Here is a 57,671-nt window from a genome sequence, read left to right on the forward strand (position 1 = left end):
TGTGATCCAAATGGGCAAGTCCCTCTTCCAAATCCAAAGCCGTCGCCACGCCGCCCATATCAAGACCGAGCTGAACCATCGAAAAAGCAATCTCGGGCCGGATACCCACAATGACGGTCTCCGCACCCCGAAACCGAATCATATTGGCAATATTTTTCAAAGTTCGAACAGCAAACGAATCGATCACATCCAGCGCAGTGACGTCAATAATAGCACCACGCGAGCGGAACTTTCCCACCCGAGCCACCAGATCGCCCTGGAATTGTTTCAGATCTTCGTCGCTCAGTGCGGATTGAACCGTTGCGATCAAATAATCATGTTGTTTAAGAATCGGTACATTCATCTTTCGCTTTCTCTATATTTCTGGTCCCGTCCGCTAAGCTCTTCCAAAATCACTTTATATCCTAATAACTTTTCTGCTTCTTCAATCCCCCCCTGTAAATCTCCCACCGTTTTCATTTTCCCGAATTCCACGCCGATGTTGACTAGCGTTTGGGCAATCTCAGACGACAAACCGGTGACGATCACCGTGGCTCCCATCAAACGAGACGCATCCATGGTTTGTACCAGATGATTTGCCACCGTCGCGTCAACCGAGGGAACACCTGTAATGTCCATCACCACTACTTTGGCACGGTTTGAACGAATGCCTCTGAGCAACTGTTCGGTTAACTGACGTGCCCTTTGCGGATCGATGACCCCGATAATAGGAAGGATCAATAGACGTTCTCGGACTTGCAATACTGGAGTAGAGAGCTCGCGAATCGCTTCCTGCTGTTGCCGAATGATACGTTCACGTTCCTGAACAAATCCGACGCCTACTGTATTGGCAATCCGGTTTGCTGCCGGCTCATAGGCATCCAGGACACGATTCAAAAGTCCAAAATCAGTCTGATACTTCTTGAAGAGAGAACGCGCCAACACATCGCGAAGTAATAAAACAATTCCAAGGACCTCGTGGGTTTCCACACCCCTTGGGATAATCCTTTCCGAAAGGTCTCGGGCGTAAGCCTGAAGCGCTTCGACTGAACCGGTTTCCAGCACCGCGACATAGTTATCATAAACGGTCGTCGCCTCTTTAAAAATCTCCTCTTTGGTCATAGATGTTAAAAGTCCGGCCTCTGTGATGCGTCGCGCCCATTCTTCTCGAAGCTCGGTGCGGTTTTCCCTAAGATGCGCCACCAGTTCGCGAAGCAAGGCCCGAGTTTCCGGTACGGCTTGAAGAAGAGTCGATTCTTCTCTTTTTGGCATGGTTTTTCTCCTCATTGAAAGATTGTGATAAACAGTTCTTATGGATTCTATCGGATTTTACAAAAAAGGGTATCAGCCGGAGACTGATTCTGATGTAGGAATTAGTGAGATTGCCTTGTCGGTGCTTTCCCGACAAGGAATAAAAAGGATCATTTAATCAACCAGCTTGTTTCGAATTCCATACTGAATCAGATCCGCGTTTGTCTTCATCTTCATTTTCTCAAGAATCCGGGACCGGTAAGTACTCACTGTCTTTATGGAAAGGACCATCTGTTCAGCAATCTGTTTGATGCTCTTACCCTCTGCAATCAAACACATTACCTGATATTCCCGGTCAGAAAGGAGCTCATGAAAAGGTTTTTCAGAGTCCAATCGCAAGTCCTGCACCAATTGTTCCGCAAGGCAAGAGCTGATATATTTTCCTCCACCAGCAACTTTTCGTATTGCATTGATTAGATCATCCGGTGCGCTTTCCTTAGTCATGTAACCGGAAGCTCCTGCTCTAAGCAGACGGACCGCATACTGGTCCTCAGAATGCATGCTCAATACCAGAACGGGAAGATCCGGCTGTTCTCCCTTAATTTCTTTAAGCAGATCGAGTCCTGTCTTGCCAGGCATCGCCATATCCAGGACAACCACATTCCAGCTTTGGCTGCGAACCTGTTTCATGACCTCTTGTCCGTTGCCAGCTTCTCCGGCCACTTTAAGATCTGAAGTCGTTTGGAGAATATTCTTGATACCCTGACGCACCACCGCATGATCATCGGCAATTAAAATATTTATCATGACAACTCTCCCACAAAAGGAATCTGAACAGTCACTTTTGTCCCTTTTCCGGGTCGCCCCGCTATACGTATTTCGCCGCCCAAAAAGGATGCCCGTTCCCTCATTCCTAGAAGTCCAAGGGACCTGACAGCCGAAATTTCAGCCGTCGTAATTCCTATTCCGTTATCATGGACATCAAGGATTATTTTGGCACCTTTTTTCCGTAGGGAAATCCTTAAAGCAGTTGCCTGAGCGTGCCGGGCCGTATTGGTCAAAATCTCCTGAAAAATACGGAAAAGTGAACTGGATCTCTTTTGATCGATTGCGAGATCCCGTGAAGGCAAATTCAAATTAAACTGTATACCTGTTCTAGCTTGAAAATCCCTCAACTGCCATTCAATTGCGGCTTCCAGACCAAGATCGTCCAGAATCGGTGGTCTTAACGCTGACGCAATTTGTCGTACCATCTGAATGGTTTCATCAATCAGCTTTACCATCCTATCCGTTTTATCCAGCACCGAGATTGGTTCAACGGTTGGATCCCCAGATGAATTTTGATCCTGTGGACAATTGCTATGTTTTTCTGTACGAAAACGTTTTTGAAGTCCTGAAAGGTCGTATTTCAAACAGGTTAACGATCGTCCCAGATCATCATGGATATCACGGGCAATTCTCGCCCGTTCCTCTTCCCTAATAGATTGGAGACGTTCAGATAGGAGACGAAGTCTTGTATTTTTTTCTCGATATCCACGATAGATGACCTCAAATGGCGAAAGCGACTCGACAAGAAATTCCACTGCCCGAATAACGCGCGCCTGATCAGAGGGTTTTAGGCGGATAATTAAACTCTTCTCCAGAGCCTGACGGTAGATGTCAATCGCCTCCAATACTCCGACTCCGTTTAATGCGGCTTCGCGGCCAAGTTCATATCCCCGGTCCAACGCTGACTCACCCACTCCCGTCAAATATTCTCTCAGAGCCAGGAGGTAACATTCATTTAATTGTTGTAATGATTGTCGAGCCATCATTTTATCCGAAAATCCTTAATAAACACTTTTTGGACAAAGGACTGTTTTTTTTAATACATCTAAAATAGTAAATTAAAAAAATGATTTTTGCCAATTAAAATGGATAAATCCTAATCCATATTTTTGTTTGGTGCCCGCTAATAAGAGATCAAATCTTTCAAAGTAAAAAACCATAATCGCTTCCCATTCATAGATCTGATGAATGTTATATCAGTGATCTTCCTGGCCACAATTCAGGACTTTGCCTAATGGTTACTGACAGTATGAGTCTGTAAGATGTGAGTCGCCGCTTTGTCCAAAAATGCCTCATAATCCGCTGATGACAAGTGAAGGGGAGAATAAATTCTATTTAGATTGTCTGATTTGAAATTTGTGTTTGAAGAAACAGATGGAAATAAAACCTTATGAGGAGCTAACGATGAAACTTCATGAAATTGAAATTCTTAAAGGAAAAATTGTCCGACTTCGTCCGGTATCCCGCGAAATCGTTCAGTCCAGGCATATGATCGTTGATGATATCTGGATGGTGAAGAAAATTACTGATATGGAAATATTATTATACAATTTCAGGAATGGCCTTGAAACGAATATCCATTTGGACTTCTTAGAAGGTTATAAAGAAAATGGGACCACAAGAAATCTCACTCAGACTCATTTCATTTTAAATTTAAAAGTACAGGTCACCATTCTTAATAATAAGACAATCGATCTCAGGCCTCCGCTTGCAGGAACCCGGAAGGAACAACCCGGTCCACCGGATCATCCCATGAGAAGAATGAATCGCCGCTGATCCTGGAATCGTTCTAACTTCAATATAAAAGAACTCGGTAATCCTCCAGGTCACAATTCAGGGTTTTACCGGATTGTGGTTCTTTTAGTTATGCCCTAAGCTTGAACGTACTGGCCGAAGAAAACACTTAAGTTGTTTCGGGCACTTCATCGCCCACTTTTCGGTATTTTATTTGATTTCTGGTTTTTTGCCAGATGTCAAATATTAAAACCTTAAAATGTTTATTTTAGATGAATGACTTAGGTGGGCATTCATTTTGCTTTAAGTCATCAAGCGTCTACAACAAAAAAAAGGAGAACCTGATATGAAGACATCGTGGCCACGATTTCTACTTTTTTCGCTGTTATTTAGTTTCAAATTAATTTTTGGAATCTCTTTGGTAGAGGCGGCTGAATCTCAATTTGTCAATTCTGAAACTGTTTCTCGTGAATTTGGCCAAGAGGAATTTATGAAGGCTGTAGAAAAAGACGACTTGGGAAAGGTCAAAGAAATGATACTGGATTACCATCTTTATGTCGATGCCAAAGACAATGAGGGAGCCACTGCGCTACATATTGCCGCAAGAACTGGAGATAAACCACTCGTCCTTTTCCTTCTGGCCCAAAAAGCCGATGTCAATGCCAGGGATCGTGATGGCGCGACACCTCTTCATCGGGCTGTCGGATGGAACCAAGGGGAAATTGCAAGACTTTTGGTAGAACATCATGCCGACGTTAACGCCAGAGATAAGGACGAAGAAACACCCCTGCATTGGGCTACGACAGGAGGTTACAAAGACTTAGCCGAGTTTTTGCTGAACCATCAGGCCGAAATCAATGCCAAAGGAACTAGCGGAGAGACACCTTTACACCTTGCGGCCAGAAACTCTCATAAAGAGATCGTCGAACTTCTGATTGCCCGTCATGCCAATGTCAATACCAAAGATATAACGGGAGAAACACCACTCCATTGGGCCGTTGAAGGAGGTCATGGGGAGGTGGCAGCACTTCTACTGAGTCATGATGCCGATGCCAACGCGATGCGTAGCGATGGCGACACCCCTCTTCATCGAGCTGCTGGATGGGGTTCAAAAGGGATTATCAAGCTTCTTTTAGACCGTGGAGCAAACCGGAATGTTAAAAACAATTACGGAGAAACACCGCTACAACGGGCTACCCAATACGCTAATAAAGATGCTGTTAAACTCTTGGGTAAAGCTGTATCAATGGGAGGCTAATAAAACGGAAAATTGGCGTATGAGCGAGAGCCAATGTCCGGTTAATCAGACCCAGAAAATTAAATGACGTTATATTTTAGCGTAAGCATGGGTCGTTTTCGGTCAGCATGGAGTAGCGGCAGCCTAGTCAAGGGGCAGAGGGATTATATGCATATCACATTTCGGCTCATTGTTTCTTTAATCATAGTCATGGCGGTGGCGGCAGCTTCTTTTGCCTATATCCAGGTCCATGAGGAAAAAACCAGACTGCAGGAGGAACTGGAAAAGCGGTCCAGGCTTCTAGCAGATAGCCTCGAGGACACAGTGGACACCCTTCTTGAGAAAGGGTCTTTCCAAAATCTCCAAAAACTACTTGAAAAACTCGGAAACCGCGAAAGGCTTTCGGGTGTTGCGGTATATAACGAAAAGGGAACTCTTCTGGCCATAACCACGAGCCTCACCCCTCTTCTTCAAACCACTCCAAAGGAGGTTCTAAATGTCCTGGAAAAAGATACAGATTCAAGCAGTTTTGATTCCTTGCCAAATAAAGAAAATTATCTCTATGCCGTACCCTTGCATCAAGAGGACAAAGTTGTCGGTGCTTTAGCAATTTTTCACAATACGGCATATATTCAGGCCAGATTTTTTCACATCTGGCGAGATGCCTTCCAGAGGTTGTTGGTTCAGATGGTTTTGATTTCCATGGTCACCCTCCTTTTCATTCGCTGGAGCATCGAGAGCCCAATCGCCAGAATGGCCGAACGGATCAAAAAACTTCGCATGGGTGAAACAAACGAACCCTTTATCGTTTTTAAAAGAGACCCCCTCGCCCCACTGGCAAGAGAAATAACCCAAATGGCCAAAAGTCTCAAGGTTGCTCGGACTACAGCAGAGATGGAAGCCCGACTTCGGCAATCAGCAGATTCTAAATGGACCCCGGAGCGGCTAAAAGAACATGTTCGCATTCAACTTCGGGGCAAGCCCCTTTTCGTTATCTCCAACCGCGAGCCTTATATGCATGTCCGAAAAGGCAATCAAATTGAATACGTCGTCCCCGCCAGTGGTTTGGTCACCGCACTGGAACCGGTTCTTCGAGCCTGTGAGGGAACCTGGATCGCACATGGAAGTGGAGAAGCGGATACGGAGACTGTGGACGAAACGGGAAAAATGCGTGTTCCTCCAGAAGAGCCCCAATATATCCTCAAGCGAGTCTGGCTTACGAAAGAGGAAGAGAACGGTTACTATTATGGATTTGCCAATGAAGGTCTCTGGCCCCTCTGTCATATTGCACACACCCGGCCTACTTTTCGATCTGAAGATTGGAATTATTACCAACAGGTGAATGAGAAGTTTGCTCTGGCCGCGTTAGAAGAAATGAAAGGGACCGTCGAACCCTGCGTTCTAATCCAGGATTATCATTTCGCTCTGCTGGCACGACTAATCAAAGAAAAGCGCCCAGACGCCAGAGTTGCTCTTTTCTGGCATATTCCATGGCCCAATCCGGAATCCTTTGGTATCTGTCCGTGGGAGAAAGAGATCTTAAGCGGAATGCTGGGAGCCGACCTGGTTGGATTTCACATCCAGTTTCACTGTAATAATTTCCTGGATACCGTGGATCGAGCATTAGAGTCCAGGATTGACTGGCAACATTTTGCTGTGAATCGAAAAGGCCATACCACTCAGGTAAAACCCTTTCCCATCAGTATCGCAATTCAGGATACTTCCAATTCAATAACCGTTAAAAAACCGGTTGGTTTTACAAAAGAAATTTTCTTAAAGAACATTGGGATTAAAGCAAAATTTCTAGGCGTGGGAGTCGACCGCATTGATTATACTAAAGGAATATTAGAGCGATTTAAGGGAATAGAACGTTTTTTTGAAAAGTACCCCCGTTATCAAGGACTATTTACATTTGTAGAGCTGGGAGCGCCAAGCCGCACACTGATTAAGCGCTACCATGATTTAATATATGAAGTCGAGAACGAAGCCAATCGTATCAACAACCGGTTTCAGAAAAAAGAATGGAAGCCGATTGTCTTTCTCAAAAAACACCACAGCCATGACGAAATCGAACCTTTTTATACGTTCGCGAATCTTTGTCTTGTAACCTCCCTTCATGATGGCATGAACCTTGTCGCCAAAGAGTTTGTGTCTGTAAGGAATGATGAGACGGGTGTACTGATTCTAAGTCAGTTTACAGGAGCCTCCACGGAGCTTCAAGACGCCCTGCTAATCAATCCATACGACACAGACCAGATGGCCGAGGCAATCCGACAGGCTTTAGAAATGCCCACTGAAGAGCAAAGAGTCCGTATGCAGGCAATGCGCGATAACCTTCACAATCACAACATCTACCGGTGGACAGCGGAGTTAATGGATAAACTTGTCCAGCTTCGCCTGGAACAAGAATCAATGGCGAAGCCGGTCTAGGATTTTTGATGCGATCGATTTTATTTGTCTGCACCCATAACGCATGCAGAAGTCAGATTGCGGAAGCCATTTGTAAAAAAGTGGCTACTCATTCCTGGATTATTGAAAGCGCCGGTTTTAATCCGTCGCGTCAAGTGGATCCCAAAGCCGTAGAAATTCTAAGAAAACACCAACTAAGCATGAACTATTCCAAACCTAAAGGGTTTTCTGCGTTGCCGCGCCTAGAATGGGACTTTGTAGTCAATATGGATTTCGGAGGCATGAAACCAGAGGTATCGGCTATTCAATTAATCCGGTGGAATATTCCGGATCCTATGGATGGTCCTATAAGTGCTTATCAAGCTCTTTATAAAGATTTAACTCATCATATCCGAATACTAATACAAAACATCGAAAGGTTATCTTTGTGACTCCTCGCACTGACCAACCCTTTTGTTTCTATACCCGGCTGAGCCTGACTTTTCTGACAGGCATTAAAGCGAAAAACATCCAGGAGCTTCTCGATTATCTCAAGATTGCTCCACCATCCGTCATCTATCAGCACACACACCATTTCATGGAAGAACATAACAATCTTGTTCCGGAACCTCCCAATGATTTTTCCTGGTGGATAACTCATATGCTTCAGGATGAAATACTAGGAGAGAGGCTGGCCGCCATCGACACAACCCAATTCAAATCGCTAAGTAACCTTCAGCAGGCTCTGGTTTCTTGTATCGAGGATCATCTCAAGATAAACAGAGTTCTCCGTCAATCACCCGACGGCAAAGAATTCCACTTTATGAGAACCCTTAGATTTTCAGTTCCTACACCCTATCGTGCCCGTGATTATTCGGAATTTCTCGAATGTCTCAAAAAGGTGAGCAGCTCGAGTCTCTACCTCCATATCTTTGAAGCCAAATTGAGATCTTCTCTAGGAATCAATGATTTTTCACATTGGTTTGAAACCGAGCTGGGTGAGAAATCAATGGCCGCATTGATTGCGACTCCTAATCTCCGCAGTCAAACCTTAAACGGATTACGTTTGAATATCATCGGTTTAGTCGAAAAAAGAATAAAGGAGCTTACCCATGTCTAACCTTGAAGAGTACCGCGCAATTGTCGGTAGCAACACGCTGGAGGAGTTGTATCACTTGTCCCAATATCTTGAGGATAAATCGGTTCTGCATATTAACTCTACAGCCGTTGGCGGCGGAGTAGCCGAAATCTTAAATCGTATTGTTCCTTTTCTCTGCGAACTGGGCATGGAAGCAAACTGGGAGGTTGTCAAAGGAGGAGAAGATTTTTACGCCACTACAAAGAGATTTCACAATGCTCTTCATGGTAACAAATCGGATGTCGTAACGAAAGATTACATGATCTATGAAGATACCTTGGATCAAAATCTCAGTCAGATGAGATTAGATAAAGACTTCGTATTTATCCATGATCCTCAACCAGCCGCATTGGTTAAAAATCGAAGAAATCTTGAAAATCATTGGATCTGGCGATGCCATATTGACCTTTCTCAACCTGATCCTTTAGTCTGGGATTACTTCAAATCCTACGTGGAGCAGTACGATGCCTGTGTTTTTTCTGCTCCGAGCTTCGCTCAACGGCTTTCAATACCTCAGGTTTTAATCTCCCCTTCGATTGATCCTTTGAGTGATAAAAACAGAGATCTTCACCCCGAAGAGATAGAATCTATAATGGAACGCCTGAATATTCCAGATGACAAACCTCTGGTGACCCAGGTTTCCCGGTTTGATCGGTTGAAAGACCCATTGGGCGTCATCGAAACATTTCGGAAGATAACCCCCTATGTGGATGCCAGACTTCTTCTTGTCGGTGGAACGGCAGGTGATGACCCGGAAGGCATCCAGGTTCTCAACGAAGTACGTGAGAGAGTTCTTACCGATTCGGATATCATAATCCTCTGCCTCCCCCCTACGGCTCACCTGGAAATAAATGCAATCCAGAGAGCCTCGACTATTATCCTCCAAAAATCACTACGAGAAGGCTTTGGGTTAACCGTCACCGAAGCGCTCTGGAAAGGGAAACCGGTTATTGCGTCTGCTGTGGGAGGCATTCCACTTCAGATTTTACACAAGCAATCAGGAATTTTGACCCACACTAATGATGGTGCAGCCTACTGGCTAAAACAGCTACTTAGCATGCCGGAGTATGCCAAAAAATTGGGCGCAAATGGTAAAGAACATGTTCGCCAGAATTTCCTATTGACCCGGCATCTGAAAGATTACATGTTACTTTTCCTTTCTCTGGAACATCCGGCAACAGACTTTATTCGTTTGTAAATGCAAATACGCTGATTCTTTGCTTTCGAAATAGAAAATAGAATTGTCATTTTGACCATCCTAGCGTAACCTTCGATTTCTTAAAAGGCGGAAGGACTAATGCTTCGTGGAAGCAAGAAATAGCCATCACTAAAGGAAGTAATAACTATCATGACATGAGTAGATACCCATGGAAGTTGATCCGGGAATGTTCTTTCACAATCATATAGGATCTAAACAAAGTTTGTTGCTATAGGAAGGATTGAGATTGAATAAGTTGGGTACGATCACAAATTGATCACAAAAAAACGGGGTGAAGGTCAAACTGATCTTCTAAATTAGGTTCCTTTTAGATAAAAGGACCGCCCGGAGATTTTATTTTCAAGTGGTTTTAATTTCAGGGGGAGGTCAGACAAACCAGTTAACTCCTCGTTTATTTGACCACGAAAGAGGAGTTTAACCGCAATATTCCAATATGGACACAACTATTTCTCGAATGTTCTGGCAATAAATAGTTAGGGTATAGCCTGAAAATTAAAGAAAGACCAAATAAAATCTTTGAGGAGAAATTTTGGGAGAAGATAATCTACCCTTTTTTGGCGAAAAGCCCATCCCTCTGAGCGTCATTAAAAAATTGGTTGGCAATAGCAGTAAAAGCCTCGGCTTCGCTATATGTTCCTAAATTCACCCAGGAAAATGCGAGGAGCGGAGCCCAGAGAGCCACTTTTCTTGTAACCTGGTACTCGTATGTTTTAATCTGATTCTGATCGGCATATAAAGTAAATTTAACCAAGAAACCTTCATTCCCGCTATAGGCGGGTATTAATGTAAACGTAGCAACCGAGAGATAGCCAAATATCAACGAAGGTAAAGAAAGTGGTTCCCATTTTACCTCGACAGAGGTGTAAAGTCCTTTTTCTGGCGGTTCTTCAACGTTAATTGTTTCCGAAAACATCCTGTTTGTTCTAAAAGCGGACTTAAGTGCATTGAAACCTCCCGCTTCCAAAATTGGAAACCTTTGCACGGTATAATACAGTTTCTCATCTTCCTTCTTGAATTCGTGTTGATGCAACGCCTCTTCGGGAAAGTTACGGTACGTAATGACACATCCTCCTAAGGATTCTCCCAAGGTAGCAAAAATTAAAAACATGGCTAAGTATTTTCTCAGTTTTGACATAAATTACTCCCGGAACATAAAAAATGCTCTGAAAGGTATCGGGAAGCGTTTAAAATTACCGATCTGATTCTGGTTCATGGCAATTTCAACCCGCCGATGCCCTCTCCGTGACCGCTGTGATTCTCACTAACATCAACCTTGAAAATCAAATTAGGGTTGAAACATATTAGAATTAATTTAAAATGTCAATTATTTAGCCTGTATAGATTGGCTATCAAAGAGTAGTAACTTGTTCTGAAAAAGATGCCCTGTCAAAATCCAATCTCTAATTTCTCGAAGATTTCAATTGGAACTACATTATTTCCTTCGTAATAACCAAAAGACCAAACTGAAAAAACACCATTTGAAGAAATTCCCCCCATCTATAGCCGCTTTCACTATTTAGAAACCCTTTAATTCTAAAAATAACAAAACCCTCTCCACCTGAAGTCGAAATAATGTGCCCATTCGACTTCTTAATAAAATCCATCATACTCATCCCATTTTTAATACTCTTTAGCTCATTTTCCATTTCGATGGAAAGCATTTTTAGAAAGATTTTTCTCATTGTAATTACCATAGTCAGTTATTTCCGTTCCGGTTTGAACTGGAGTTGGGCGCGATCACAAAATGATCACAAAAAAATGTTGATTAGGCCGTCGGCTCAACCTGAATTTTGTCGGAGGTCATATTCTTTCATTTTGAGTTGAATTCCGCGCCGCGACATTCCAAGCTTTTCAGCTGTACGGGTTACATTCCATTCCGTCTCATCGAGTGCTTGAATAGGCACAGCCTTCTCAGCTCGAACTGCAGCTTCCTTAGACAAAGTTTTAAAATCTGAACTATTTCCAAATCCGGGATTTTTCGGTAAAGAAGATTATTTATCACTAAAAGATGCACTACCGGTCCACCTAAGAGTTCCGTTTGTCATTGCCTATTGGACCGGCATGCGTTCAGGTGAGATATTCCAATTGAAATGGAATCAGATTAACTTAGATGAAGGATGGATCCGGCTTGACTCGGGAACCACTAAGAATGATAAAGGTCGGCTGATCCCGTTAGTGAAGGAAGTGTGTGAAATGTTGAGTCACTGGAAAAAAGTATCCGTGATTCAATGTCCTACATGTCCCTGGGTCTGTCATAATCAGGGGGAGAGACTGCTGCGGATCCAAAAGCAAATCTGGGACAAATATTGTGAAAGTGTGGGATTGAAAGGCAAGCTTTTTCACGATCTCCGCAGAACGGCTGTTAGGAATATGGTTCGTGCACACATTCCTGAAAAAGTCGCCATGGAAATCTCCGGGCATAAGACCCGCTCAGTATTTGATCGATATCATATTGTTTGCGAGGAAGATTTGATGGAAGCTGTTTCACTTTTGGAAAAGGGATAACCAGCAGAATAGGAACAGAGCTTGTCCTCGTATATGTAGATTCCACCTACGAACCCTCAAAAAGCCCGACCATAAGAATTAATGATTATTGAGAGTAATAGTGCCTAACGTCCGCATTCAGCCGCGCGCTTTGAGCGTCGGCTGCAATGCCCGGTTAGGCCTCGTTCCCTATGGGAGATCAAGCGAATCTCCCAAGCCCGCATACATATACTTGTCGCCGAACGTTTCGGTCAATGCAACAAAGCCCGGTTCACCAGTGCAATGACCGGGCGCTATGGTTTCCACACGCCATTCATCGCGCAGGGCCTGGGCGATGCGGCGGATTTCCGGCTCTTTTGTGAGAACGAGATGAAGGCCGCCAAAGATGCAGTGCACGCGATCTTCAATCGAGCGCGAGGCGGCGAGAATCTTTTCAATGCCGGGATGTGAACAGCCGGCTATCAAAACCAAGCCGCGCGGCGTGCGCAGGGCCAGCGAGAGTTCTCGCATTTCGCGCGTGCCCGGAACATCCGACACCACGGCAACGAGCCAAACATTGGCGGCAATCTCAGTAGTCTCCTTGACCCAAGTGAATTGCGCGTCTGGCCACGGCGTCCCATGGCGAATGGTTTCGGGCGGCCTGCCGTCATAGTACTGCATATAGGCAGGCAGCGCATGGCAACGTGGATAGAACACACCTGGAAGACTCGAACCAAAAACCCCATACAGCTCGTCGGGCGTGTAGATGCGTACGGCCGGATTGAGCTTAAGCAGATGGTTCAGTCCGCTGGTGTGGTCACCGTGCCGATGAGAGATCGCGACGAGATCGAGCTTGCCCAGGTCAATGCCAAGTGCCTCAGTGTTTTCCGCGAATGTACGTGCATTGTTACCGGTGTCGAACAGAATGCGCTTTCCCTCGAACTCGACGAGCGCCGCGAATCCCCAATCCTTCCTCAAGTCGGTTCGCTTGCCGAATGAGTCGTGGAGGATAGTTATGCGATTGCCCGCCATGTGTGAGGCCTAATCAGTTATTAGACAGTTACGGGACTGTAGCATTAAATTTTGAGGCGGGTCAATACCTCTTTCCAGCTACCAAACGGAATAGCTCTATACTACCCCATTATGTTGATTACCAACACAAACCCGCACTTTCAGGTGAATTTTCTTAATCCTTAGTTACTGGAAGGATTTCTTTCATTTTTTAGAATTGGAATTAAAATTTCGTATTAGATAATAATGACCCTGCCTATCACCTTTCAACACTTGCTTTCAAAAATCGCGCGATTACCCGCACTGCTCGTTTTTTTATGGTATTTTGTATTAGAATGACGGAATTAGTCCTAAAGTAAAGACAACGATTACAAACGAGGCTTCGTATCAAGCGAAGCCCATTATTAAAATTACTTTCACTTCCTAATGTCCACTATAGTAAAAAGCACATTAAGCCAAATTCCCAGAAGCGTCTGGATACTCGGCTTCGTCAGCCTGTTCATGGACATCTCCTCTGAAATGATCCATAGCCTGCTACCCCTCTTCATGGTTACAACACTTGGAACCGGGGTATTCATGGTCGGCCTGATTGAAGGATTGGCCGAATCCACGGCCCTCATCATAAAAGTCTTTTCCGGCACCCTAAGCGACTACATGGGAAATCGTAAAAGCCTTACACTTTTTGGCTATGCTCTTGGTGCTCTGACCAAACCGCTCTTTGCGCTGGCTTCCTCTTCCGGTATCGTGCTGGTCGCTCGTTTAATGGATCGCGTTGGCAAGGGTGTGCGCGGTGCGCCGCGTGACGCGCTCATCGCCGATATCGCACCAACAAATGTCCGGGGAGCCGCTTTTGGTCTGCGCCAGTCATTGGACACGGTCGGGGCGTTTATGGGCCCTCTTTTGGCCGTAGGTTTGATGCTCCTTTGGTCCAACAATTTTAGACGAGTATTTTGGGTTGCAGTCGTTCCCGGACTTATGGCAGTTGTATTGTTAGCAGCCGGCGTGCACGAGCCGAGCAACCCTCTGGCAAAAACCCGCAAGAATCCAATTCGCCGGGAGAGCTTGAAGCGTCTAGGTGCATCGTATTGGTGGATTGTTGCTATAGGTGCAGTGTTCACGCTGGCTCGGTTCAGCGAGGCATTCTTGGTTTTGCGTGCTCAGCAGGGCGGAATTCCAATAGCACTGGTGCCTCTTGTCATGGTGGCGATGAACGTGGTCTACGCGGCATCGGCCTATCCATTCGGTAAGCTCTCCGACCGAATCCGTCATTCTCACTTGTTGGCAATGGGCCTCGCCGTTTTGATATCTGCCGATCTGATCCTAACCACGAACGATCACTGGAACGTCATATTGGCAGGGGTTGCACTTTGGGGTGTCCATATGGGCATGACGCAGGGATTACTGGCAACGATGGTAGCTGAGAGGACACCGCCCGACCTGCGCGGGACGGCCTACGGATTTTTCAACTTGATGAGCGGCTTGGCAATGCTTCTGGCAAGCACGGCTGCCGGACTGATATGGGATCGGTTTGGAGCGTCCTACACCTTCTATGCAGGCGCTATTTTTTCTGCGATTGCGCTCGTCGGGTTGGCTTGGTCGATCTATCGCTCTGATCATTAACTAATGACAAATAATTGCCTATTTCATTCACTGATTTTGACGTTTTTCCTGGTGTCCCCTAATTCGGACTGTTAAATTTAAAATCGGGTCTTTTCATTCCCAAAAATGACGGTCAAAGAAGACTAGAAGCAAGACTTTGGAAAAACAAATCGAATCTCTCCCTTAACCTCTGATTCTTTCCCCAAAATCGATTAATTCCGTTTTTAACCTCGAATGAAGTTTAGGGCACCAATCCTGAGGATAACTGGAAGGAGTGTCGTAAGAACCGCTAACTGAAGAATAGGGTTTTTACTTAGAAAATTCAAAGTTTGCCACTACTTTTCCGGTGGACCCTACTTCGATCTCCTTCTCCTGAATTCCTAAAATCGGATGCCAGGCTATAATTTTATACTTTCCGGGAGGAATTCGATCAATGGCATAACTACCAGAAGGCCCTATGATCGCATAGTAGGGATTCTCAATAGGGTAAAAATAGGCATTCATATAATTATGCTGATCCATCTGTAAATGAAGCACACTACCCTTCTTCCGGATTATAGTGGGCTTATTTATAATTTGGCCCTTATTGGGCATAGGAAGTGACCCCACCCCTTTTTTAAGCCACTGACAGTTGGAGTTCCTGGGTGTTTTGGATTAATGTTTCTTTGTTCATCTTTGCAAATGCCTCGGGTGTGAAATCATTCAACGAACTGTGTGGCCGATAGGTGTTGTATTCGATCCGCCACTTCTCAATAATCTCTTTTGCATTCCTTAGATCCAGAAAATAATTCTCATTTAAACATTCATCTCTGAACCTGCCGTTGAATGATTCTATATAAACATTCTCAGTCGGATTTCCTGGCCGAATGACGTCCAGCTTGACCCCGTTACGGTATGCCCATTCGTCCAGCACCTTACTGATAAATTCCGGGCCATTGTCCACCTACAAAATCCATCGCCCAGATCTGATTTGCCCGAACCGCTTCAGGAAGAGGTGTCCGTATTACTGAAGCAAACTTCTTTCTTCTTCGAATACGCAAAGAGAGCTTCTCTGACCGATAAATCCGTTCCGTCCGCTTATGGTTGATTAGAAATCCTTTCCGGCGCAGGACTATGTATAGTCTCCAATGCCCATATCTGCTGAATCGTCCCGCAAGCTCCTTCATCCTCTTGCGAATCGAATCATTGAGCCCATTCTCCCGGGGCATATCGCTAAACACCCTTCTTGAGACCGAAACCAATGAACTGGCCCTTCTCTGTGACAGCCCAAAGCGCTCCATTATCCAACCTGCCGTTTCATGTCTGGCCTTGGGCTTTAGAACTTTTTTGAGAGCACCCCCTTTAACGCCTGAATATCCAGCGTCTGATCGGCAACTATCTGCTTGAGTCTGCAATTTTCATCCTCAAGGCTCTTTAATCTCATGATGTCTGAGACTTCCAAACCGCCATATTTGGCTTTCCAGTTATACAACGTAGCTTCTGAAATACCATTTTGCCGACAGAGATCGCTCGATTTGACTCCCACTTCGGATTATTTGAGAATCGCTATAATCTGATCCGGTGTATGTCTTTTCTTTCCCATGTTAAGCCTACTTGGGGTTGTTTTATCACCCGGAGACTCCACTTTCAAGTAGCCTTGATTTCAGGGGGGACGTCATACCTACTCTTGATACAATTCCACGGAGAGTTCTGTTCTCTTTTCGGGGAGGATCATGATTTCTTTAATTTGGACGGGAAATCTTTCATGCCAGATTTTAATCTTATATTTCCCGGGTGGAATATCAGATATCTTATAATTTCCTTCCTCATTGGTAACAACTGAATAGGGATTATCTGAAACGAACATCCAACTTTGCATGAATTTATGAGCATCACACTTTATACTGACGATCCCCGACTTCGAAAACAACCGGCTAATTTTTCTTCCCCTTGCCGGCATCGCCACGTTTATTAAGGTCTCGTCTTCAATTCGAAAATGCGTGTTATGAAGTACTGGATCTCCATTTGAGATTTCAAACGGGCTTCCGACTATTCCTGTTTGGACATGGGGAACAAAATGGCAATGACGATTTGCAATTACAATAGTAGAAAATACGGGCTTTTTCCCATGAGATATATTTTCAACGCTGACTACAACGTTCTTGATTCCTTTATTCACCGGGTGAACCAAAAATGTCTCCGACTCAACGACTTTCCCGCAAAACTCGGGAGTATTAATTACTCGAAAAACTTCATTCGGGGGGGCATCCCCTTTTATTCTTACAGTGCCAAAAAGCTCTCCACCATGATCGACGGGAATTACCTCATATGCAAAAACAGCTTGGATAAAGACTATTTTCAAAAATAGTATCAGTGCAAAGTTCGTCACAATTATCATTATCTTGAATCGAATACTGTACATCGTCACTTAGATTCCCTTAAAATAAAAGATATATAAATATTAATTTTTACACCTATTCTTCATCTTAATAATTGCTCTAATTACTGCATTAGATGCTTCTGAGTAAGGGCTTGCACCTCCAAGTGCAATTGCTTCGGTCACATTTTGACCGGCGTCGGCTCTTACCACCACCTCAGCAGCCGCTCTATGAAATTTCTTATGTTCAATCTTTAGTACTTCGTATTCGGGAAAACATTCGTGCTTTTTCCCATCTCCGTAAATCCATTTTCCTAAAACGCAAAGATTATCCATCTCTATTTCATCTGATTTTATTGATTTATCTGGATTCTTTAAATAAACCATAAGTTTAAGTTTCCAAATACTATGCGCATTTATGGCGTCATCAAAATTCAATTCGCTCCTTCTGTTTCAAATTATACCTGTATTTTTCAACCTGCACTTATATATAAGTATGCCCTATGTACAATTACCCGTTTCGACCCTGATAGATCACCCATCATATTTACGCCATAGTAAGCTAAATCTTATACCTTTCAATTTCCGATTTTAGAACGTTCACTTGTTGAACCAAAAGTGGCACCAATCGATCAAGGTCTTGCGCTAATTGAACGGTTTCATGTGAGGCACGATCTATTTCTTCCATCGAATCTGAATTGTAATCTGTGTCTTGCTTCCGTTCTTCAATGGGCCTTGAAATCTGCTTGGCTCCATCATCAGCATTCTCGACAACTTCTTTCATTTGTATACTTCCTTTACAATACCCTCGTAACAATTTTTGAACCATTCTAGCTGATTCCTTTATCTCTAACGCGAAATGAAATATTAGTTCACTCTCTTTCTCTTGCTGGCCAGTGGAAGACGAAATGATATGAAACATATTATTTATTTGTTCCAAAGCTAAATTCATTTGTCTGATTTGTACTACCTGTTCAGATCTTGCAATTTCGAATTTTTGAGAATTGACTTGCATCTTGTCTGTATTTTCTACGATTCTTTTCGACCCATTCTCAGATTCGGACGATAATTGAATACCATTTTCAATACTGGCAAAATGAATCTGAGAAGCATAGAATGATTTCGGCACTTTTAGCTGAACCTTACTCGTCAACTCAGAAATTTCATTCGTCGATTCAGCAGTTCGGTCTCCGAGTTTTTTAATTTCATTTATAATATCCCCTGATTCGATTTTCTGATCGCCACCCCTAGATACCGTAATAGCCAAATTCAGTGCCAAAAGTTTGGACTGTTTCGATACTTGCTCAAGAACGATCACAATCTTCCCAATTTGAGCTGAACGTTGCCTCAATTCGTGTAGGACATGGCCCAATAGGTGCACACTATCCTTAATACGTTTTACCCCCTCGAACGTCTTTTCTGCATTAGCACTTCCAATCAATTCGAAGTCACGACTGACAGGTTCTGAAAAAGAATTCAATTTCTTAGCATGTGCTTCAATCCCATTAACGGATGTATTTAATTCGAGTAGAAATCCAGTAGTTTTTCTGGACGATAGGGTAAATTGATCTATTCTATTAACGAGCGCGACTATGGAGTTGGCGGTTTCAGTAATAGTTTGAGAGGTATTATCCGCTTGTTTTAATAGGCGTGCCGAGGCACTGGCAATTTCTTCAGATAAAGATTCCGTCTCCTGAATAGACGAATAGTACTTATAAATGGACTTTATTGAACCTTCAATACACATGGCAATTTCTGAAATCGTTGAATTCATTTGTGCGACGGAAGACCCGCTGAAGTCAATATATGAGGGTTGTCTCCTAGCTCCCTTAGCTGCAAATTGTGATATAGTTTTGATCTGGTCCGATACTGAATTAAGATTTTGGGTTACTCCTTCAATATTCTTAACCATGGACATTAAGTTTTGCGACATTTTAGCAAGCGCCTTGGCAAGAACTCCTATCTCATCCTTTGAATCAATTTTTAAAGTTTTCGTAAAATCACCTTCAGAAAATGTTTTTGCCATCTGCAACAAAATACCGATCGATTTTGTAATGGTTCTAGACATAAAAGTAGAAATATAAATTGACGTCAGGAGACAAATTAGAGAAACTAGGGCAACTAATCCCATGGATTCTACGGGTTTCTTGCCTTTGCCACGAGTTTGACTTTCAATGTCCACCAATAGACGCCTATGCTTTTCTCCTAATTTATTAACCTCTATCTCTAAGTTTCGAATGCTGATTTGGTAATTATTTGTAATTGCCTTAATTTTGGTTTGAAATAGTTTATATTTTCCTTCATCAATAAACTGAAAGTCTCCCTTAAATCCATCGAGATAAATAGAAAAATCGCTTTTTGCTGACAAGAGGATTGTCCTGTCTTCGTCCTCAATAATCAACATTTCAAGTTCTGAAAGTCGTAAGTTAATGTTATCTCGCTCTTTGATCCAACCCCGCTTAAAATCTGCCACCTTTTGTTTATTCTCAATGTTCGAAAATATTTTATTTTCAAAGATTGTTAAACTATGAATTTCAGCAAGAGCCAGTTGTGTGTTTTCCACTATTTTTGCTTCTCGGTAAACCACTTGAAGCAACTGCTGATTCTTTTCCAACATGCTATTGATTCCGTAGTATCCAGAAAACGCTACAAGACTAAGCATTAGGATTATCACTCCAAATGCGAGTGCCAATTTTTTTCTTATAGAGAAAGTTTCAATATTAAACACTATTAACTTAAGTTGAGCGCCGGATATGTTTACGAGTAATCACATTACTGCGCTAGTTCTATCTATCAACTTGTCGGTCCCCTTTCCCTTAAGAAAATTCCTAACTTTCTATCTGCTCTATTGACATGTTTTATAATCCAGTCACTGACGATTTCGGACATCAACATAGCGAATCGGAGAGTAGTTTCTTCCTTTCGAAATACATTTTTTAGATCGGAATAATCTTCCCTAAATTTCGTGTGATGTGCGACATGAGAAAAACGATGCGGATATTGATATTTTTCCATAAGGTCTTTTTCAGCTTCAAAATGGACCGATATGTATTTCTCCAGATGACTCATCACTCCAATGATTTCTTGAGTTTGCCTCCCACGTTGACAAATGTTCAGAAATTGATTCACTTTTTGGAATAGTGCCTCATGTTGATCATCAATTTCTTTTATACCCCATTTCAATTCACTACTGCTTAGGATCTCCACAAATATCCCCCGTTATCAGATGCCCGGTTCACTTCTCTGTGGTGCTAAGAAATAGAGTGATCTCGTTACAAAAGCTCCTTAACAGAAATAAGCATAGTTTATATATTGTTAAGCATATAGTAAAAAACAAATAAGTCTATACCCTAAATAGGTTAGCTCTCATTCGGATATCTTACATTTGTAATTAAATTAGTGTATAATTTTAAATTTAAAGGGAAAGAAAACCTAGCTTAAGAGCGTACACTACAACTTCAAGCTTGCTATGCACTTTGAACTTCTTGAGGATTTTCTGTATATGTTTCCGCGTTGTCTCAGTACTTATTGCTAGCCGGTCCGCAATTTCCTTTGTCACAAGACCTTGTCCCATGAGAAATAAAACCTCATTTTCGCGGTGGGTAAGCGAAGGAATTTCATTTCTCTTATCAGGAGGTGAAATTACGTCGTACTTACTATTAAGAGGGTGAGACATTTTTCGGAATAAGTAAACGATAGTAAGTTTTTTTGTGCTTTTATTCGAAATTAGTAAAACGCTGAAATTAATCAAGATCTTCCGACCTGTGCTGGTAATGACCTCGTTGTCGAAGTTCTCAACTAATAGAGACTGGCTGGTGTTTTTAGAGATATTTCGATGTTTTATGATTAATAGATTTTTTCCTTTATCATGACTGCAGATTATATCCCAGCAATATTTTCCAATTACTTCTTTAGATTGATAGCCGAGAATTTCTTGGGCAGATTCATTCCAAAAGAGTATTTTGCCTTGGGCATTCGTCGCAAACATTCCGTCGGCAGTTTGATAGTTCATGAAAACTGTGTCCTCTTACACAAAAAGAAAATATGGTATATTTATAATCAGAAGTTGAACGAAACCCATTCAAAAGGGTTGTGACTATATTAGAAAATAATTTGTCTGTCAAGGATAATATAAGTAGAGTTTATATATGCCACGATCTCGATATGACACATTAATGGGAACGAGAATAAAAAGGATCAGAAGCCGCCTCAATTTGAATCAGACCGCTTTTGGGCAATTATTTGGTGTCACCCAGGAAGCGGTCTCTCTCTGGGAACGGGGAGGGTGTCCGGACTTAGCAATATTGTTGAAAATTGTCCAATGGGGAAAAACTACTGTGGAATGGCTTGTAACGGGGAAAAATAAAAAGAAAGAAGAAAGTATTTTAATTAAGAAGCGTCCATCAGCGATTGGCACTTTGCTGTCAGGAAATCGTAGAAAATATAGAAATGTCCCACTGCTTTATGATCACGTTTCAAATGGTCCTCCGAGAAAGATTACTGATAATAATGTTGCCGACTATTTTTGGCTGCCTCCACTACTCTTCAGAAAAAATCTGTTTTTGATTCACATGAGAGATAGCAGTATGGAGCCGATTCTACGAAAAGAAGATTTGGTGGCGTTATTCAAATGGTCTGATCCCATCCAAATATTGGAAGGTAATATTGTAGGTGTTTGGCTTCCGCAAGGAGGACTTACAATAAGATGGCTCGCTTCAAATAAGAAACAGTGGATCCTCTATTCGGAAAATCGCTTAGCTCCTCCAATCTTTCTTGAAAAGAAAGACACTTCCCAATTTTTTCGAGTAATCTGGTGGTGGGGAGTACAAACTCAAGATTAGATGCTGGATTTAGTCAAGAATAAGAAAGAATAAGCGTTATCAGAGGGGAATATTATTAAGCCATGGATTAACCGACTCTCCCTACTTTATGCGACAATTAGGCCAATATTTTCAGCAACATTGATTCATGGTCATGGCGATTCTTTTGCCAGGACATGGAACACGCCCGGGGAATTTGTTGAATGTAACTTGGCAAGAATGGGTGAAAGCTGAGACCTATGGGACAAATATTGTAAAGTGTGGGATTGAAAGGCAAGCTTTTTTACGACCTCCGGAGGACGGCTGTTAGGAATATGGTTCGTGCACACATTCCTGAGAAAGTCGCCATGGAACTTTCCGGGCATAAGACCCGCTCAGTATTTGATCGATATCATATCGTTTGCGAGGAAGATTTGATGGAAGCTGCTTCACTCTTGGAAAAGGGATAACGGGTTCCATCACGCAATATTCGTATCAATATAAATTTTACTGAATTCCAAAGATTATCGATGGTGTTTTGAAAATTGGAAGGACTGAAGCTTACTGGAAGTAAAGAAGGAGCGCTTAACAGCAAGAACCGTTTGGGCTAGAACCGCCGGTGGAAATCATATCAATATTTGGACCACAGTCGAAAAGGCCATAATGAACTTGCGTGTCTCCGACGACTTTGAAATGTGGCGCATAGCGAGTGTTCATCAACATTGAAGCCGTATTAGAGCAGACCAGAAGAGGTTGTCCTGTCTTAAATAGATGGTGGTCATCCAGAATAAATGAATGAGGAGAATCCGGAATTGTGCCCAAATAATACGCTACCTGACCGTAATCCTCACACCGGTCCTCAAGTTCAAGCTTAAAAGCACGGATGGTAATGGATTTAAACTCAATCATTCCTGCCTTGCGTTTAATCTCAGGATTTGTCAGCTCAATATTCGTTTTTGTAACTACGCGGATATCAAGACATCCGATCCTGGATAGCAATCTCCGAAAATCCTCAAAATAAAGAGCTCCGCCCAGGCATTCTCCAAGGATTACAGTATCCTCAGATAAATGCGAGGAAATTCTCCGGTCTGAAAACACATCTGAAAAGTAAAGCTCTCCTCCCGGTTTGAGAACTCGGAAAATCTCTGAAAACACTCGCTCTTTATCTGGTGAAAGATTGATAACGCAATTTGAAACCACAACATCGACAGAATCATTCTTAATGCCCAGGCTATTCAGGTCCTCTATGTAACCGTAAATAAATTCAACATTGGGTTTCGAAAAACAAAATCGATCCATATGATATTCGATATGGGATCGTGCCGTATCAAGCTGTTCCTCGGTCATGTCCACACCTAAAACCCGACCTGTAGAGCCGACAAGTTTTGAGAGAATAAAACAGTCCCTGCCTGATCCTGAACCCAGGTCAAGAACTGTTTTTCCTTTAAGTTCCGGAGGCAATGGGGAACCGCAACCATAAAACTTGGCCATCACGTCTGGATGGATATCTTTCAATACGCTTTGAATTTGAGGTGATGGTGACTCTGTGAAACAGCAAGCGCTTGTTTTCAAATCCTGATTTGATTTGAGAACCACCCCATAATAGTTCTTGATACTTTCAAGTGTGATCGATTCTTTTTTCATATTATAACCTTAATGATTATGAGGACTAATATAATGACCAAAAAGGTGTTCCAATTCTTAGAACCCCTAGCACAATGGAGCCTCAAAGGAACAGTAAAGAAATAAGCCTATCATAAGATTCGCAAAACAAAAACAGCAAAAAACAATTCAAACAATTTCATGTTGAAAGGAAGACCTCTTTTGAAGTTTTCCGGATCGAGAAATGCACGTTGAAAACTTCGAAGTTTTGAAAACTGCGGGGACTAAAGCTTCCTGGAAGCAAGGTTTCACGACACCTAAGAACCGAAGTTTTAACTAGGTTGAAATCTGTAAAGTTTACTTATATCCGGCCTCCCCGACATGACCCTTCTCTTGAATTCTCCCTTTCTTCTGCTGTTCATATTCAGGGTATACGACTTCATCAGATTTGAATTCAAAATTGATAGGGGAGACTTTTCCCGAGACAACAGTAACCTTCTGCTCAGCAATTTTCATATGAGTATGCCATGCCGTAACCGAATAGCTCCCGGAGGGAATCTTATCGATCTGGAAACTTCCATCCGATTTGCTTATCGCATAATAAGGGTTTTCCACAACGTAGGCCCAATTCTGCATAAACTCATGCATTCCGCAGATCCATTGGGAGATGTGGAGACCGGGCTCAAAATTTAATTGACCCGACTCCTCGGATTTGATCGGAAGTGGGGAATTAAAAATAATTTTGCCCCGCTCGCTTTGATATACCTGAATATTATGAACCACCGGGTCGTCGTTAATAACCTTGATGGTTTGATGGTTTTTCACAACGGATACAAACGGATGAAAAACACAATCTGTAGAATGAATGATCCCTTCAGGCGTCGGAAATACTTTCCCCTCTTTCACTCCCTTAACGGTTATAACCACGTCTTGAAGACCACCATCTTTAGATACATTAAACTCAGAAAGGAGGCGATTATCATTTCCGTCCGACACTTTTTTGCAGAAAAACTCAAATGGGTAAAGAACCAGATGAAAAACTCGGGGATCAGGCAAAGCCCCTTTCAAAAATACTTTGCCATTTATAGTACCACTCTCTTTAACTTCACTCTCCCTATACTCGTCGGCATATGCGCTGCTTGAAATACCGATCAAACTGACAAAGGTGACGGCTGCAATTCGGAAACAAAACACCTGTTTGATAAAAAGTTTCAACTTAAAAACCATGTTCATACGAAAAATATAAATGTTTTACTATCCAAATACAAGGATTACCCTTTATTATAAGGTTGGATAAAAGGGAGGAGTGTGATCTTGTTGCTTTCTATGGCAATTTATCAAGGAATACTCTTTCACATTAAATAAAAATTTAACTAAACTTTGTTGATACAACGTTACGGTGTTAGTCACCGTGAATCCTCGCCAGAATAAATTGGTCTAAACTTAAAACGATTTTTCCTTTGCGGCTCGACAGAACAAGAGTCTCAAGTCATCCTTTAGGGCGATATCTATTTATCTCATGGGGAGGAACAATGAATAAGATCGTTTTGACATTGCTCATATTATTGACTGGGTGTGCAAATGTAAAAGAGATGAAGGGTCCGAACGGTGAGACAGCGTATCAAGTCAAATGCGGCAATGCAGTAAAAGAAAAGTGCAGTGAGAAAGCGGCTCAACTTTGCCCAAAAGGCTATACGAAGCTGAATCGCAATTCGAATCGGTACGATGATCTATCTAAAGTAGGGAATTTAGGGCTTTTGGAAATAAAAACAGATTCAACAACAACTCTATTAATTACCTGCAATCAATAAAAATAAAGTGGGTGAGGATTACGAAAAGAAAGGTTGGATAGAGAAGAAGACATGGGACCTGTAGAATTCTGGAAGAGATTTTCAAAGTATGAAAAAGCTAAATTCTGACAAAGAAGGTTAGAGCCTCACAATCTTTTCAAGTAACTGAGCCGCAGTGGGCATAGATTCTAGAGAACATGCTCCTCCATTTGTTGATCCGGAAGTTGTTCCAAAAATAACCTGGCTTCCTTTTATAATCGTTGGCGAAGTGTAATTTCTGAGCGGATGACCTTCAGGAAGATTATTTTGGTTTACTTCTTCAAATTGAAACCCTGTCAATTGAAGAGTTCTTCTGGCCAAATCAACATTTGGGCATCCATCGAAAAATATCAATTTTAGGTCAATCATTGGTTTATTCTACTCATTCATTAAATGGGAGAAAAGAAATATGAGATTTACCATTTGAACTCTACGATGGAATAATCCCGTGTCAGGCTGCGAATTTCAGGAAGGATTGAACAAGAAGCCCTTCCATGTATTCTACTTGTCACCATATCCCGGCATTATTTCAACGGGCGTGCCATCAGGTACTGCTCGCCAAATTTCGTCAATTTCCTGATTTGTAACCGCAATACATCCGTCAGTCCAATTGAAGAACGTGTGTAATCGCCCAACAAATCCAAACCCATTTCTCATGCCATGAATCATAATAAGTCCACCGGGTTTATCACCTTTTGCTAATGCAAGTGATGTTTCAGAATTCGATGGATAGGAAATATGAAGAGCCTTGTAAAAGGAACTGGCCTGTTTATGGTAATCAATTGTATAGATGCCTTCCGGCGTCCGTCCGTCACCCTCTTTTCGTTTCGGACCAACTGGATTACGACCTAGAGAAACGTGGTATGAACGCATGAAAGTGTGGTCTTTATAGAGCTCAAGCGTTCGAGATGATTTTGTTATTACCAGGCGGTTTGAGAAACTGCCATCAGGAAGTGGAGAATTAGGCCAATTTGCCCAAATAGGAATTACGGCAAATGTGATAATTGTAATTGTTAATACTATTCTTTTCACAATGTTTTTGGACCGTTATCTTGGGAATTATCCTTATCACTTTCTTGGGAAAACTCGCCACAACTAAATACGTTTCTTTATCCAAGGATCATCTGGCTTCACACGTTCTGCCTCCCAGTCAGCTGGCAGGTCCATTAATTCGACTAGCGTAGCATCTCTCTGAAGGAGATGATTCCTTCCGCACACTTTAGGAATTTCACCCGGATGCTCGTCACCACACAGGAATTGCCAATCACCGTGTGACCTAGAAACGTAAAGTATTGGTCTAGAGTTCTCAAAAACATGTGAACAAATAAATGCGGCCATTTCCATTGCGACCTGCCCCATAGCCCAATATGACTTTTTCCACGTCATGAGAGGAGAAATATTCACTATGCTGTACTCTGGCATAGTGAAGGTATTTTATCTGTTCAAAACGATGATTACCAATTGAAAGTAGCGATAATATGAAATTTGACTCAAGTCATGACTTCTGGAAGTTCTTTGTTTTTAGATTTAGACTCGATAACTGAAAGAGTCCGTCTGCTATTTCTCCTCCGTTATGAACCTATAAGGGCCTGGCTTTCATTTAAAGCCTGGCCCTTATTATTAAATTAGAAAAGGAAAGTCTTACTTTCAGCTCCTGGCAGAATAATCTGTATATCCCTTTTCACCGGGAGTATAGAAAGTAGTGAAATCAGCTGGCAACGGTGCAATCCCTTTTTTCAAAACGGTTATCAGGTTCGGATTGGAGATGAAAGGGCGTCCAAATGCAATCAGATCCCCCCGCTTTTCATTGAGATCGGCTTCAGCCCGTTTGCCATCATAACCTCCTGAGAGGATTAGGGTGTTTCTAAAGGCTTTCCGGATCTTCTCCTTAGTGCTCGGCTTAACCTCTGGAGCCCCCATTGAGCTATGATCAACCAGATGAATATAGACCAACCCCGTCTCCTGAAGTTTTCCTGCCAGTTTTTCAAAAAGGTCTTCCATCTCGGGATCGATCGCCATAGCGTTAAATACTCCATAGGGAGAGAGTCGGATCCCCAAACGGTCTGCACCTATCGCCGAAGCAACACGGGAGGTAACAATCGATGCAAACCGGATACGATTCTCTACGCTGCCACCCCATTTATCTTTCCTCTTATTGGAGGCGGTATTTAAGAACTGATCGATCAGGTAGCCGTTTGCTCCATGTAGCTCCACTCCGTCAAAACCGGCTTCAATCGCAAGCTTACTGGCTTTGACATACTCTTCGAGGGTATTTTCAATATCCGCCTCAGTCATCTCAACAGGAAGCGGAAGAGGCTGCTCACCCTGTTGGTCGGTCCACATCTTTTCGGGAGAAGCTACAGGAGAAGGTGCCAATACTCTCGCTTCTACTGGCAAATTCAACGAATGTGAGATTCTCCCGGTATGCATCAGCTGAACAAATATTCTCGATCCGGCTTGATGAACTTTGTCGGTTACTTTTTTCCATGCATTTTTTTGTTCCTCAGAATAAAGACCGGGAATTCTTGGATATCCCAAACCGTTCGGAGAAGGGGATGTCCCTTCAGTAATGATCAACCCTGCTTCGCCACGCTGGAAATAGTATAAAGCTACCAATTCCCCCGGGATGTTTCCCGTTGAACGATTTCGGGTCATAGGAGACATGACGACCCGATTTTTCAGTTCAAGTTTTCCCAATTTATACGATGAAAATAAAATATCAGACATTTACAAACTCCTGCGTGGTAAATGATTTTTTACATGACCCTATTTAGGCATCATACTATTGAAAGTGGAGTTGTTAAAGGGAAAATTTGTCTTTCCCCATGAATAAGGTGGAACTCCGTAAAGACAAATTTATCTACGAAAAAGGCTGTGGTTCGTCGATGTTGTGGAATATTAGTGAATGGAATTCCAACGGGAAGAAAGAAAGATTTTTTAAATACACTAGAAAATGAAATCAAACAGGCGATGAAAAGAAAATATTTCATTAATTACCGTTTAAAGTCTTGGATGGGAAATCGGAGCTCAGGCCTGCGACTTTCTGGAAGTTGTTACTAACTAACCAGATTACATCCTGGCAAGTGCATTGACATTTTTCCCTGCATACCATTACTCCTATATCAGCACAGCCCGCTAAGAACCAGGACTTAATTGTCCGACCCATTAGATCCTATTAAGTCGTTGGAGTTGTTGTCTTAAACACAATAAAAATAAAAAGTAGAAATGATCCCAAAGTTATCAAGGATCCTGCAATGGCGCCAATTTCCCCCTCCGGGATTCCAGAAAGAACCAGGGCAATACTTGGAGCCAGGATCAACAAACCTAAATTTGCAATCCAAAAATGGATTTTTGCCAAACCCATAGAATCGGCCTTTGGGACTACCTGATAAAACATGGCAAATAGTGCCATTGAAACCCAACCAACCAGATTCAAATGAGCATGCACCGGCATCATCCTATGATTATGACGGGCTGCCATCCCGATACCCAGAAACATTCCTAAAACCACATACATGAGACCAGCCTTCAAGAAATTCCCAGAAATCTTATTCATTTTATTTTCTCTCCTTTGGTTATAATGACGGGTATTGATCTAGCAAACTTTTTATTGATGTAATAAGGTTTAATAGCGCAGACAAGATACGAAGAAAGCCGGCATCAAGTCAATTCTTTTCTGTTTGTTTGGAGTTATAAAAGGGACAGTTTCCTTCAAATGGATAAGGAATGCCGATTGTAATTAAATATCGAACCAGACGGCCCAAGGTTGTTGATTGCTGGAAGTAAGGAATAACCATCACTAGATGAGTCGATGCCCATGGAAATTTATCGGGGAATATTCTCTCACATCCATAAATTATTTAACTAAAGATTGTTGCAATAGGAAGGATTGAGATGGAATAAGTTGGGCACGATCACAAATTGATCACATTTTGAGAGTCTTAAGAAGACGTTAATTATCGTAACTCTTTGAAAAGAAAGAGTGCCCCCGGCGCGAATCGAACGCACGCTCACGGTTTAGGAAACCGTTGCTCTATCCAACTGAGCTACGGGGGCGAAAAACAGGTTTTTATTATAATCAAGGTCAGGCAGAATTAATAGATTTTTCTTGTCACCTACCCCAACAACGTGGTTACTAAAATGATAAGACAGCGACATTGCGGAATCATGTCGCGAGCAAGCTTTGTGGCTCGCTCCAACTGAGCTGCGGGGGCTTGAAAAGAAAGAAGGTTATTATAATTTAGGAGGGATCAAATGAACAGATTTTTTTTCGAGAAATAACTCCCTTAGAGAACTACACATATTTTTCGAAGTGGAGCTGTTTTCTATCAAAACCGATCGATTTGAGTTTTTCCCGTACGGCATCAACCATCGAAGGAAGTCCGCAGAGATAGACCTCTTTGCCTTCCGGCTTTTCGATCCATTTTCCAATTTTATCCTGAACATGTCCGCTCTCCCCTTTCCAATTCAGGGGCCTGCTGACGACAGGGATAAAATGAAAGCGCGGGTGAATTTCTGCCAGATTCCGAAACTCCTTTTCATATAAAATCTCGTTCTCATTCCTGATGCCGAAAAAGAGATAAACCTCTTTTGAAAATCCCTGGTTGAAAATCGATAGGATCATACTACGCAACGGAGCGATCCCGGTTCCTGTCCCCACAAAAAAAAGATCAGAATCAGCCAGATTTCTTATTATAAAAACGCCATCCGGTCCATCAATCGGAACCTGGACTCCTGGTGAATAGGAGAAAAAAGAGTTCGAAACAAATCCCCCTTCGACCCGCTTGATGCATAGTTCCAATAGAGTCGGGTCCATCGGTGGAGAAGCGATCGAGTAAGGCTTTCTGATTTTTTTACCCTCTTTCACCAGATGGACCGAGATGAATTGACCGGCCTTAAATTCCAGTTCTTGACCCGGCGGCATTCTGAGAAAAAAACTCCTGACAGAAGGAGAGAGAATATCTATTCGTTCAAGTGTCGTTGTGTAGATTGTTCTTTCTCGCATGTTATTGACACTTTGTCGGCTTCCTGGTCATCTCCGTACCCTTGCCTGCTCCCTTAGCCATCTCTGCCGTTTGATGGATAGTTTGCAATATCGGACCAGATAGAGATTGCTTTTTTGCATATTCAAGCGGTTTCCATCTTTAAATTTGACTGCGTAATCTTTGGGAGGGTTACACATGATTAACCGTGGAAGGAGGATATTGGTCGCATGCCCATTTTTGTTTTTTACGGTAGCAACGACGAGAATGTCTTTATGGGTCAAGTCATGATAACTAAACCGAATCCGCCAGAGGAATTGTGCAACTTTATTGAAATCTTCATTGTCCACTTGCACCTGATGACCACTTGCCAGCATCAGTTTTTTCATGGATTTTCCGCTTCTTTCTTTAAAGATCAGGAACTACATGAGAGCATGGAACATCCTGATTTTTTTCTCGCCCATTCAGGGCGTTTCCCTGCAAAGTCTTCCTTTTCGGGCTGGTCCTCATACGGTTTCCGGAGCAGGTCATGAAGCTCATGAACCATGGAATAGTCTCCCTGTTCCGCCTTGTCTATGGCCAGCTGTGCGAGATAGTTTCTAAATACATATTTGGGATTCACCCTGTTCATTCTTATTCTTCTAATATCATCTGACAGATTCTGTTCGCGCAAACGGGAAATATATTTCTTCATCCAGGTTCCAAATCGTACTTTATATTCTTCGGTTATCTGTTCCGGTCTATAATAGGCGTCACTGAATTGAGCCGAAAGAGCCTCGGCGGACCATTGAACCCATGACTCGTTCGTACCGATCTTTGACAGATTCCTGTAAAATATTGTCATATCCGTTTCAACGGCTTGTAGCAGCGCAAGGAGTTCCGTCGTCAAAACGTCATCTTTCTGCACCTGAAAAGCTGTCAGTCCGAGTTTTTGGGCCATCATGGCTTGCCACCCGTTTTCGTAATGCTTCGAGTAGTTATTCAGCGCCTGTTCGAACGGTTCTTTCTTTCCTACTAAAGGATAAATGGCATAGGCCAGTTGCAGAAGATTCCAATGGGCTATTTGAGGCTGATGAATATATCGATACCGGCGGCCTGCGGAATCCGTTGTGTTGGGCGTCCAATCCGGATCGTAGTTTTCAAGCCAACCATAGGGCCCATAGTCAATGGTCAGGCCGAGTACCGACATATTGTCCGTATTCATGACCCCATGAACAAATCCGACCCGCATCCAGTGAATGATCATTTCGGCCGTCTTTTTGCAGACCTCTTCAAACCAGGTGATATAGGTTTCCGGTGAAGGTTTACCGAGGTGGGGAAAGTCGACGAGAATCGTGTAGTCCATGAGACGTTTCAGTAATTCCAGTTCGCCGCGTGATGTAAAAATCTGGAAATGTCCGAATCGGGTGAAAGAGGGGGCTGCCCGACAGACGATGGCTCCCGGCTCTGGCCTCGGATTTCCGTTGTAAAACATATCCCTAATAACCTCCTCACCGGATTCAATCAGGCTCAATGCCCGGGTCGTCGGCACACCAAGATGAAACATCGCTTCACTGCAAAGGAACTCCCGAAGCGAAGATCGAAGCACAGCCAGCCCGTCCGCGGAGCGGGAGTATGGAGTCGGACCCGCACCTTTAAGCTGTAATGTCCACCTCCTTCCTTTTTGACTGATCATTTCACCCAGGTTGATCGCACGGCCATCTCCCAGTTGACCCGCCCAACTGCCGAATTGATGTCCACCGTAACAGGACGCATAAGGATCCATCCCGTCCAGGAGCCGATTTCCGGAAAAGAGCTCAAGAAATTCGAACGATTCACAAACCTCGGATGAAAGATTGATTTCATCGGCCAATTCACGTGAATAGGCCACCAATTTTGGACGCCTCATTTTTTTTGGACTCACCCGCGAATAACAGGCTCCCTGAACCTCTCGCCGGTAATTTTCGGTTTCACGATCAGCTGGAAGGTCTTGTGTAAATCGATTGTCGAATCTCAAACCAGCTAACATTTTCTTTTCAATTTCGGAACTCATTTCATTCTCGCCATGATGAGAAATATAACATTTCTTACGATTACCATTATAAAACAGAAACAGTACCGAGATCTTCATTTATTTTTAAATGCAATAAATCATCTCATACACGAAGATCGGTAGGGTATTCATTCCAGAGGAGTTCTTATGCGAGATTTAATGATCTAAAGTAGAAAAACCTGAGGGAGATTGCCAACGAGATATAGAATGGGAATCAGAGTCATGCAAGGAGGGAACTGTGCAACCAAACGGGATTAGTTCGAAAAATAACGGATTTCATCATCCGTCAATTCCGTTACCCTCTCTTCATAAATACCTTCATCATGAAAAGCCGGAGGCCCGGAGACCGGCCTGTCCCTTTTGGATAACTGAACGGGTGAAGTGAGGGAACTGCTGATCGGTTGAGGTGAAACCGGAGGTAAATCTTGTTTGTTAACGGTAAGGTCGGGTTCGAATAATGAATCGAAAATTAATACAGGAGAGCCCTGATAGGTCATCGCAGTATATTTAAAGAGACGGATATCAAATTTAAGATAGGATAGGAAAGCCTGCCATTCGGGGTAAGATGGCGTTAATCCCAGGATAAAGGGAGGTCGTTGAGGATTAAAATCATTTTTATTTAGATTGGCAATGGCGTTGCCGTTCTTTTCCACCCAGGCGGCATGGGCGAGAATTTGAGCCGGGAAATCTTTCGAAGGCGCAAGGATTTCAATGATTCCGAGCCTTTTTTCGGCCTTATTGATGGCAAGCATAAAAGGAAAATCGTCAGAATGAATCTGAATTTTGTTCCCAATGATCATTAAGTCCGGCTGGATGTCTCCCAGAAAAGGTACCAGGAGTTCAACCATCTGATGATAGGGAACTTTACCTACGGGAACAAATTGGCTCAATTTTCTTTTCCCTCCTCACGACATTACTCACCAGGTGAAAAAAATGTTGCCCCTGGCACATCACTTTCTATGAGAATGCGTGTCATGATATTGATTGCCTTTTTAATCAACGGATGTGGACCGTTCATCAGCGGCATTTGCTCCGCGATCGATTGCAATATCAGGGGATCTCGCAATAGATATCCGGTACTTCGAAGCGATTTGCCTAGAAACTTTTCAACACCGAATTGAATCTTATCAAAGGTCTCTTTTGCTTCCTGGACCGATACCACATCGCACACACCAGCGTAAATGATGAGGCCTGGCTTTGAAGCATATAACGCTTTTATTATGGAATAGGTTTCAACTAGATTTTGAGGTTGGGAATCCATGAAAACGACGACCTCATTCACTCTCGATACCCATTCCCTATTTTGAAGTATCATGGAATTCGATTTGGGAAGATTGATCAGAACCCATTCGGCAAGGGTCTCTTCCCGGCTTAACAGCTCGACCAGTTTCTTATCCCGTTCCCGATCGGAAGACGGAAGTGAACCCAGGTCTAAACGGATATCCAGGACTCTCAAATGGTGTTCTACGTTTCTAAAAATCTTATTCTCTGTTGGGTAGAGGATATCGGAAAGTCCGAGGGAGACCGGTTTGAGGCCAAAGAGCGATTCAACATTCGGCTGGCGTTTTTCAATATCGATTATAAAAACTTCTTTGCCAAGATGAGCCAGGTCCAATCCAAGATTACAGGTGAAAAAAGAAGTGGGAAGATTGGAACAGCTACTTAAGAACGGGACAATTCTCTTCTTCTTTTTAGGTAGGTCTGCTTCTTCAAAAGGATTGATACCAACGGTCCGCTTTTTTTCATCCGGTGTTGACTTGGAAAGAAAAAAATGTGAAATTTCTTCCAGATCTTTACTCAGTGTTTTCTCCTTATGTATCATCGCTTCCCTTTCAAAAAAATTCGAAAAGATCCGATTTTATGAAGAACTGGTGTCCACCCTCTTTTGATCTTGCGTGGTGTGGGACTGGCTTGCTGCTTCAGCCGATTCCTGAGGCGGTTGAACCATGACCAGAATCTTTTCGACAGACGATTCGCGATTCTGATCGGGCAGGACGGTCGTCGCAATCGTCGTTTCTTCCTCTTTGACCGCTTTTTTTAGTCTTGGGTCCGGCCAGATAAATTCCGGTTCTCCCATCTGAATGATTTCAATTGCGAGCTTTTGATAATCTTCCGCACCAAAGGAATGCGGATCATAAGCGGAAATAGGACATCCTTTTTGCGCCGCCTCTTTTAATTTCACATTTTGACGGATAATGGTCTTTAACATCAGACTATCAAATTTTTCCAAAATCTGCTTTAAAATCCCCCTGGAAAACTGGCTATGGTGATTATACACCGTCGGCAACGCCATGACTTTAACTTCGTGCCGTGCATTTTCTTTTAACAAATCAATAGTTTCCAGGAGTTTATCGATTCCTTGTAAGGAAAAAGAGCTCGGTTCAATCGGAACGATCACTTCCGTGGACGCCATCAACGCATTGAATACCAAAAGGCCTAAATGAGGGGGACAGTCGATGATGATAAAGTCGTATATAAAAGGTGTCGTGAGTCGATCGATATGATAACGAAGCTGACGTTCCCTTTCAAAAGTACCTGACAGATATTGTTCAATTGCCGATAGTCGGACGGTGGTGGGAGCAAGATCAAGTCCCTGATAGACCTGAAGTTTGATAATATCCTCCAGACTAGCCTGTTTCGTAAAAACATCAAACAGGCCGACCTCAACCATGCTTTCTTTAATATTAAATCCGGAGGTGGAGTGACCTTGCGGGTCGAGATCAATCAGAAGGACTTTTTTGCCAAATTCAGCCAGATATGCGGAAAGGTTAATGGCGGTTGTGGTCTTTCCGCATCCCCCTTTTTGGTTCATAATGGAAATAATTCTCATTTCAAACCTCCCATTTTAAATGCGTTGAATGGAAAAATATTTTATAACTCTTTGAACTTAAAGGTTAAAAATAAATTTAACGAATTTAGAGGTTGAGCTGTGAGACCTTTGAACAGAGAATTTATCCAATAACCCTCCCTAATCTGGCACCTATTTTTCGCATATTACAGGAATTTTATTCCTATAGGTAGTATAACGGTTTTCAGTTATACCATAGCTTGTGTAGATGTCAACAAAAAAAAGTATTTTTTTTAATTATTTTCAGCTAACCTAGGCTGGGCTACCCCTCAGGGAGGTTTTTTTGGGCTTACGTTTAATCATTGATGGATACAACTTTATCGGAGGAAGTGTCGCACTGGCTCCTAATATGCAGAACGAACGGGAACACCTGATTACTCGGCTTTCGGAATATGAAAAAATCAGGCATATTCCTATTTGCGTTGTTTTCGACGGCTGGAAAGACGGGAGACCGACGCAGACTTTTGAGATGAAGAAAGGAATCGAGGTGATCTTTTCCCGTATGGGAGAGAAAGCGGACCAGGTGATTATCCGTCTGTTGGGTAAACTCAAAGAACAGTGCATTGTAGTCAGTTCAGATCGGGAAATCAGAAATTATGCCCATAAAGTAGGGGCAACTTCCCTAACTGTAAGGGAATTTCAATTGAAACTCGATCAATCCGGACAAACGTTATTGCCAGAAATAAAGGAAGAAGAAATGGAGGAGTTGCCTAGAAATAAAAAGAAGGGAAATCCGAATAAACTTTCCAAGAAAGAGAGAGCCAAAAACATCAAACTAAAAAAACTATAATTTATGCGATAGCTCTGATAATATCAGATAAAATAATGATCCCGTAACCAGGTTAAATTAATGAAAAAAAATAAATGGATTTCCCGCCCACCGCTTCATACGGGCCGTTCTCATCCGGCAACAACGGTCTACAAAGAAAAGATTTACCTGTTCGGAGGCGGCGGTCCCGGATTTAAAAGCCTAAACAGCGTTGAAGTTTTTGATCCTAAGACAAATCAGTGGTCGTTTAGAAGAGAAATGCCGACACTTCGATCAGGGTCCATGGCCGCGACAGTGAATGATAAAATATATGTCATGGGTGGCGGATTTAAAAAGCCGGACGGAAAATTCCAATTTTTCAATATTTGTGAAATCTACGATCCTGAAAAAGATTCCTGGGAAAAGGGACCGAATCTTCTACAACCCCATGACTACCCCGCATGTGCAATTCTTAATGAAGAAATCTATATTCTGGGCGGTCACCACCCTAACGCCACCGAAGGGGGACCGCAGACCGATCCGGGATTTTCATTTTGTGAAAAACTCAATTTGAAAAGTGGGACCTGGACGGAAATTGCGCCCTTAAATTATCCCCGATTCGCGCTCTCCAGCGGCATTCTTGGAAACCAGATCGTAGCTTTTGGAGGCGTCGCGTTCTCACCAAAAGGATTTTCCGAATTTGACGTCATTGAAGTCTTTGACCCTGTATCAAATCGGTGGAGCAATGATCGGCGTTTCACCCTTCCCTGGCCAGCCGCCGCACAGGGTGGCATGACTTTTAATCAATCGGTCTATCTTTTCGGAGGATATAATCCGGAAGGTATTCATCCACATGCGGCCTATTATCAGCCCGAAAAAAGAGAATGGGAACTCCTCCCCCCGATGGATGAACCGCGCGCCGCCTTTACACCGGTAGTCGTTAATCGAGAAGTTTTTCTGGCGGGAGGCTGGGCGAAAGATGGAAGGTCTGTTTTGAACACCGTCACAAGCCTGAAGCTGACAGATTGCTGAAAAAACTCATTTGTTTTGTTCTCGTCGTTCGGCAGGTCCGGCTGCCTCACGGACTCGGGGGCGCTCAAGGCCTGATGCCACTTATACGTGGCATTTTCACCCTCACGCACTGTTCGAGTACGCTCCGGTTGTCTCTCTCCTGCGGGCCTGACGACCTACAAATAGAACTTCAAGTGATGGAAGTCCTCGGCAGAGGACAACTGAAGTTTTTTGAACAATCTCGAAATTCTAAAATATGAGCAAGTGGAAATTACTAAAGCCGATGGGCCTGGAACGATCTCACTGCGGCGCCGCAGCAGCTGGTGGAAAACTTTTCGTGTTTGGCGGAGGTGGAATCGGGTTCAAAAGTCTGCAGGGAGCTGAAATATATGATCCATTAAGAGACTTGTGGAACGAGATAACGCCAATGCCGACTCTCCGGTCCGGACTTGTGGCCGCTTCCCTTAATAACCTGATTTATGTCATGGGAGGAGGATTCAAAAATCCGGACGGGACATTTAATTTCCTGACTGTGGTTGAACTTTTTGATCCCATAAATCTTTCCTGGCAGAAGGGACCTTCTCTTAAGAAGAAGCATGACGCCCCCTCGGCCATTACCCATCACAACGAAATATATCTTTTTGCAGGACATCATCCTGAGGCTACCGGTGGTCCACTGACCGATCCTGCTTTTTCCTGTTCAGAAAAGCTCGACGCGAAGAATCATGTCTGGGAAGAGATCGCCCCGCTTCCAACTCCCCGCTTTTCGCCGGCAACCGCAATCGTCAATGATCAAATCTGGGTGATGGGAGGGGGAGCCTTCAGAGAAAATCGCTTTCATAATTTCGACCTCATCGAAGTTTATGATGCCCAAAATGAAAACTGGATCACGAATCCTCGTATACGGCTTCCCTGGCCTTCTGCAGGATTGAGCGCCTGCCTGTGGAAAGACAGAGTCTATGTTTTTGGAGGGAATGACGGGAATGGCATTTCCAATCGTTCCGCCGTATATGACCCGTCTGTAAACCGGTGGGACAATCTTGAACCCATGCCCCAACCCCGAGCCGCAGCTGTAGCTGTGGTTATCCAGGATGTGATTTATCTTGTCGGAGGCCGCGATGCGACGGGAAAAACACCGACATCCTCATTGATGGCATACTATCCTGATTGAGCTTTGAGGGGAAGGTTAACGTTGAAAAAGGAGTCTGGCACCTCAATTGCGTTTAAAACTTTTCTTTGTCAAAATGGAGGAATTACATGGATAGCATCGAATTGAAAGCCCTTCAGACCCCGCTGAAAAGTCAGTACCGCGACGATCCCGGAAAAGCAAAGGTGACACTTGAAGCAACAGGCACCTTGGGAGAAGAAAAGATCACCTGCAAAATTGATACGGGTAAAAAGATTATCGAAGCCGGTCTTCACCCTAAAACCGGCGGGGATGGTTTTTCCCTCTGTTCGGGAGATATGCTCCTTGAGGCGCTCGTCGCCTGCGCGGGAGTGACATTGAAAGCCGTTGCCACTTCCATGGGTTTATCGATCAAATCAGGACGCGTCAAAGCAGAAGGGGATCTGGATTTCCGAGGCACACTGGGAGTGGCCAAGGATATTCCGGTGGGACTTACGGAAATTCGCCTCAGTTTTGAGCTGGAAACGGATACCTCAACCGAAGTGCTTGAAACTCTACTTAAGCTGACTGAACGCTATTGCGTGGTTTATCAGACTTTGCGCGGCGTGCCAAGACTTTCGACATCGTATCGCCTGTCAGGAAAATAGATTCCGCACCCCCGCCTCAACAGACAAATCAAATTAAGATCAACTGCCTGCAAACCCGTGTCTCGGAAATTCGGTATTAAACCCAATACTTAGGTATTGACATAAGTATTCACTTTCCCGTATAGTTAGGCATATGCCTAACTATACACCGCGTCTCGATTCCGTTTTTCAAGCCCTGTCAGATCCAACGCGCCGGGCGGTCCTGAAACGTTTAAGCAGGACACCCGCTCCAGTCTCAGAGCTTGCCGACCCGTTTAAAATGTCGCTCCCTTCTTTTACACAGCATTTGAGAGTCCTCGAAGACTGCGGCCTGGTTCGCTCCCGAAAAAAAGGGCGCGTAAGAACCTATCATCTGGTGCCAGAGCCTTTAAAAATAGCAGAAAACTGGATGGCCCAGCAACGTTCGATCTGGGAAGATCGTTTAGACCAATTGGACAACTATCTCAACAAAATAAAGGAGGCTCAATAATGCCGCTCTCGAAAAATAAGCCGGACCCCAAGCTCGATCTTGTATTTAATCGCTTTGTCGATGTATCTCCTGAACTCATCTGGAAAGCCTGGACAACACCGGCTCAGATCAAGAAATGGTTTACTCCCGCACCGTGGAAAACGATTGATTGCGAAATTGATCTACGTCCCGGTGGAATTTTTCGTACCATCATGCAGTCACCCGAAGGAAAGGAGATGGTCAACATCGGATGTTACCTCGATTTGATTAAAAACAGGAAACTGGTCTGGACGGATGCACTTCTTCCGGGCTATCGCCCGTCTCCGAACGCCTTCTTCACGGCAGTCGTTCTTCTGGAGCCGCATCATAAGGGGACGAAATATACGGCTACCGTAATTCATAAAGACGAAGAGGGTCGCAAGAAACACGAAGAAATGGGGTTCCACGAAGGATGGGGAAAAGCTCTTGATCAACTCTTAGCGCTTGTTAAAAAGAAAAAAACTTAATCGTTATCATGTCGTGTGCCCGGAGCAGGAGCGGCTTATAACACAAAACGCGACTTAACCCCTACTGTCATACCAGGATCAAAAATGTTTAAATTCACACTGGGAACTACATTCTTTCTGTCCATTCTCTTTTATTCGCTGTTTCAGTCCCGGGCAGACGATCAGAATGTGGCAGCATCATCGGCATTTAACGATATTGGAATTTCGCGAAGCCAGAAAGGCGATCTGGATAAAGCGATTAACAGTTTTACGAGAGCCATCAGCCTCAACCCCAGAAACGCAGAGGCTTATAATAACCGGGGAATTGCTCTCATGAAAAAGAAAGATTTCAATGGCGCCGTCTCGGACTTTAGCCGGGCCATTGAAATCGATCCTAAAATTGACCAGTTCTTCTTCAATCGGGCCAATGCCCGAAAATGGAACAAGCAATTTGATCAGGCACTCTCGGATTACAATCAAGTCATTGCACTTAATCCAAAAAATGACCACGCTTTCAATAACCTGGGAAACACCAAAAGAATGAAGGGGGATCTCCCAGGCGCCCTGACCGCTTTCAACAGGGCAATCGAACTGAATCCCCGCAATATCGATGCTTTTTATAACCGGGCGCATATTCGTAAGGAATTGGGAGATCTCCCGGGATCCAAAGCTGATATTGAAAAAGTCCGGGAACTTAAAGAGACATTCAATTTCAAAGACCGGACCCGTGTCAATCTCGACAAATAAACTGTCAATTATTTTCAGGAGGAAGCGTCAGTGCCGGTTTCATAAATTGAGAAGAATTTCCTTTTCGATAGTAAAAAAGAGCCCCTAACAAGACCAAAATGCCTGAAAGAAACATGGTCAAAGATGCTCCAATCTTTTCGGCAAAAAAACCTGCCATCAGGCTCCCGAAGGGGGCGATCCCCAATAAAACAAATCCATAGAAACTCATCAGTCTGCCCCGGAGCTTGTCCGGAACGACCGATTGCAACAACGTGTTCGTTAAAGTCAACTGTGACATCAAACAATATCCCAGAATAATTAGAATTAAAAATGAAAACAGAATCATATCTGAAAAGGAAAATACAATAAAAGAAAACCCTGTCCCCATCGACACGAAGAAAATAGTTCTTTCAAAATCCTTTGAACCGGTGCGAGCAAGCGTTAATGTTCCCAACAAAGCCCCGAATCCGGCGCCTCCCATAAGAAATCCAAATGTTCCGGCGCCTCCATGCAAAATGGTTTTAGAGAAGATTGGCATCAGGACTGAATAAGGCAGAGCAACCAGACTCAGAAGTGAAAGAAAGAGAAGCGTCCTTCGTACCTGGCTGGTTTGAATGCCATAGACAATGCCCTCTTTCAGATAATTGAATATCGAAAGGCTCATTTTTTCGGGCGTGTAGGAAGAGACTCTCATTCGCAGGAGTCCACCGATGACGGCCAGGAAACTCAGGCCGTTAATAAAGAAACAGGTTCCCTCTCCTGTCAAACCGACCAGTAGTCCGGCAATAACCGGTCCCATCAACCGCGCTCCGTTCACGGCAGATGAATTCAGAGCGATCGCATTGGCCAGATCCTCTTTTCCCACCATTTCAATAAAAAAGGACTGCCTTGCCGGCAGATCAAACGCACTGACAGTTCCGAGAAAAAAAGCCAAAATGAAAATCTCCCAGACTTGAATCCTGCCGCTGATCACAAGTCCCGCCAGGAGAAACGCCTGAATCATCGCCAGAGACTGGGTGATCAGGATAATCCTGTGGCGATTAAAATGGTCGGCCACGACACCCCCGAATAGGCCAAATAAGAAAACGGGAATTTGCCCCATAAATCCGGTTAAACCAAGTAAAAGCGGTGAGCCGGTTAACTGATAAACCAACCAGCTTTGGGCAATATTTTGAACCCAGGTTCCGGTCAGCGAGACGACCTGACCCAGAAAGAATAGGCGGAAATTTCGGTGGCGCAGAGATTTAAACGTCGAGACAAATAATTCTTTCATCAGTCAGGCGGGCTCAATGACACACCGAAAGGGAAATCCTTCCTTACGGGCAGCATCATGGACCTGCATTTGTCGTAATTCCGCCATTTCTCGCGGTAGGGTTGCGACATGACTGGAACCCGACCGATGCACTTCCATTGTGAGTACAACGGCAGTGGGGTGATCTTTTTGAAATACCGAGATCAAGATTCGAATGACAAAATCAAAAGTCGTTACGTGATCGTCTAATAAGATGACTTTATAAGGTCGAACCGGTTCGATCTTGCGATCCGCCGAAGTCATTTCCTCGGGCCGGGTGTCAGGCAATACGGGCATTTCCAACTTTCTCTCAATTTATTTCCGGGCTATCATATCACAATCGCCATCCCCATCCCAGCGGACGAAATGAAAATATCATCTTGACTTTGAAAGGATATTGCTTTACTGTCGTTAGTATTATCGTTCATTTTTAAATATTATTCCTATTTTTTGCCGATTCAGGAAATTTTGCTTCTTGATGATCGGCAGGTGAGGTCTTAATTGGAAGTTAAAGTTTATAATAATGAAGTGGCCCGGGCTTTGAAATATTTGTCAAAAAAAATGGTCAAAGAAGGGGTTATGAAAGAGATCAAAAAAAGAAAATTTTACGAAAAACCAAGTGTTAAAAAAAAGAGAAAACAAAAGGAAGCAATTAAAAAAAGATTAAAAGCTGAAAGAATGGATTTTCATGATTAGATGTGAATCTTATGAATCACTTGATTCGATTCTTTGTTTTACCTTCTTTATTTCTTCTTCTCTTTTCGATTCCCCTAGTCAAGGGAAGCTCGAAGCCTGTTCCCGACGTTAGAAATCTTAATTTGATCACGGTAGAAAAAGGAACACTCTCTTTTTCTCCTAAAGTGGTCCTGGTCCCTCCTGGCACAACGCTCACCTGGGTTAATCAGGACATTCAAGATCATTTCCTCATGTTTTCTTCCGCCGCATCAAATGAAAAAACGTTGGCGAATGAACCGCCCGTCAATCAGCCGCTACCTCCTGGCATTCGTTTTCAACATAAAATTTCCCACACCGGAATCTACCCTTTCTTTTGCGCAATTCATAACCAGATGTGGGGAATGGTAATGGTCGATGAGAACATGTCCGCCAAATGATGACTCTTTTTTTCTTCATTGAAATCTGATTCAAAAATTACAAGGAAGCTGCTGAAATGGTACCAAAAGGAGGGCCGTATCCTTCCCTGGCGAACTTCCTATGCCCCCTACCCTATCTGGTTATCCGAGATCATGCTTCAACAGACCCAGGTCGAAACGGTGATTCCTTATTTTAACCGTTTTCTCGAAGCTTTTCCCTCCCTTCACTTGCTCGCAGAGGCCTCTCTCGATCAGGTTTTAAAACAATGGGAAGGATTGGGTTACTATTCGCGGGCGAGGAATCTTCATCAATCTGCAAAAATCATTGCCGGTCAGTCTCATGGCGTATTTCCAAACCAGTTTGAAGACCTCGTGGTTCTGCCGGGAATCGGAAGATCAACGGCTGGAGCAATCATGAGCCTGGCCTATAATCTCCCTTATCCAATCCTCGACGGAAATGTTCGAAGAGTCTTGTCGCGAATCTTTGCACTCCAACTTCTCCCGGGCAGGGAATCAGACCTGCGTCTCTGGCACTATTCGAATTTACTTCTTTCCAAAAAGGAGCCCCGTTCTTTTAACTCCGCACTCATGGATCTCGGTGCGACAATCTGCAAACCCAGACAACCGGATTGCCGCATCTGTCCTCTGAAGAGATCCTGCACCGGATTTAATCATCAACTACAAGACATTCTCCCTCTAAAAATTAAAAGGAAAAAAATCCCGCTTCGAGTCCAGGCTTCTCTTGTGATCTGGAAAAAGAACAGGATTTTTATCCGTAAAAGAAAAGAAGCAGGATTGCTTGGCGGGTTATGGGAGTTTCCCCGAGAAGAATTGTCCATTCCCCCCGTTCAAAATAATCAATATGCACCCGATTGGCACTCTGAAATCGGCGTTCGTCTGGAAATTCAGGATTTTCTTTTCAGACTGGCTCACACTTTCACCCATTTTAAATTGGAACTCTATGTGTATCAGGCACGATATCAGTCGGGAAAACTTGAAAAGAACGAGATTCAGAGATGGGTCACATTGAAGGAGATCGACGCTTTTCCCTTTTCAGCCACGGACAAAAAGATCATCCAGGCCTTGAGAGCGGAATCATTCCCTCTCTCTTAACCAATGATCCAGCGTGAACCTGCGATCTTTGTAAAAATAGAGATTGATCCAGAACAAGAGCAAGATCATATTTCTGACCAAGGCAGTCGGTCCGCTTTCCTTGATTCCCAGTGACTTGAAACAACCACAGTCTTCAAGTGGAATTCCCCTGACCAGGGTTGAAGCAATAGCCAGAGTAAAGATCGTGAGGAGGAGTCCCACAACAAGAAGAGAAACCGGATAAAACAGACCAATCAGGAGAAACGTGCCGAACAGGAGTTCGAGCCAGGGGAAAATCGTTGCCATCGGTTTTATCAGAAATTCAGGAAGAAGGTGGTATCCCTTCAAAATCAACATGAATTCTTCAGGAGGATGAATCAGTTTTTCAAATCCGCTCACCATCAAAAGAACGGATATAAGCATTCGAGAGAAGAGAATAAACGAAAAATAACTGGCTTTTTTGTTCAGGGATGACCTCGGATGATCATTCAATCATCAGGATTGAAGCCTGATTTCACTTTCAACCGCCTGTTTCAGCTCAAACAATGAATTTCCACCTATGATCCTCTGCCGGTTCACAAAGATCGTCGGCGTAGACTGTATTTGCAGGGCATCCCCCTTGTCCTGATCTTCCGTTATCAATGTCCGCTTTTTCCCTTTATCCAAACAGGATTTGAAATTCGTCACATTTAAACCGAGCTCGACGGCGTAATCATTAAACAGACTTTGAGGAGACCCGCTTTTTGCCCAAATCTCCTGCCGGTCATAGAGCAGATCGTGGAATGGCCAGAATTTATCTTCATCCCCGGCACATTGGGCAGCTTCGGCCGCGAGCATCGCCCACGGATGATTCTGGGTAAGCGGGTAATTATAAAAGACAAATTTAACTTTTCCTTCATAATCAGTGAGAAGCTGTTTGAGATTGGGTTCCGCCCCTTTGCATGCCGGGCATTGGAAATCACTGAACTCCGATATAACCACTTTTGAAGCCGGATTTCCTTTGAAAGGGTGGTTTCCGATCTCCATGAGATTCACCGGACGAATACTTTTAATTGAATAAACCACTACCAGAAGAACGAAAAGCACCATCGCCGCCATGGCTATCCGATTGACGAGTTTGCGGCTTTTTTTTGCCTTTTGTTTATCCTCTTTTTCTTTTTTTTGATTAGCGGATTTGCTTTTTTTCATTCATGCATTCCTAAAATTATTTTTTCTTCGACCGGGTCTTTTCCTTTAGATGAGCGGATTTCATTTTTAGGCCAAGAAGAACCCAGCAGCTGTATATAAAGGTAAAAAAGAGAACACCGGAAAAAAGATCCAGATGAAGTCCTGCTCCCGAAATGCCGGTAACCCGGGAGGCCACCGATTTGATTTCCCCATAAAGAGGCGTCAGATTCGTAAAGGCGATTGCCGCTGAAAGGAGTGTCCCCGCAATCACCCCTTCCATGATAGGACGTGTTTTCGAACTATACCCCAGCCAGATTCCTCCTGCCAAACTCATCAGGATCATTTCGATAAACAGGAAAGAGAGGGAAGAAACCGCAAGATCTCCCCTGACCAATTCAAATATTAAAACGGGATCCAGACGGAGCCAGAAATTGGCCAGGGAGCCGTCCGAGAGGAATATTAACATTCCATAATGGGAAAATTCCATTAAAAATTTTATTCCCAGGGACAGGGCTACGCCTCCGATTATTCTCCAGATCGAAAGACTCTTAAAATAGGACGGGGTGGAAAAATGAACGGGCGGGATTTCCCCACGCTGAACCTTTTGATGGATTTCTTTCGAAAACGGACGGTCCAGGATGGGATAAATAATCGTATAAAATACGGGCAAGAGCGGAACAACGAGCCCCAGGTAGTCTTTCAGATCAAGGATCACGATCAATTTTATAAAAAGAAAAGACATCAGGACTGCCATGGCAAGCGTTGCAATCAGGACCCAGACATGTCTGATCGAAGGGGAATCATTTTTAAGTGTCGTCATCTTCGAACTCCGAAACTACCATTCTATTTGGGGCGCATCCGGTAAATGTGATGAGTCCTCTGATACCCCCAAGCCCCGCGCTCAACCAGGCAAAACCTGATCTTCACTTTTCAAGTGATGCCCGGGAAACTTTCCTTTGTAATACTAAATTATAGCAGTTTTTTTTAAATTTATTTTTCAATTGACTTCGACAAAACAGCATCCTCATGATACTCTTTGTTCAGATAAGCGCGCTGGAGAAACTGCTGACACAAAAAATATTTTCAGACTCAAGATTTTTTCTTGACAATTAAAAATATTGCGTTATATTAACAACAAAATTTCATGACTCAAAAAACTTTGAGAATCAGGTTTGAAACTCCCAAAATTCTTTCATTGAGGAGGTGAGATTTTTAAAAACAACCACAAACAATGGATGAACAATCCATTCATTAACGAAAGGGGGCAAATCGATTGCACGCCTTGGGGGCCCATGTCCTTGTCGAATTACAAGAATGTAATTCAAAACTATTGAATGACCTTAAGAAAGTTGAAGAATTTATGGTCTCGGCAGCTAAAGAGGCCAGAGCAACCATCCTGAAAGTTTATTTCCATAAATTTAGTCCCTTTGGTATCAGTGGCGCAGTCGTTATTGCAGAATCCCACCTTACCATCCACACCTGGCCCGAATATAAATACGCTGCGGTCGATATTTTCACCTGTGGCGAGCTGCTTCAACCTCAAGTCGCTGCGGATTATCTAATCGAAAAGTTTCAGTGCAAACAACCTTCCATTGTCGAGGTGAAAAGAGGTCTTCTGGCCGGTGGAAACGTAAAATTCCCGCATAAACCTCTGAAAGAAGTTCCACCTTATGGCAGAGCCGAAGAATTACAAATGGTTCCATGATTTTTTAAGTCCGGAGGAGGGTCACATCCACGGGCTTGAAACCATTTTATATACGAAACAGACCAAGTTTCAAAAAATGGAAATTATGCGGACCAAGAGCTATGGCGACTGCCTGGTTTTGGACGGGAAAATGCAGTCAAGCGAAGTGGATGAATTTATTTACCACGAAGCGCTCGTTCACCCCGCCCTCCTGACTCACCCCAATCCCAAGAGAGTCTTTGTCGTGGGAGGAGGGGAGGGAGCAACTCTCCGTGAAATTCTTCGACATCAATCCGTCGAATACGTCCTGATGGTGGATATTGACCAGGAAGTCGTGGAGAGCTGTAAAGACCTTCTTCCCGCCTGGCACCAAGGCTCTTTTGAAGATCCTCGTGTTGAGCTACGATATCTTGACGCCCGGAAATATCTTGAAGAAACGAATGATATGTATGATGCGATCATTATCGATATCTCCGAACCGGTCGAAGAGGGACCAGCCTACCTGCTTTATACTCGCGAATTTTATAATATTGTGTTCAACAAATTGACCCGGAGCGGCGTGATATCCCTTCAGGCCGGAACCACTTCCGTCAATGCCCTTTTGAACATCAGTGCCGTCTATCAAACTTTAAAATCGGTCTTTCCGGTCGTTTCTCCCTATCAGGCCTGTATTCCCTCATTCGGGCTCCCCTGGGGATTTGCCATGGCCTCAAAAGAATTCAATCCCCAGGCAATACCACCTGGAACAGTGGACGAAAAAATCCTGAAAAGAATCAAAGGCGAACTTCGATATTACAACGGAGAGATCCACCAAGGTGAATTCCTTTTCCCCAAACATATTCGCCAGACAATTGAAAAATCTGACCGGATCATCGAAGACAACACTCCCCTCTTCACCTACCATTAATAAGAAATAAATAATGGATGAGGACCAATCCAAGACCCCTTTATTCGACGCCATGGTTAATTTGGCGGAATCTCGAAAGGTCTCTTTTCATACTCCCGGTCATAAAAGCGGAAAAGGCATTTCGACCCGTTTCCGAAAATTTGTCGGTCCCCGGATCTTCTCAATCGATTTAACGACGCTCGACGAGGTTGATTCTCTCCAAAAACCCAAGGGGGTGATCAAAGAGGCACAAGCCCTTGCCGCTATCGCTTACGGGGCCCAGCGTTCCTACTTTCTGGTCAACGGAACCACAGGTGGAAATCATGCCATGATGATGACCGTCTGCAACCCGGGCGATAAAATCATTATTGCCAGAAATGCCCATAAATCTGTTTTGGCAGGTCTCATTTTGAGCGGCGCACAGCCTCTTTTTTACTCCCCCAGTGTTGACGAGCAACTGAAGATCTCTCTCAACGTAACCTTTGAAGAAACCCGAGCCGCAATTGACGAGTTTCTTCCGCAGGGGGCAAAAGCCATTTTCCTTACCAGTCCCAATTATTACGGAATTTGCGCCGACCTCGAACAAATCATTCCCTATGCCCATGAGAAGGGTCTGGTCGTGATGGTTGACGAAGCCCACGGTCCCCATCTCAAATTTCATCCCGATTTGCCCATTTCTGCGATGGAGGCAGGAGCCGATTTGACCGTCCAGAGCACTCATAAAATAATAGGCGGAATGACTCAGGCCTCCATGCTTCATGCCCAGGGCCCCCGGGTGGATTATACAACCTTGACGAATGTTCTGAAATTTTCCCAAACCACCAGTCCTTCTTATATCTTAATGGCCTCTTTAGATCTCGCCCGGATGCAGATGGCCACAGAAGGATTAAAATTACTTGATAAGGCCATAAAGCTCTCGGAAGAGGCCCGGATCAAAATAAACAAGATTCCGGGGATAAGTTGTTTCGGAAAAGAAACGCTCAAAAATTCTTTCTTTTCTAATGTCGGGGACCTGGATGTCACCAAACTGACGATTTCGGTCAAAGATCTGGGCATGTCGGGGTTTCAGGCCTCCCAGATCTTGAACAGCAAATATAGCATCCAGGTTGAAATGGCTGATCCGTTTCATATCCTGGTAATTGTCAGTATTGGAGACAGGAAAGATGATTTAAACCGGCTTACTGAATCTCTCAAGGAAATGTCGAAAGATTATTTTAAGGGACATCAGACGACGCTCCTCGAATCCATCGGACTGCCCCAGTTCAAAAACAAATCCGTGATGACGCCGCGTGAAGCTTTTTTTACCGATCCGGAATACCCCAGACTGGAAGATTCTGTCGGAAAAATTGCTTCCGAGATCATCACCGTCTACCCTCCCGGAATTCCTATTCTTGTCCCAGGCGAGGTCATAACGCAGGACATTCTCGACTACCTTTACAAAATGATCGAGCTCAACGCGACAGTTGACGGCCTCAACGAAAACAACACCCTCATCTGCACGATCAAGAAAACCTAGATTTTAGAAATTGGTCGAAGAGATTGAGTTTTGGCAAGGCGACCCTTCGCAAAACGAGCGATCGGGCACGACGAGGAAATTAGCAGGGGGAAACCCCACTGGCCTTGATTTATAGGGACAAGTGGGGCGGGGCCATGGATACCCCCGCTAATTGCCGCAGGAGTGGAGAGCGAGTGGAGCGTTGGGGAGCCTGTCAATGCTCAATCTCTTCGATTTTCCAAATTCGGGCCTAATCATTGTGCCTGGATATTTTACCGATCTGCTAGACGATTTTCCCAACCAGATCGTACGGATGGGCATCCGTAATTTCTACGCGCACCAGGTCACCGGGATTAGCCAGTCCGTCATTTATGTAAATTGTGCCGTCACCTTCGGGCATCTGTCCGTAATATCTCCCTTCCAGAAGGAGATCGGTCTCTTCCGATATCCCTGAAATGAGGACCTTCTGAACGGTCCCGACCAGTTTCCGATGGTTCTCCAGAGATATCTCTTTTTGAAGTGCCATCAGGGCCTCCCATCTCTCTTGCTTTATCTCTTCGGGTATCTGCCCTTCAAAATTCCGCGCGGGCGTATCCTCTTCCCGTGAATAGACAAAGACGCCAAGACGATCAAACCGGGTCTCCTCGACAAAATCAAACAAGGTTTTGAATTGTTGTTCCGTCTCCCCCGGAAAACCAACGATCAGGGAGGTCCTCAACACCAGATTGGGAATGCGTTTTCTCATTCTTGCAATTAAATTGATCGTATATTCTTGCTGATGAATCCGGTTCATCTTCCGCAATATCACTTCATCAATATGCTGTAGAGGCATATCGATGTAATTGCATATTTTTTCTTCTTTCGCGATGAAGTCCATTAAATGATCGGGAAAAGGGTGCGGATAATTGTATAGAAGCCTGATCCAATCCACGTCACATTTAACAAGCTCCTCTAATAATTCCAGTAACTGGACCTTTCCCAGGTCCCGTCCGTAACTGGTTAAATCCTGCGCGATCAGATTCACCTCCCGCACCCCTTTTTCTCCTAGGCGATTCACTTCATCAACCAGGGACGAGATGGAACGGCTCCTCATTTTCCCTCGCATGGCCGGAATAATACAGAACGAACAGGTCTTGTCACACCCTTCTGAAATTTTCACATAGGCCCAGTGTTTGGCTCCAATCAATACCCTATCGGGAATTTCTTCCTGATATAAAGCGGTCGGCTCGCTTAACCACGAAGAGCGCTTTTTCTTCTTACCTTTCTGATTCAGAAAACTTCGGCAGATCTCCGCAATCCTGGGATATTCTGTGGTTCCGACTATGCCATCCAGTTCGGGAAGTTCCTTCAGTAATTCGTCTTGATATCGCTGGGTCAGACAACCGGTGGCAATTAACGTCTTGCATTGCCCTTTTCTTTTCAATTTCCCCAGATCAATGATCATATCGATCGATTCTTTTTTTGCGGTTTCGATAAATCCACACGTGTTAATAATAATAATTTCCGCTTCTTCTTCATGTGAAGTCAGTTCGAATCCTGCCTCATTTAGTTTATGAAGCATCACTTCAGAATCGACCTGGTTTTTGGCACAACCCAGGTTGATGAGTCCCACTTTGGGATAAAGTTTCAAATTTCTTTCAACTATTTGATTTTTCAATGTTTTACCTTCTTAAATTTCTATTTTAAGGTGAAATTGTACCATACCTGTCAGCGCTGGAACAGCCATTTTTAATGGCCCTTTTAAGGAATCATTAAACTGGAACCGCTACCTTGACAAAACGGGGAACCGGAGCTACCTTTTATTTAAGAGGAACAGTCAACGAAAAGGAGCGACTCAAGTGGCTAAAGGGGATTCAAACAACTGGGAAAATGATACTCCTCAGGAGAATGAAAAGTTAAGAGACCTGGTTCGTGATTTGGCACATGCCATTAACACCGTTTTCGCGGAAAGTACTGAAATCAAGACCGTCATCAAAGATATCGAACAGGAAGGGTATACGGTTGACCTTGTACTCGCTTCAATCACCCGGGCATTAAAAGAACAGAAAACTAAAGAGAATACGCAAATTCAGCCTCCGGCCCTTCTGGAAGGGGACAAATTTGAACTCAACCGGTTTGACCAATCCTTTCTCAAATCAATTAAAATAAAACCAGAGGAAGAAATTGAGTAGAATAAAATCAATCACCTCCTTTTTTGCCCTTTCGTTTGACTTCATTCTCTTTTTTTGTTAGTCTTCTAAACGTCATCCAATAGCCGTTTCCAACCACCGTATAGATTCCTCGCGAAAAAACAAGAAATTTAAAATGTCTCCAGATCACTCTGCGCAAATAGAAAAACTCTCGAATTCTCTTCGAATCGACATCTTGAAAATGATTTATGATGCCCAGTCGGGGCATCCAGGTGGCTCTTTTTCAGCGATCGACATCCTCACGGTCCTGTACCGCGATGTCATGAAACATGATCCTAAGAATCCCGATTGGCCAGATCGAGACCGTTTTATTCTGAGCAAGGGACATGCGGCGCCCGCTTTATACGCGCTTCTCGCCCATTTCGGATATTTTCCTCATGAAAAATTGAGCGGCTTAAGAAAAATGGGAAGCCCCCTCCAGGGACATCCGGAAAAAAATAAACTTCCCGGCGTAGAGGCTAGCACCGGCTCTCTTGGACAGGGAATCTCGATTGGAATCGGCATGGCGCTGGCGGGAAGACTCGACCGGAAAGATTATTGGACCTATGTCCTGGTCGGTGACGGAGAAGTCAATGAAGGCCAGGTTTGGGAGGCGGCACTTTATGCCGGAACCCATCACCTGGATCATCTTGTCGTCGTTCTCGACAACAATGGCCAGCAGCTTGACGGAAGCGTCAACGAAATTATGCCGCTTGATCCATTAAATGAAAAGTGGCGCTCTTTCGGTTGGAACGTCATTGAAATCGATGGTCACAATATATCCGAAATCTCGAATGCTTTCCAGAAAGCAAAGACTACGAAAAACAGACCGACACTGATCCTCGCAAAAACCGTAAAAGGGAAAGGTGTCTCTTTTATGGAAAATAATAATGAGTTTCATGGTATGGCTCCCAATAAAGAACAGTATGCTGAGGCCATGAAGGAACTGCAAATTGCTTAAAGTCATTCAGAATAGTCCTGAAGGGGAAAAACCGGCTTCCCGAAAGAAAGTGCTTGGAAAAGCCACACGGGATGCCTATGGTGAAATACTACTAGAACTGGGAAAAGAGAATCCCCAGATTGTCGTCCTGGACGCGGATCTGTCAAAATCAACCAAGAGTAACTTGTTTGCCAAAGCCTTTCCAGATCGCTTCTTCAATTTCGGTATCAGTGAAGCCAATATGGTCTCCGCCGCCGCGGGTCTTGCTTCATCGGGTAAAATTCCCTTTGCCTCCAGTTTCGCTTCTTTTCTTATTTGCAAAGGTTTTGATCAGATTAGAATGGGAATTGCCAATCCCCAATTAAACGTAAAACTTGTCGGCTCTCACGGAGGAATTTCTCTCGGTGAAGATGGGGCCTCCCAACAGAGTGTGGAAGATTTTGCCCTGGCATTGGCCCTTCCAAAGCTCACGGTGATACATCCGGCAGACGAAATTTCAACCAAAGCACTGACAAGACAAATAGCAAGTCATATTGGACCGGTTTACATGAGAACGGGAAGGCCGAAGGCACCCCTTCTCTATACTCCGGGCGATAAAATCAAGATTGGGAAAGCCCAAATTTTGCGCGAAGGGAAGGATGCGACGATATTTGCCTGCGGATTAATGGTTTCAGAAGCTCTGGATGCCGCAGAAGCCCTTGCATTAAAAGGAGATGACATTGGTGTCATCGATATGCATACGCTTCGGCCTCTCGATGAAAATGCCATTTTTAATGCGGCAAGGAATTCAAAAGCGTTTGTGGTTGCCGAGGAACATCTGGTTCATGGCGGGTTGGGAGCTTCCATTGCACAAACCGTATCGACTTTCTTTCCCGTTCCCATTGAATTTGTCGGTTTGAAAGATACCTATGCTGAATCAGGAACACCCGGAGAACTCTTTGAAAAATATGGTCTCACCTCCGCCGCAATTCAGCAGGCCGTAGAAAACGTCCTTAATCGCAAAGATTAACGAGGCCGTCTTAAAGGAAATAAATCCCGCGCAGTGAGATTCATGTCTCTCCCCAGCCTTCCGACTGGCAAAAACTTTTTAAAATCGATCTGGCCATCAGTCAGAATTTCATGACGCAGATGACAATAAACAATTTGACCCAGGACCAGCGTGGATCCCTGTGGAGGAACCCCAATTTCAATCAGACGATAAAGTTGACACTCCATGTTGATGGGCGATTCCAGAACGAGTGGTGCTTTTACTTTTTGAGCCGGATAGGGGGTCAGACCCGCGCGTTTAAATTCACTAATTTCGGCGGAATGGGAAGCTGAGCTTTCGTTCATGGCCGATGCCAATGATTCGGTCACGACATTGACTACAAATTCTTTGGAATACTCAATATTCCGGAGGGTATCTTTTTTTTCACCATTTCTTCTTGCGATGGAAATCGACACGATTGGGGGCTCTGCACAGACCCCGTTAAAAAAACTAAACGGAGCGAGATTCTCAACGCCATTTTGTCCGAGAGTCGATATCCAGGCTATCGGCCTCGGAACAATCGCATTGAGCATGAAGAGGTAATTTTCCGCAGTGGATTGTTCCCCCGGATCAAACTGCTTCATTCCTTCCATAGGGGCGCCGCGCAGGTGAAGGTCATTTCATTACAAAATGTACCCGCCGATTCTGCTGATAGCACGATTCCGTATCCTCTTTGCAAAAGGGACGGTCTTCGCCATAGCTGATTGTCGAAATTCGGGAAGCCTTTATTCCCTGTGAAATCAAGAATTGTTTTACCGAATGGGCCCGTTTTTCACCCAGAGCCAGGTTATATTCGTTTGTTCCTCGTGCATCGCAATGGCCTTCAAGCTGAACAGTGGCCTGGGCATTATTTTTCAACCAGACGACATCTTGATCGAGCGCGTTTTTCATTTCCGGCTTAATGGTGGCACGGTCATAATCAAAAAAAATGTCTTTCAAAGGTTCCGTAATTAAAATCGATTTAGTCGGTTCGGCTGGCTTCACTTTCTCTTCGGTCACCGGATGTTGTTCTGTCGAAGGAACGTTTTCCACGGCAGGAGGAAGAGCGGGTTGACCGCCGGTCGACTCCTGAGGAATACTTTGCGAGGCGGTTTCAGTCGGTTTCTTGGGACAACCCAGAACAGCCACAAGCAAAACAAGCCCCCAAATCAACTTAACCCGACTATTCCTGAAAAAAATCATTGAATCTCCTCCCTCGATAAATATAATAAGATGAATTCTTCTTTTTAAACCTTTAAAGTTTATGAAACCATCGAAAGGTTGTCAAGTCAATTCGCCTTTAACGAGTCTCATCCGGATTGACAGGTCACTTTTAAATTGTTACCTTTTAAATAATCTCTAAAAACAGGGGCCAAAAGCCCATTTCATCGAAAAGAGTTTTCACTGCGAAGCCGAATTCCAGGCCAATTTATGGACTACAGCTCCTTTTTTCATCACATGACGGAGATTCCACACCTTTTTATGAAACAGATTAAAACGATATCGCTCCTTCTTATCCTGTTTGGACAACTGTTGAATTGTCCTATTCTCACTGGAGCCGAACTGTTTTATTTCAAAGACCCCACCGGTGCGCTTCATTTCACCAATGTCCCGGATGATCCGAGATACCAATTGGTCGACAGGCTCAAAATTGAGAAAACAAGGAAGAAAGCGCTCTCGTCGAATTTCAGCGATTTTCGGAGCTACATTGAAGATGCTGCGAAAAAATATGAGGTGGATCCCCTCCTGATCAGAGCGCTCATCAAAGTGGAATCAGATTATGACCCCTTTGCGGTTTCCAATTCAGGCGCACAGGGACTCATGCAGCTGATGCCGGGCACTTCGCGCAGGATGGATGTGGGCGATCCATTTAATCCTGAAGAAAACATCGAAGGAGGCGTGAAGTATTTTAAAAAACTCCTCTCACTTTTCAATGGCCAGCTGATCCCTTCCATCGCGGCTTACCATGCTGGTGAAAATCGGGTGATTAAGAATGACAATCAGATTCCTCCCATTGAAGCGACCCAAAATTATGTTAAAAAGGTGATCTCGCAATATAATGCATTTCACGGGGTCAAAACCGAGTCTCCCCATGTTTACAAGATTTACCGTATTGAAACGGCGGACGGAGATGTCATCTATACCAATCGGCCGGGAAAGTATGAAGGACTCTCTAAAGAAATCGCGTATCAATAGAGGGTATTTTTTTTATTCAATTGAATGAACGAATGGGTCTTGATACGTGCCGAACCCGGATAGTCGGATCGAAAGTGGGCGCCGAGGCTTTCTCTTCGCTTTAATGCTGCGGTAGAAACCAGCAGCGATACTGTTAACATATTTTTGATTTCCATCCCTTTTCGATGGAAAAACACTCCTTTTAATTTTTTACTCCACTGCATAAGCTGACGACAGGTTTTGGCCAGCCCGCGCTCGGTCCTGACGATGCCGACATTTTCCCACATAAGTTTCTTACAAGAATAGGCAAGTGATTCCAGTTCTCTCGACGACCATTCCGGCTTGTCGCAAAATCGTTTAAAATATCGGTCTATTTTTTTATAATCCATATCGATTTTCTTTATTTTCCCTGAGTGCTTCAGGATATGTTTACCGGTTCTTGCTCCAAAGACCAGGCCTTCGAGCAGAGAGTTGCTCGCTAACCGATTTGCGCCATGAACTCCCGTGCAAGCCACTTCTCCGGCGGCATATAACCCCTGGATCAGCGTATTACCATTTAAACCGGTCTGAACACCTCCCATCATAAAGTGTGCGCTTGGACTAACCGGAATAGGGTCTCGAGTGATATTGATACCGTAATTGAGGCAAGTTTTATAAATCGTCGGGAACCTTTTTTTAACGAGAGGTGCTGACATGGCTGTCATGTCCAGGTAGATATGATTCGAATGGGTTGACTCCATCTCCTCCCATATGGCTCTCGAAACAAGATCGCGCGGCGCGAGTTCTGCCTCGGGGAAATACCACCGCATAAAGGCTTCTCCCTTCTTGTTTCTTAGAATTCCGCCTTCCCCTCTCATGGCTTCTGAAAGGAGAAAAGGATCAACATGGGGGAGGCAGAGCGCAGTAGGATGAAACTGAACGAATTCCATATCTTCCATGGGAATTCCCTGGCGGTAACTCATGGCCATCCCATCTCCCGTCGCAATACGCGGATTCGTCGTCCGAAGAAAAATCTGTCCGGCTCCGCCGGTTGCCAGAATGACTGATTTGGCTAAAATGATCTTTGGTACATTCTCTTTTTCAAATAGCACCCACGTTCCATGGCAAACGCCGTCCACGACATAAAGTTCAATGGAAAAATGATTGTCGAGTATTTTAATGTTTTGTTCAGATCGGACCTTATGAAAGAGGCTTCTGATAATTTCATCTCCGGTCGCATCTCCCTTTGCCCTGAGGATCCTTCTTCGACTATGAGCCGCTTCCTGGGCAAATAATAATTTATCTCCCTTTCTGTCGAATCGGGTCCCCCAGTCGATCAGCTCTTTCACTCGAAGTATCCCCTCTTCAACGAGAATCTTAACCGCAGATTGCCGGCTGAGCCCCTTTCCCGCCTTGAGCGTGTCCTTGACGTGAGATTGAGGCGAGTCATAGGGATTAATCGCCGCCGCTATTCCCCCCTGTGCGTAAGCTGAATTGCTTTCGCGGTCTGAACCTTTATTGAGAATCAAGACTTCTCCGAAGGGCGCCAGTTCAAGCGCCGCTCGTAATCCGGCGATTCCGCTCCCGATAATCAGAAAATCGGTAATCTGGACTTCATAGGAAGCTCCGGAGGGATTGGACATTTAGGAATGACGGTCTTTGATGGGAGGAGATGCGAAGGGATCCATTCCCTGAATATCAATTAAAAGGGGTGGAGATGCATTGGAATACTTGAATATCGAATGTCCTGCTGTCTTAACTTTTGCTTCACCGGACGGCGTCCATTCACCTTCCCAGCGAAGAACGAGCGAAGAGGACGCCGGTTCCAGAACAATGTGGTCCAGATAAAACTGAAGGGATATCTGAGGATATTGGTCAAACACCTCCTTGACGTTTTTTTTAAGCAGGTCAAGATTCGGGTAGTGGGTGGAATAATCCGAAAAAAAGTCGGCCGTATTTTTCGCTTCATAATTTTTTTTGAGGTGATCCAGAGAGTCGTATAATACGCGAATCCGGAGCGTGTTTTCACTTTTCTTGATCTCTTCAGAAGAACATCCTGTCCAAAAGGATGAAAGGACCAGTAGAATGAATAGAAAAACCGACCTTTCGCTTCTTTTCATGAAGAAAATTATAGGGAGAAACCCCTTCAACGTCAAGGCGGAAATAGAAACTGAGACAGAAAACTCACCTTGACACTTCTGGCGTTATTGT

The 57,671-nt window shown here is 43.9% G+C and carries 62 protein-coding genes, 1 tRNA gene and 2 pseudogenes (1 of these 65 only partly in view); 28 read left to right on the forward strand and 37 right to left on the reverse strand.

The window, feature by feature from the left end; genetic code table 11:
• From HY200_02075 to HY200_02090, 4 genes are all read right to left on the reverse strand, one after another.
• On the reverse strand, window positions 1-343 hold the 5' portion of the coding sequence (locus HY200_02075; GenBank protein MBI3593724.1) for an STAS domain-containing protein. It extends 38 nt beyond the left edge of the window; 343 of the gene's 381 nt are visible here — the first part of the coding sequence; the start codon lies at window positions 341-343; the stop codon falls past the left edge of the window.
• Window positions 340-1,266, reverse strand: coding sequence for an STAS domain-containing protein (locus tag HY200_02080; GenBank protein ID MBI3593725.1), 927 nt, complete (start codon window positions 1,264-1,266; stop codon window positions 340-342). The genes HY200_02075 and HY200_02080 overlap by 4 nt, the downstream gene beginning before the upstream one ends.
• 138 nt (window positions 1,267-1,404) lie before the next feature.
• Window positions 1,405-2,037 carry a response regulator transcription factor gene (locus tag HY200_02085; GenBank protein ID MBI3593726.1) on the reverse strand — a complete coding sequence of 211 codons (633 nt, stop codon included), beginning with the start codon at window positions 2,035-2,037 and terminating at the stop codon, window positions 1,405-1,407.
• Window positions 2,034-3,041, reverse strand: a complete 1,008-nt coding sequence (locus tag HY200_02090) for a sensor histidine kinase (protein ID MBI3593727.1) — start codon at window positions 3,039-3,041, stop codon at window positions 2,034-2,036. Before HY200_02090 ends, HY200_02085 begins: the two co-directional genes overlap by 4 nt.
• A 421-nt stretch (window positions 3,042-3,462) precedes the next feature.
• Here HY200_02090 and HY200_02095 point away from each other — a divergent pair, with 421 nt between their 5' ends.
• The 6 genes from HY200_02095 (at window position 3,463) to HY200_02120 (ending at window position 9,753) form a co-directional block, all read left to right on the forward strand.
• Window positions 3,463-3,834 (forward strand): hypothetical protein, encoded by a 372-nt coding sequence (locus HY200_02095; protein MBI3593728.1) that lies wholly within the window; start codon window positions 3,463-3,465, stop codon window positions 3,832-3,834.
• A gap of 304 nt (window positions 3,835-4,138) precedes the next feature.
• Complete coding sequence (locus tag HY200_02100) at window positions 4,139-5,050, forward strand: ankyrin repeat domain-containing protein (protein ID MBI3593729.1); 912 nt, start codon at window positions 4,139-4,141, stop codon at window positions 5,048-5,050.
• Window positions 5,051-5,197: 147 nt separating this feature from the next.
• Window positions 5,198-7,459 carry a trehalose-6-phosphate synthase gene (locus HY200_02105; protein MBI3593730.1) on the forward strand — a complete coding sequence of 754 codons (2,262 nt, stop codon included), beginning with the start codon at window positions 5,198-5,200 and terminating at the stop codon, window positions 7,457-7,459.
• Between the two features lie 8 nt (window positions 7,460-7,467).
• Complete coding sequence (locus HY200_02110; GenBank protein MBI3593731.1) at window positions 7,468-7,869, forward strand: low molecular weight phosphatase family protein; 402 nt, start codon at window positions 7,468-7,470, stop codon at window positions 7,867-7,869.
• Window positions 7,866-8,537, forward strand: coding sequence for a hypothetical protein (locus HY200_02115; GenBank protein MBI3593732.1), 672 nt, complete (start codon window positions 7,866-7,868; stop codon window positions 8,535-8,537). The genes HY200_02110 and HY200_02115 overlap by 4 nt, the downstream gene beginning before the upstream one ends.
• Window positions 8,530-9,753: a glycosyltransferase gene (locus tag HY200_02120; GenBank protein MBI3593733.1), complete on the forward strand. Its 1,224-nt coding sequence runs from the start codon at window positions 8,530-8,532 to the stop codon at window positions 9,751-9,753. The genes HY200_02115 and HY200_02120 overlap by 8 nt, the downstream gene beginning before the upstream one ends.
• A gap of 565 nt (window positions 9,754-10,318) precedes the next feature.
• Here HY200_02120 and HY200_02125 read toward each other — a convergent pair.
• From HY200_02125 to HY200_02135, 3 genes are all read right to left on the reverse strand, one after another.
• Complete coding sequence (locus HY200_02125) at window positions 10,319-10,909, reverse strand: hypothetical protein (GenBank protein MBI3593734.1); 591 nt, start codon at window positions 10,907-10,909, stop codon at window positions 10,319-10,321.
• Between the two features lie 292 nt (window positions 10,910-11,201).
• Window positions 11,202-11,456, reverse strand: coding sequence for a hypothetical protein (locus tag HY200_02130; protein MBI3593735.1), 255 nt, complete (start codon window positions 11,454-11,456; stop codon window positions 11,202-11,204).
• Window positions 11,457-11,552: 96 nt separating this feature from the next.
• On the reverse strand, window positions 11,553-11,678 hold the full coding sequence (locus tag HY200_02135; protein MBI3593736.1) for a helix-turn-helix domain-containing protein: 126 nt from the start codon (window positions 11,676-11,678) through the stop codon (window positions 11,553-11,555).
• Here HY200_02135 and HY200_02140 point away from each other — a divergent pair.
• Window positions 11,671-12,279, forward strand: coding sequence for a site-specific integrase (locus HY200_02140; protein ID MBI3593737.1), 609 nt, complete (start codon window positions 11,671-11,673; stop codon window positions 12,277-12,279). The two genes, HY200_02135 and HY200_02140, sit on opposite strands and share 8 nt — an antisense overlap.
• Window positions 12,280-12,447: 168 nt before the next feature.
• Here HY200_02140 and HY200_02145 read toward each other — a convergent pair whose 3' ends face one another.
• Entirely contained in the window at window positions 12,448-13,269 is an 822-nt protein-coding gene (locus tag HY200_02145; GenBank protein ID MBI3593738.1) for an MBL fold metallo-hydrolase, read from the reverse strand.
• 405 nt (window positions 13,270-13,674) lie between these two features.
• On the opposite strand from HY200_02145, the gene HY200_02150 reads away from it, so the two are divergent.
• A complete protein-coding gene (locus HY200_02150; protein MBI3593739.1) occupies window positions 13,675-14,868 on the forward strand; it encodes an MFS transporter in 1,194 nt (397 codons plus the stop codon).
• A gap of 288 nt (window positions 14,869-15,156) precedes the next feature.
• On the opposite strand, the gene HY200_02155 is transcribed toward HY200_02150, so the two are convergent.
• From HY200_02155 to HY200_02185, 7 genes and pseudogenes are all read right to left on the reverse strand, one after another.
• Window positions 15,157-15,384 (reverse strand): hypothetical protein, encoded by a 228-nt coding sequence (locus tag HY200_02155; protein ID MBI3593740.1) that lies wholly within the window; start codon window positions 15,382-15,384, stop codon window positions 15,157-15,159.
• 79 nt (window positions 15,385-15,463) lie between these two features.
• Window positions 15,464-16,429 (reverse strand): annotated as a pseudogene (locus HY200_02160) (transposase).
• Window positions 16,430-16,507: 78 nt separating this feature from the next.
• Window positions 16,508-17,224 (reverse strand): hypothetical protein, encoded by a 717-nt coding sequence (locus HY200_02165; GenBank protein ID MBI3593741.1) that lies wholly within the window; start codon window positions 17,222-17,224, stop codon window positions 16,508-16,510.
• A gap of 63 nt (window positions 17,225-17,287) precedes the next feature.
• Entirely contained in the window at window positions 17,288-17,641 is a 354-nt protein-coding gene (locus HY200_02170; GenBank protein ID MBI3593742.1) for a CZB domain-containing protein, read from the reverse strand.
• Between the two features lie 124 nt (window positions 17,642-17,765).
• Window positions 17,766-19,931: a methyl-accepting chemotaxis protein gene (locus HY200_02175; protein MBI3593743.1), complete on the reverse strand. Its 2,166-nt coding sequence runs from the start codon at window positions 19,929-19,931 to the stop codon at window positions 17,766-17,768.
• A 65-nt stretch (window positions 19,932-19,996) separates the two neighbouring features.
• A complete protein-coding gene (locus HY200_02180) occupies window positions 19,997-20,410 on the reverse strand; it encodes a hemerythrin family protein (protein ID MBI3593744.1) in 414 nt (137 codons plus the stop codon).
• 208 nt (window positions 20,411-20,618) lie between these two features.
• Complete coding sequence (locus tag HY200_02185; protein ID MBI3593745.1) at window positions 20,619-21,215, reverse strand: PAS domain-containing protein; 597 nt, start codon at window positions 21,213-21,215, stop codon at window positions 20,619-20,621.
• A 202-nt stretch (window positions 21,216-21,417) separates the two neighbouring features.
• Here HY200_02185 and HY200_02190 point away from each other — a divergent pair, with 202 nt between their 5' ends.
• Both HY200_02190 and HY200_02195 read left to right on the forward strand, forming a co-directional pair.
• The gene (locus HY200_02190; protein MBI3593746.1) at window positions 21,418-22,044 is read left to right on the forward strand and encodes a hypothetical protein; all 627 of its coding nucleotides are present in this window, start codon (window positions 21,418-21,420) and stop codon (window positions 22,042-22,044) included.
• Window positions 22,045-22,286: 242 nt separating this feature from the next.
• Window positions 22,287-22,451: pseudogene (locus tag HY200_02195) on the forward strand (site-specific integrase).
• A 136-nt stretch (window positions 22,452-22,587) separates the two neighbouring features.
• On the opposite strand, the gene HY200_02200 reads toward HY200_02195, so the two are convergent.
• On the reverse strand, window positions 22,588-23,646 hold the full coding sequence (locus HY200_02200; GenBank protein MBI3593747.1) for a methyltransferase domain-containing protein: 1,059 nt from the start codon (window positions 23,644-23,646) through the stop codon (window positions 22,588-22,590).
• Between the two features lie 315 nt (window positions 23,647-23,961).
• Window positions 23,962-24,819, reverse strand: coding sequence for a hypothetical protein (locus HY200_02205; GenBank protein ID MBI3593748.1), 858 nt, complete (start codon window positions 24,817-24,819; stop codon window positions 23,962-23,964).
• 317 nt (window positions 24,820-25,136) lie between these two features.
• Here HY200_02205 and HY200_02210 point away from each other — a divergent pair, with 317 nt between their 5' ends.
• The gene (locus HY200_02210; protein MBI3593749.1) at window positions 25,137-25,415 is read left to right on the forward strand and encodes a hypothetical protein; all 279 of its coding nucleotides are present in this window, start codon (window positions 25,137-25,139) and stop codon (window positions 25,413-25,415) included.
• Between the two features lie 519 nt (window positions 25,416-25,934).
• Here HY200_02210 and HY200_02215 read toward each other — a convergent pair.
• The 10 genes from HY200_02215 to HY200_02260 form a co-directional block, all read right to left on the reverse strand.
• Window positions 25,935-26,465, reverse strand: coding sequence for a L,D-transpeptidase family protein (locus tag HY200_02215; GenBank protein ID MBI3593750.1), 531 nt, complete (start codon window positions 26,463-26,465; stop codon window positions 25,935-25,937).
• A gap of 615 nt (window positions 26,466-27,080) precedes the next feature.
• Entirely contained in the window at window positions 27,081-28,160 is a 1,080-nt protein-coding gene (locus tag HY200_02220; GenBank protein ID MBI3593751.1) for an alkene reductase, read from the reverse strand.
• Between the two features lie 448 nt (window positions 28,161-28,608).
• Window positions 28,609-28,989, reverse strand: coding sequence for a hypothetical protein (locus tag HY200_02225; protein ID MBI3593752.1), 381 nt, complete (start codon window positions 28,987-28,989; stop codon window positions 28,609-28,611).
• A 427-nt stretch (window positions 28,990-29,416) separates the two neighbouring features.
• Window positions 29,417-29,489 (reverse strand) — tRNA-Arg (locus tag HY200_02230).
• 238 nt (window positions 29,490-29,727) lie between these two features.
• Complete coding sequence (locus HY200_02235) at window positions 29,728-30,438, reverse strand: hypothetical protein (protein ID MBI3593753.1); 711 nt, start codon at window positions 30,436-30,438, stop codon at window positions 29,728-29,730.
• Between the two features lie 27 nt (window positions 30,439-30,465).
• Complete coding sequence (locus HY200_02240) at window positions 30,466-30,804, reverse strand: hypothetical protein (GenBank protein MBI3593754.1); 339 nt, start codon at window positions 30,802-30,804, stop codon at window positions 30,466-30,468.
• A gap of 26 nt (window positions 30,805-30,830) precedes the next feature.
• Window positions 30,831-32,447 (reverse strand): YdiU family protein, encoded by a 1,617-nt coding sequence (locus HY200_02245; GenBank protein ID MBI3593755.1) that lies wholly within the window; start codon window positions 32,445-32,447, stop codon window positions 30,831-30,833.
• A 254-nt stretch (window positions 32,448-32,701) separates the two neighbouring features.
• On the reverse strand, window positions 32,702-33,337 hold the full coding sequence (locus HY200_02250; GenBank protein ID MBI3593756.1) for a hypothetical protein: 636 nt from the start codon (window positions 33,335-33,337) through the stop codon (window positions 32,702-32,704).
• Window positions 33,338-33,360: 23 nt separating this feature from the next.
• Window positions 33,361-34,269 (reverse strand): hypothetical protein, encoded by a 909-nt coding sequence (locus tag HY200_02255; protein MBI3593757.1) that lies wholly within the window; start codon window positions 34,267-34,269, stop codon window positions 33,361-33,363.
• A gap of 36 nt (window positions 34,270-34,305) precedes the next feature.
• Window positions 34,306-35,277: a ParA family protein gene (locus HY200_02260; GenBank protein MBI3593758.1), complete on the reverse strand. Its 972-nt coding sequence runs from the start codon at window positions 35,275-35,277 to the stop codon at window positions 34,306-34,308.
• Window positions 35,278-35,578: 301 nt separating this feature from the next.
• Here HY200_02260 and HY200_02265 point away from each other — a divergent pair, with 301 nt between their 5' ends.
• From HY200_02265 to HY200_02295, 7 genes are all read left to right on the forward strand, one after another.
• The gene (locus tag HY200_02265; GenBank protein ID MBI3593759.1) at window positions 35,579-36,085 is read left to right on the forward strand and encodes an NYN domain-containing protein; all 507 of its coding nucleotides are present in this window, start codon (window positions 35,579-35,581) and stop codon (window positions 36,083-36,085) included.
• Between the two features lie 60 nt (window positions 36,086-36,145).
• Window positions 36,146-37,075 (forward strand): hypothetical protein, encoded by a 930-nt coding sequence (locus tag HY200_02270; protein ID MBI3593760.1) that lies wholly within the window; start codon window positions 36,146-36,148, stop codon window positions 37,073-37,075.
• Window positions 37,076-37,310: 235 nt separating this feature from the next.
• Window positions 37,311-38,225, forward strand: a complete 915-nt coding sequence (locus tag HY200_02275; protein ID MBI3593761.1) for a hypothetical protein — start codon at window positions 37,311-37,313, stop codon at window positions 38,223-38,225.
• A gap of 86 nt (window positions 38,226-38,311) precedes the next feature.
• Window positions 38,312-38,827 (forward strand): OsmC family protein, encoded by a 516-nt coding sequence (locus tag HY200_02280; GenBank protein ID MBI3593762.1) that lies wholly within the window; start codon window positions 38,312-38,314, stop codon window positions 38,825-38,827.
• 133 nt (window positions 38,828-38,960) lie between these two features.
• Window positions 38,961-39,296 (forward strand): helix-turn-helix transcriptional regulator, encoded by a 336-nt coding sequence (locus tag HY200_02285; protein MBI3593763.1) that lies wholly within the window; start codon window positions 38,961-38,963, stop codon window positions 39,294-39,296.
• On the forward strand, window positions 39,296-39,781 hold the full coding sequence (locus tag HY200_02290) for an SRPBCC family protein (GenBank protein ID MBI3593764.1): 486 nt from the start codon (window positions 39,296-39,298) through the stop codon (window positions 39,779-39,781). The genes HY200_02285 and HY200_02290 overlap by 1 nt, the downstream gene beginning before the upstream one ends.
• Window positions 39,782-39,865: 84 nt before the next feature.
• Window positions 39,866-40,507, forward strand: a complete 642-nt coding sequence (locus tag HY200_02295) for a tetratricopeptide repeat protein (protein MBI3593765.1) — start codon at window positions 39,866-39,868, stop codon at window positions 40,505-40,507.
• Between the two features lie 4 nt (window positions 40,508-40,511).
• Here HY200_02295 and HY200_02300 read toward each other — a convergent pair whose 3' ends face one another.
• The gene (locus HY200_02300; protein ID MBI3593766.1) at window positions 40,512-41,759 is read right to left on the reverse strand and encodes an MFS transporter; all 1,248 of its coding nucleotides are present in this window, start codon (window positions 41,757-41,759) and stop codon (window positions 40,512-40,514) included.
• Between the two features lie 3 nt (window positions 41,760-41,762).
• Window positions 41,763-42,041 (reverse strand): ATP-dependent Clp protease adaptor ClpS, encoded by a 279-nt coding sequence (locus HY200_02305; protein MBI3593767.1) that lies wholly within the window; start codon window positions 42,039-42,041, stop codon window positions 41,763-41,765.
• Between the two features lie 237 nt (window positions 42,042-42,278).
• On the opposite strand from HY200_02305, the gene rpsU reads away from it, so the two are divergent.
• The 3 genes from rpsU to mutY are packed head-to-tail and all read left to right on the forward strand — an operon-like array spanning window position 42,279 to window position 43,981.
• Entirely contained in the window at window positions 42,279-42,473 is a 195-nt protein-coding gene (gene rpsU / locus HY200_02310; protein ID MBI3593768.1) for a 30S ribosomal protein S21, read from the forward strand.
• 11 nt (window positions 42,474-42,484) lie between these two features.
• Window positions 42,485-42,889: a hypothetical protein gene (locus HY200_02315; GenBank protein ID MBI3593769.1), complete on the forward strand. Its 405-nt coding sequence runs from the start codon at window positions 42,485-42,487 to the stop codon at window positions 42,887-42,889.
• A gap of 18 nt (window positions 42,890-42,907) precedes the next feature.
• The gene (gene mutY / locus HY200_02320; GenBank protein MBI3593770.1) at window positions 42,908-43,981 is read left to right on the forward strand and encodes an A/G-specific adenine glycosylase; all 1,074 of its coding nucleotides are present in this window, start codon (window positions 42,908-42,910) and stop codon (window positions 43,979-43,981) included.
• On the opposite strand, the gene HY200_02325 is transcribed toward mutY, so the two are convergent.
• Genes HY200_02325 through HY200_02335 form a run of 3 tightly spaced genes read right to left on the reverse strand, consistent with a single transcriptional unit; the run spans window position 43,964 to window position 45,947 of the window.
• Window positions 43,964-44,452 (reverse strand): DoxX family membrane protein, encoded by a 489-nt coding sequence (locus HY200_02325; protein MBI3593771.1) that lies wholly within the window; start codon window positions 44,450-44,452, stop codon window positions 43,964-43,966. The two genes, mutY and HY200_02325, sit on opposite strands and share 18 nt — an antisense overlap.
• Before the next feature lie 3 nt (window positions 44,453-44,455).
• Window positions 44,456-45,148, reverse strand: a complete 693-nt coding sequence (locus HY200_02330) for a DsbA family protein (GenBank protein MBI3593772.1) — start codon at window positions 45,146-45,148, stop codon at window positions 44,456-44,458.
• Window positions 45,149-45,164: 16 nt separating this feature from the next.
• Window positions 45,165-45,947, reverse strand: coding sequence for a hypothetical protein (locus HY200_02335; GenBank protein ID MBI3593773.1), 783 nt, complete (start codon window positions 45,945-45,947; stop codon window positions 45,165-45,167).
• Between the two features lie 453 nt (window positions 45,948-46,400).
• Between HY200_02335 and HY200_02340 the strand changes: the two genes are divergently transcribed.
• Genes HY200_02340 through HY200_02350 form a run of 3 tightly spaced genes read left to right on the forward strand, consistent with a single transcriptional unit; the run spans window position 46,401 to window position 49,213 of the window.
• Window positions 46,401-46,832 (forward strand): S-adenosylmethionine decarboxylase proenzyme, encoded by a 432-nt coding sequence (locus tag HY200_02340; protein MBI3593774.1) that lies wholly within the window; start codon window positions 46,401-46,403, stop codon window positions 46,830-46,832.
• The gene (gene speE / locus HY200_02345; protein ID MBI3593775.1) at window positions 46,798-47,718 is read left to right on the forward strand and encodes a polyamine aminopropyltransferase; all 921 of its coding nucleotides are present in this window, start codon (window positions 46,798-46,800) and stop codon (window positions 47,716-47,718) included. The genes HY200_02340 and speE overlap by 35 nt, the downstream gene beginning before the upstream one ends.
• A gap of 13 nt (window positions 47,719-47,731) precedes the next feature.
• Window positions 47,732-49,213, forward strand: a complete 1,482-nt coding sequence (locus HY200_02350; protein ID MBI3593776.1) for an aminotransferase class I/II-fold pyridoxal phosphate-dependent enzyme — start codon at window positions 47,732-47,734, stop codon at window positions 49,211-49,213.
• A gap of 262 nt (window positions 49,214-49,475) precedes the next feature.
• On the opposite strand, the gene rimO is transcribed toward HY200_02350, so the two are convergent.
• Entirely contained in the window at window positions 49,476-50,822 is a 1,347-nt protein-coding gene (rimO, locus tag HY200_02355; protein ID MBI3593777.1) for a 30S ribosomal protein S12 methylthiotransferase RimO, read from the reverse strand.
• 208 nt (window positions 50,823-51,030) lie between these two features.
• Between rimO and HY200_02360 the strand changes: the two genes are divergently transcribed.
• From HY200_02360 to HY200_02370, 3 genes are all read left to right on the forward strand, one after another.
• Entirely contained in the window at window positions 51,031-51,363 is a 333-nt protein-coding gene (locus HY200_02360; GenBank protein ID MBI3593778.1) for a hypothetical protein, read from the forward strand.
• Window positions 51,364-51,496: 133 nt separating this feature from the next.
• Window positions 51,497-52,321, forward strand: coding sequence for a transketolase (locus HY200_02365; protein MBI3593779.1), 825 nt, complete (start codon window positions 51,497-51,499; stop codon window positions 52,319-52,321).
• A 49-nt stretch (window positions 52,322-52,370) separates the two neighbouring features.
• Entirely contained in the window at window positions 52,371-53,309 is a 939-nt protein-coding gene (locus HY200_02370; protein ID MBI3593780.1) for a transketolase family protein, read from the forward strand.
• On the opposite strand, the gene HY200_02375 is transcribed toward HY200_02370, so the two are convergent.
• Window positions 53,306-53,911 carry a flavin reductase family protein gene (locus HY200_02375; protein ID MBI3593781.1) on the reverse strand — a complete coding sequence of 202 codons (606 nt, stop codon included), beginning with the start codon at window positions 53,909-53,911 and terminating at the stop codon, window positions 53,306-53,308. The two genes, HY200_02370 and HY200_02375, sit on opposite strands and share 4 nt — an antisense overlap.
• Before the next feature lie 31 nt (window positions 53,912-53,942).
• Window positions 53,943-54,509 carry a peptidoglycan-associated lipoprotein Pal gene (gene pal / locus HY200_02380; protein ID MBI3593782.1) on the reverse strand — a complete coding sequence of 189 codons (567 nt, stop codon included), beginning with the start codon at window positions 54,507-54,509 and terminating at the stop codon, window positions 53,943-53,945.
• Between the two features lie 279 nt (window positions 54,510-54,788).
• On the opposite strand from pal, the gene HY200_02385 reads away from it, so the two are divergent.
• The gene (locus HY200_02385; protein ID MBI3593783.1) at window positions 54,789-55,502 is read left to right on the forward strand and encodes a lytic transglycosylase domain-containing protein; all 714 of its coding nucleotides are present in this window, start codon (window positions 54,789-54,791) and stop codon (window positions 55,500-55,502) included.
• Here the strand turns inward: HY200_02385 and nadB are convergent.
• The gene (gene nadB, locus HY200_02390; GenBank protein ID MBI3593784.1) at window positions 55,496-57,103 is read right to left on the reverse strand and encodes an L-aspartate oxidase; all 1,608 of its coding nucleotides are present in this window, start codon (window positions 57,101-57,103) and stop codon (window positions 55,496-55,498) included. The two genes, HY200_02385 and nadB, sit on opposite strands and share 7 nt — an antisense overlap.
• Window positions 57,104-57,580 (reverse strand): hypothetical protein, encoded by a 477-nt coding sequence (locus HY200_02395; GenBank protein MBI3593785.1) that lies wholly within the window; start codon window positions 57,578-57,580, stop codon window positions 57,104-57,106.
• Window positions 57,581-57,671: the final 91 nt, after the last annotated feature.

The organism is Nitrospirota bacterium, from assembly GCA_016194305.1.
Classification (GTDB): domain Bacteria; phylum Nitrospirota; class Nitrospiria; order JACQBW01; family JACQBW01; genus JACQBW01.

Bases quoted from the DNA above. Each gene is read 5' to 3' on its own strand.
- HY200_02285 (MBI3593763.1), top strand. From the start codon at position 38,961: ATGCCTAACTATACACCGCGTCTCGATTCCGTTTTTCAAGCCCTGTCA.
- HY200_02165 (MBI3593741.1), bottom strand. From the start codon at position 17,224: ATGATAATTGTGACGAACTTTGCACTGATACTATTTTTGAAAATAGTC.
- HY200_02295 (MBI3593765.1), top strand. From the start codon at position 39,866: ATGTTTAAATTCACACTGGGAACTACATTCTTTCTGTCCATTCTCTTT.
- nadB (MBI3593784.1), bottom strand. From the start codon at position 57,103: ATGTCCAATCCCTCCGGAGCTTCCTATGAAGTCCAGATTACCGATTTT.
- HY200_02130 (MBI3593735.1), bottom strand. From the start codon at position 11,456: ATGAGAAAAATCTTTCTAAAAATGCTTTCCATCGAAATGGAAAATGAG.
- HY200_02280 (MBI3593762.1), top strand. From the start codon at position 38,312: ATGGATAGCATCGAATTGAAAGCCCTTCAGACCCCGCTGAAAAGTCAG.
- HY200_02275 (MBI3593761.1), top strand. From the start codon at position 37,311: ATGAGCAAGTGGAAATTACTAAAGCCGATGGGCCTGGAACGATCTCAC.
- speE (MBI3593775.1), top strand. From the start codon at position 46,798: ATGGCAGAGCCGAAGAATTACAAATGGTTCCATGATTTTTTAAGTCCG.
- HY200_02350 (MBI3593776.1), top strand. From the start codon at position 47,732: ATGGATGAGGACCAATCCAAGACCCCTTTATTCGACGCCATGGTTAAT.
- HY200_02315 (MBI3593769.1), top strand. From the start codon at position 42,485: ATGAATCACTTGATTCGATTCTTTGTTTTACCTTCTTTATTTCTTCTT.
- HY200_02220 (MBI3593751.1), bottom strand. From the start codon at position 28,160: ATGTCTGATATTTTATTTTCATCGTATAAATTGGGAAAACTTGAACTG.
- HY200_02335 (MBI3593773.1), bottom strand. From the start codon at position 45,947: ATGACGACACTTAAAAATGATTCCCCTTCGATCAGACATGTCTGGGTC.
- HY200_02210 (MBI3593749.1), top strand. From the start codon at position 25,137: ATGAATAAGATCGTTTTGACATTGCTCATATTATTGACTGGGTGTGCA.
- HY200_02110 (MBI3593731.1), top strand. From the start codon at position 7,468: ATGCGATCGATTTTATTTGTCTGCACCCATAACGCATGCAGAAGTCAG.
- HY200_02100 (MBI3593729.1), top strand. From the start codon at position 4,139: ATGAAGACATCGTGGCCACGATTTCTACTTTTTTCGCTGTTATTTAGT.
- HY200_02225 (MBI3593752.1), bottom strand. From the start codon at position 28,989: ATGAATAAGATTTCTGGGAATTTCTTGAAGGCTGGTCTCATGTATGTG.
- HY200_02365 (MBI3593779.1), top strand. From the start codon at position 51,497: ATGTCTCCAGATCACTCTGCGCAAATAGAAAAACTCTCGAATTCTCTT.
- pal (MBI3593782.1), bottom strand. From the start codon at position 54,509: ATGATTTTTTTCAGGAATAGTCGGGTTAAGTTGATTTGGGGGCTTGTT.
- HY200_02260 (MBI3593758.1), bottom strand. From the start codon at position 35,277: ATGAGAATTATTTCCATTATGAACCAAAAAGGGGGATGCGGAAAGACC.
- HY200_02090 (MBI3593727.1), bottom strand. From the start codon at position 3,041: ATGGCTCGACAATCATTACAACAATTAAATGAATGTTACCTCCTGGCT.
- HY200_02245 (MBI3593755.1), bottom strand. From the start codon at position 32,447: ATGAGTTCCGAAATTGAAAAGAAAATGTTAGCTGGTTTGAGATTCGAC.
- HY200_02125 (MBI3593734.1), bottom strand. From the start codon at position 10,909: ATGTCAAAACTGAGAAAATACTTAGCCATGTTTTTAATTTTTGCTACC.
- HY200_02375 (MBI3593781.1), bottom strand. From the start codon at position 53,911: ATGAAGCAGTTTGATCCGGGGGAACAATCCACTGCGGAAAATTACCTC.
- HY200_02235 (MBI3593753.1), bottom strand. From the start codon at position 30,438: ATGCGAGAAAGAACAATCTACACAACGACACTTGAACGAATAGATATT.
- HY200_02290 (MBI3593764.1), top strand. From the start codon at position 39,296: ATGCCGCTCTCGAAAAATAAGCCGGACCCCAAGCTCGATCTTGTATTT.
- HY200_02305 (MBI3593767.1), bottom strand. From the start codon at position 42,041: ATGACTTCGGCGGATCGCAAGATCGAACCGGTTCGACCTTATAAAGTC.
- HY200_02085 (MBI3593726.1), bottom strand. From the start codon at position 2,037: ATGATAAATATTTTAATTGCCGATGATCATGCGGTGGTGCGTCAGGGT.
- HY200_02145 (MBI3593738.1), bottom strand. From the start codon at position 13,269: ATGGCGGGCAATCGCATAACTATCCTCCACGACTCATTCGGCAAGCGA.
- HY200_02200 (MBI3593747.1), bottom strand. From the start codon at position 23,646: ATGAAAAAAGAATCGATCACACTTGAAAGTATCAAGAACTATTATGGG.
- HY200_02120 (MBI3593733.1), top strand. From the start codon at position 8,530: ATGTCTAACCTTGAAGAGTACCGCGCAATTGTCGGTAGCAACACGCTG.
- HY200_02185 (MBI3593745.1), bottom strand. From the start codon at position 21,215: ATGAACTATCAAACTGCCGACGGAATGTTTGCGACGAATGCCCAAGGC.
- HY200_02385 (MBI3593783.1), top strand. From the start codon at position 54,789: ATGAAACAGATTAAAACGATATCGCTCCTTCTTATCCTGTTTGGACAA.
- HY200_02240 (MBI3593754.1), bottom strand. From the start codon at position 30,804: ATGAAAAAACTGATGCTGGCAAGTGGTCATCAGGTGCAAGTGGACAAT.
- HY200_02300 (MBI3593766.1), bottom strand. From the start codon at position 41,759: ATGAAAGAATTATTTGTCTCGACGTTTAAATCTCTGCGCCACCGAAAT.
- HY200_02080 (MBI3593725.1), bottom strand. From the start codon at position 1,266: ATGAGGAGAAAAACCATGCCAAAAAGAGAAGAATCGACTCTTCTTCAA.
- HY200_02150 (MBI3593739.1), top strand. From the start codon at position 13,675: ATGTCCACTATAGTAAAAAGCACATTAAGCCAAATTCCCAGAAGCGTC.
- HY200_02270 (MBI3593760.1), top strand. From the start codon at position 36,146: ATGAAAAAAAATAAATGGATTTCCCGCCCACCGCTTCATACGGGCCGT.
- HY200_02395 (MBI3593785.1), bottom strand. From the start codon at position 57,580: ATGAAAAGAAGCGAAAGGTCGGTTTTTCTATTCATTCTACTGGTCCTT.
- HY200_02255 (MBI3593757.1), bottom strand. From the start codon at position 34,269: ATGATACATAAGGAGAAAACACTGAGTAAAGATCTGGAAGAAATTTCA.
- HY200_02330 (MBI3593772.1), bottom strand. From the start codon at position 45,148: ATGAAAAAAAGCAAATCCGCTAATCAAAAAAAAGAAAAAGAGGATAAA.
- HY200_02105 (MBI3593730.1), top strand. From the start codon at position 5,198: ATGCATATCACATTTCGGCTCATTGTTTCTTTAATCATAGTCATGGCG.
- HY200_02095 (MBI3593728.1), top strand. From the start codon at position 3,463: ATGAAACTTCATGAAATTGAAATTCTTAAAGGAAAAATTGTCCGACTT.